Annotated in this window: 43 protein-coding genes, 1 tRNA gene and 1 pseudogene (1 of these 45 only partly in view); 17 read left to right on the plus strand and 28 right to left on the minus strand. The window is 66.5% G+C overall.

Annotation, left to right across the window (positions count from 1 at the left end; all coding sequences use genetic code 11):
• A protein-coding gene (gene mfd / locus JT720_RS07545; protein ID WP_205480553.1) for a transcription-repair coupling factor crosses the window boundary here: on the plus strand, positions 1 to 2,352 show its 3' portion. Its footprint begins 1,155 nt before the window's first position; the window shows 2,352 of its 3,507 coding nt (coding positions 1,156-3,507); the start codon falls outside the window, past its left edge; its stop codon occupies positions 2,350 to 2,352.
• 59 nt (positions 2,353 to 2,411) lie between these two features.
• Here the strand turns inward: mfd and JT720_RS07550 are convergent, their stop codons facing one another.
• Positions 2,412 to 3,245: an EAL domain-containing protein gene (locus JT720_RS07550; RefSeq protein WP_205480555.1), complete on the minus strand. Its 834-nt coding sequence runs from the start codon at positions 3,243 to 3,245 to the stop codon at positions 2,412 to 2,414.
• A 140-nt stretch (positions 3,246 to 3,385) separates the two neighbouring features.
• On the opposite strand from JT720_RS07550, the gene JT720_RS07555 reads away from it, so the two are divergent.
• Positions 3,386 to 4,192: an NAD kinase gene (locus tag JT720_RS07555; protein ID WP_205481368.1), complete on the plus strand. Its 807-nt coding sequence runs from the start codon at positions 3,386 to 3,388 to the stop codon at positions 4,190 to 4,192.
• A gap of 347 nt (positions 4,193 to 4,539) precedes the next feature.
• Positions 4,540 to 4,614 (plus strand) — tRNA-Asn (locus JT720_RS07560).
• Between the two features lie 290 nt (positions 4,615 to 4,904).
• Here JT720_RS07560 and JT720_RS14245 read toward each other — a convergent pair.
• The 5 genes and pseudogenes from JT720_RS14245 to addA all read right to left on the minus strand — a co-directional run.
• Positions 4,905 to 5,759, minus strand: a pseudogene (locus JT720_RS14245) (glycosyltransferase family 87 protein); the annotation flags it as partial.
• Between the two features lie 385 nt (positions 5,760 to 6,144).
• A complete protein-coding gene (gene putA, locus JT720_RS07570) occupies positions 6,145 to 9,264 on the minus strand; it encodes a bifunctional proline dehydrogenase/L-glutamate gamma-semialdehyde dehydrogenase PutA (RefSeq protein ID WP_205481369.1) in 3,120 nt (1,039 codons plus the stop codon).
• A gap of 120 nt (positions 9,265 to 9,384) precedes the next feature.
• Complete coding sequence (secA, locus tag JT720_RS07575) at positions 9,385 to 12,108, minus strand: preprotein translocase subunit SecA (RefSeq protein ID WP_205480556.1); 2,724 nt, start codon at positions 12,106 to 12,108, stop codon at positions 9,385 to 9,387.
• Positions 12,109 to 12,320: 212 nt separating this feature from the next.
• The gene (trxA, locus tag JT720_RS07580; RefSeq protein ID WP_205480558.1) at positions 12,321 to 12,641 is read right to left on the minus strand and encodes a thioredoxin TrxA; all 321 of its coding nucleotides are present in this window, start codon (positions 12,639 to 12,641) and stop codon (positions 12,321 to 12,323) included.
• Between the two features lie 54 nt (positions 12,642 to 12,695).
• Positions 12,696 to 16,091 (minus strand): double-strand break repair helicase AddA, encoded by a 3,396-nt coding sequence (gene addA / locus JT720_RS07585; protein ID WP_205480559.1) that lies wholly within the window; start codon positions 16,089 to 16,091, stop codon positions 12,696 to 12,698.
• A gap of 71 nt (positions 16,092 to 16,162) precedes the next feature.
• Here addA and JT720_RS14040 point away from each other — a divergent pair, with 71 nt between their 5' ends.
• Positions 16,163 to 16,297 carry a hypothetical protein gene (locus tag JT720_RS14040; protein WP_272873182.1) on the plus strand — a complete coding sequence of 45 codons (135 nt, stop codon included), beginning with the start codon at positions 16,163 to 16,165 and terminating at the stop codon, positions 16,295 to 16,297.
• Positions 16,298 to 16,486: 189 nt separating this feature from the next.
• Here JT720_RS14040 and addB read toward each other — a convergent pair whose 3' ends face one another.
• The 8 genes from addB to JT720_RS07625 all read right to left on the minus strand — a co-directional run bounded on the left by addB (position 16,487) and on the right by JT720_RS07625 (position 29,600).
• The gene (gene addB, locus JT720_RS07590; protein ID WP_205480560.1) at positions 16,487 to 19,399 is read right to left on the minus strand and encodes a double-strand break repair protein AddB; all 2,913 of its coding nucleotides are present in this window, start codon (positions 19,397 to 19,399) and stop codon (positions 16,487 to 16,489) included.
• Entirely contained in the window at positions 19,392 to 20,153 is a 762-nt protein-coding gene (locus tag JT720_RS07595; protein ID WP_205480561.1) for a nucleotidyltransferase family protein, read from the minus strand. The genes addB and JT720_RS07595 overlap by 8 nt, the downstream gene beginning before the upstream one ends.
• Positions 20,150 to 21,154: an aminoglycoside phosphotransferase family protein gene (locus tag JT720_RS07600; RefSeq protein WP_237219841.1), complete on the minus strand. Its 1,005-nt coding sequence runs from the start codon at positions 21,152 to 21,154 to the stop codon at positions 20,150 to 20,152. The genes JT720_RS07595 and JT720_RS07600 overlap by 4 nt, the downstream gene beginning before the upstream one ends.
• On the minus strand, positions 21,139 to 21,576 hold the full coding sequence (tsaE, locus tag JT720_RS07605; protein WP_205480562.1) for a tRNA (adenosine(37)-N6)-threonylcarbamoyltransferase complex ATPase subunit type 1 TsaE: 438 nt from the start codon (positions 21,574 to 21,576) through the stop codon (positions 21,139 to 21,141). Before tsaE ends, JT720_RS07600 begins: the two co-directional genes overlap by 16 nt.
• Positions 21,573 to 23,927: a sensor histidine kinase gene (locus JT720_RS07610; protein ID WP_205480563.1), complete on the minus strand. Its 2,355-nt coding sequence runs from the start codon at positions 23,925 to 23,927 to the stop codon at positions 21,573 to 21,575. Before JT720_RS07610 ends, tsaE begins: the two co-directional genes overlap by 4 nt.
• Before the next feature lie 343 nt (positions 23,928 to 24,270).
• Positions 24,271 to 27,327 carry a TonB-dependent receptor domain-containing protein gene (locus JT720_RS07615; RefSeq protein WP_237219840.1) on the minus strand — a complete coding sequence of 1,019 codons (3,057 nt, stop codon included), beginning with the start codon at positions 27,325 to 27,327 and terminating at the stop codon, positions 24,271 to 24,273.
• 186 nt (positions 27,328 to 27,513) lie between these two features.
• Positions 27,514 to 28,929 carry an adenosylhomocysteinase gene (gene ahcY / locus JT720_RS07620; protein ID WP_205480565.1) on the minus strand — a complete coding sequence of 472 codons (1,416 nt, stop codon included), beginning with the start codon at positions 28,927 to 28,929 and terminating at the stop codon, positions 27,514 to 27,516.
• Between the two features lie 98 nt (positions 28,930 to 29,027).
• Positions 29,028 to 29,600, minus strand: a complete 573-nt coding sequence (locus JT720_RS07625) for a YqgE/AlgH family protein (RefSeq protein ID WP_205480567.1) — start codon at positions 29,598 to 29,600, stop codon at positions 29,028 to 29,030.
• A gap of 95 nt (positions 29,601 to 29,695) precedes the next feature.
• Here JT720_RS07625 and JT720_RS07630 point away from each other — a divergent pair, with 95 nt between their 5' ends.
• The 3 genes from JT720_RS07630 (at position 29,696) to JT720_RS07640 (ending at position 32,077) form a co-directional block, all read left to right on the plus strand.
• The gene (locus JT720_RS07630; RefSeq protein WP_205480568.1) at positions 29,696 to 30,175 is read left to right on the plus strand and encodes a peroxiredoxin; all 480 of its coding nucleotides are present in this window, start codon (positions 29,696 to 29,698) and stop codon (positions 30,173 to 30,175) included.
• Positions 30,176 to 30,277: 102 nt separating this feature from the next.
• Positions 30,278 to 30,931: a hypothetical protein gene (locus tag JT720_RS07635; RefSeq protein WP_205480570.1), complete on the plus strand. Its 654-nt coding sequence runs from the start codon at positions 30,278 to 30,280 to the stop codon at positions 30,929 to 30,931.
• Between the two features lie 66 nt (positions 30,932 to 30,997).
• Complete coding sequence (locus tag JT720_RS07640; RefSeq protein ID WP_205480572.1) at positions 30,998 to 32,077, plus strand: SDR family oxidoreductase; 1,080 nt, start codon at positions 30,998 to 31,000, stop codon at positions 32,075 to 32,077.
• Positions 32,078 to 32,207: 130 nt separating this feature from the next.
• Here the strand turns inward: JT720_RS07640 and JT720_RS07645 are convergent, their stop codons facing one another.
• Both JT720_RS07645 and JT720_RS07650 read right to left on the minus strand, forming a co-directional pair.
• The gene (locus tag JT720_RS07645) at positions 32,208 to 34,094 is read right to left on the minus strand and encodes a M2 family metallopeptidase (protein ID WP_205480573.1); all 1,887 of its coding nucleotides are present in this window, start codon (positions 34,092 to 34,094) and stop codon (positions 32,208 to 32,210) included.
• A gap of 61 nt (positions 34,095 to 34,155) precedes the next feature.
• The gene (locus JT720_RS07650; protein ID WP_205480574.1) at positions 34,156 to 34,902 is read right to left on the minus strand and encodes an alpha/beta fold hydrolase; all 747 of its coding nucleotides are present in this window, start codon (positions 34,900 to 34,902) and stop codon (positions 34,156 to 34,158) included.
• Positions 34,903 to 35,119: 217 nt separating this feature from the next.
• Here JT720_RS07650 and JT720_RS07655 point away from each other — a divergent pair, with 217 nt between their 5' ends.
• Positions 35,120 to 36,670, plus strand: coding sequence for a tetratricopeptide repeat protein (locus tag JT720_RS07655; RefSeq protein ID WP_205480575.1), 1,551 nt, complete (start codon positions 35,120 to 35,122; stop codon positions 36,668 to 36,670).
• A gap of 36 nt (positions 36,671 to 36,706) precedes the next feature.
• Here JT720_RS07655 and JT720_RS07660 read toward each other — a convergent pair whose 3' ends face one another.
• Positions 36,707 to 37,153 (minus strand): GFA family protein, encoded by a 447-nt coding sequence (locus tag JT720_RS07660; RefSeq protein WP_205480576.1) that lies wholly within the window; start codon positions 37,151 to 37,153, stop codon positions 36,707 to 36,709.
• Between the two features lie 55 nt (positions 37,154 to 37,208).
• On the opposite strand from JT720_RS07660, the gene JT720_RS07665 reads away from it, so the two are divergent.
• Entirely contained in the window at positions 37,209 to 38,228 is a 1,020-nt protein-coding gene (locus tag JT720_RS07665; protein ID WP_205480577.1) for a hypothetical protein, read from the plus strand.
• A 9-nt stretch (positions 38,229 to 38,237) separates the two neighbouring features.
• Here JT720_RS07665 and JT720_RS07670 read toward each other — a convergent pair whose 3' ends face one another.
• The gene (locus JT720_RS07670; protein ID WP_205481371.1) at positions 38,238 to 39,266 is read right to left on the minus strand and encodes an aspartate-semialdehyde dehydrogenase; all 1,029 of its coding nucleotides are present in this window, start codon (positions 39,264 to 39,266) and stop codon (positions 38,238 to 38,240) included.
• 94 nt (positions 39,267 to 39,360) lie between these two features.
• Between JT720_RS07670 and JT720_RS07675 the strand changes: the two genes are divergently transcribed.
• A complete protein-coding gene (locus tag JT720_RS07675; RefSeq protein WP_205480578.1) occupies positions 39,361 to 41,583 on the plus strand; it encodes a M20/M25/M40 family metallo-hydrolase in 2,223 nt (740 codons plus the stop codon).
• Between the two features lie 60 nt (positions 41,584 to 41,643).
• Here the strand turns inward: JT720_RS07675 and rplS are convergent, their stop codons facing one another.
• The 3 genes from rplS to JT720_RS07690 are packed head-to-tail and all read right to left on the minus strand — an operon-like array spanning position 41,644 to position 43,136.
• On the minus strand, positions 41,644 to 42,066 hold the full coding sequence (gene rplS, locus JT720_RS07680; protein WP_205480579.1) for a 50S ribosomal protein L19: 423 nt from the start codon (positions 42,064 to 42,066) through the stop codon (positions 41,644 to 41,646).
• A 12-nt stretch (positions 42,067 to 42,078) separates the two neighbouring features.
• A complete protein-coding gene (trmD, locus tag JT720_RS07685; RefSeq protein ID WP_237219916.1) occupies positions 42,079 to 42,762 on the minus strand; it encodes a tRNA (guanosine(37)-N1)-methyltransferase TrmD in 684 nt (227 codons plus the stop codon).
• A gap of 35 nt (positions 42,763 to 42,797) precedes the next feature.
• Positions 42,798 to 43,136 carry a hypothetical protein gene (locus tag JT720_RS07690; RefSeq protein ID WP_205480581.1) on the minus strand — a complete coding sequence of 113 codons (339 nt, stop codon included), beginning with the start codon at positions 43,134 to 43,136 and terminating at the stop codon, positions 42,798 to 42,800.
• Between the two features lie 59 nt (positions 43,137 to 43,195).
• Here JT720_RS07690 and JT720_RS07695 point away from each other — a divergent pair, with 59 nt between their 5' ends.
• Positions 43,196 to 44,179, plus strand: coding sequence for an NAD(P)/FAD-dependent oxidoreductase (locus JT720_RS07695; protein WP_205480583.1), 984 nt, complete (start codon positions 43,196 to 43,198; stop codon positions 44,177 to 44,179).
• A gap of 112 nt (positions 44,180 to 44,291) precedes the next feature.
• Here JT720_RS07695 and rimM read toward each other — a convergent pair whose 3' ends face one another.
• The 5 genes from rimM to JT720_RS07720 all read right to left on the minus strand — a co-directional run bounded on the left by rimM (position 44,292) and on the right by JT720_RS07720 (position 49,987).
• Positions 44,292 to 44,774, minus strand: coding sequence for a ribosome maturation factor RimM (rimM, locus tag JT720_RS07700; RefSeq protein WP_205480585.1), 483 nt, complete (start codon positions 44,772 to 44,774; stop codon positions 44,292 to 44,294).
• Positions 44,775 to 44,911: 137 nt separating this feature from the next.
• A complete protein-coding gene (gene rpsP, locus JT720_RS07705; RefSeq protein ID WP_205480586.1) occupies positions 44,912 to 45,463 on the minus strand; it encodes a 30S ribosomal protein S16 in 552 nt (183 codons plus the stop codon).
• 124 nt (positions 45,464 to 45,587) lie between these two features.
• Positions 45,588 to 47,066 (minus strand): signal recognition particle protein, encoded by a 1,479-nt coding sequence (gene ffh / locus JT720_RS07710; protein ID WP_205480587.1) that lies wholly within the window; start codon positions 47,064 to 47,066, stop codon positions 45,588 to 45,590.
• A gap of 176 nt (positions 47,067 to 47,242) precedes the next feature.
• On the minus strand, positions 47,243 to 49,378 hold the full coding sequence (locus JT720_RS07715) for an EAL domain-containing protein (protein WP_205480588.1): 2,136 nt from the start codon (positions 49,376 to 49,378) through the stop codon (positions 47,243 to 47,245).
• A 177-nt stretch (positions 49,379 to 49,555) separates the two neighbouring features.
• Positions 49,556 to 49,987 carry a hypothetical protein gene (locus JT720_RS07720; RefSeq protein WP_205480589.1) on the minus strand — a complete coding sequence of 144 codons (432 nt, stop codon included), beginning with the start codon at positions 49,985 to 49,987 and terminating at the stop codon, positions 49,556 to 49,558.
• 147 nt (positions 49,988 to 50,134) lie between these two features.
• Between JT720_RS07720 and dapF the strand changes: the two genes are divergently transcribed.
• The 6 genes from dapF (at position 50,135) to JT720_RS07750 (ending at position 55,587) form a co-directional block, all read left to right on the plus strand.
• Entirely contained in the window at positions 50,135 to 50,941 is an 807-nt protein-coding gene (gene dapF / locus JT720_RS07725; protein WP_205480590.1) for a diaminopimelate epimerase, read from the plus strand.
• Complete coding sequence (locus JT720_RS07730) at positions 50,938 to 52,218, plus strand: MiaB/RimO family radical SAM methylthiotransferase (protein WP_205480591.1); 1,281 nt, start codon at positions 50,938 to 50,940, stop codon at positions 52,216 to 52,218. The genes dapF and JT720_RS07730 overlap by 4 nt, the downstream gene beginning before the upstream one ends.
• On the plus strand, positions 52,215 to 53,132 hold the full coding sequence (ftsY, locus tag JT720_RS07735) for a signal recognition particle-docking protein FtsY (protein ID WP_205480593.1): 918 nt from the start codon (positions 52,215 to 52,217) through the stop codon (positions 53,130 to 53,132). Before JT720_RS07730 ends, ftsY begins: the two co-directional genes overlap by 4 nt.
• Positions 53,129 to 53,752 carry a septation protein A gene (locus tag JT720_RS07740; RefSeq protein ID WP_205480595.1) on the plus strand — a complete coding sequence of 208 codons (624 nt, stop codon included), beginning with the start codon at positions 53,129 to 53,131 and terminating at the stop codon, positions 53,750 to 53,752. Before ftsY ends, JT720_RS07740 begins: the two co-directional genes overlap by 4 nt.
• Positions 53,749 to 54,684 (plus strand): ABC transporter ATP-binding protein, encoded by a 936-nt coding sequence (locus JT720_RS07745; RefSeq protein WP_205480597.1) that lies wholly within the window; start codon positions 53,749 to 53,751, stop codon positions 54,682 to 54,684. Before JT720_RS07740 ends, JT720_RS07745 begins: the two co-directional genes overlap by 4 nt.
• Before the next feature lie 141 nt (positions 54,685 to 54,825).
• Positions 54,826 to 55,587, plus strand: coding sequence for an ABC transporter permease (locus tag JT720_RS07750; protein WP_205480599.1), 762 nt, complete (start codon positions 54,826 to 54,828; stop codon positions 55,585 to 55,587).
• A 107-nt stretch (positions 55,588 to 55,694) separates the two neighbouring features.
• On the opposite strand, the gene JT720_RS07755 is transcribed toward JT720_RS07750, so the two are convergent.
• A complete protein-coding gene (locus JT720_RS07755) occupies positions 55,695 to 56,300 on the minus strand; it encodes a superoxide dismutase (RefSeq protein ID WP_205480601.1) in 606 nt (201 codons plus the stop codon).
• Between the two features lie 216 nt (positions 56,301 to 56,516).
• Positions 56,517 to 57,572: a phage shock protein operon transcriptional activator gene (pspF, locus tag JT720_RS07760; RefSeq protein WP_205480602.1), complete on the minus strand. Its 1,056-nt coding sequence runs from the start codon at positions 57,570 to 57,572 to the stop codon at positions 56,517 to 56,519.
• Positions 57,573 to 57,671 lie beyond the last annotated feature (99 nt).

A 57,671-nucleotide genomic window follows, 5' to 3' on the forward strand; every position in this document is an offset into this window, starting at 1 on the left:
GCGCACGTCAGCCAGCTGCGCAAGGACGGTCGCCGGGTCGTGCTGGCGAGCTATACCGGGGGCGCGCGGGAGCGGCTCGCGGGGCTGCTGAAGGACCATGGCCTCACCAGCCTGAAAGGCGCGGACAGCTGGCAGGCGGCACTGGGCGTGAAGACGGACGCCGCGCTGCTGGTGCTGCCGCTCGACCACGGCTTCACCACGCCCGACGTGGCGGTGCTGACCGAGCAGGACATGCTCGGCGACCGGCTCGTCCGCCGCCGCAAGCGGAAGAAGAGCGCGGACGCCTTCCTGTCCGAACTGGCGACGCTCACCCCCGGCGACCTGGTCGTGCACATGGAGCATGGCATCGGCCGCTACGAGGGGCTGACCAAGGTCCAGGTCGGCAAGGCGCCCCACGATTGCGTCGCGCTGGAATATGCCGGCGGCAACAAGCTGTACGTGCCGGTCGAGAACATTGACGTGCTTTCCCGCTACGGCTCGGGCGAGGAAGGCGTGGCGCTCGACCGCCTGGGCGGCGAGGCGTGGCAGCGGCGCAAGGCCCGAATGAAGGAGCGCATCCGTGAGATCGCGGGCGAGCTCATCCAGACGGCGGCGCTCCGGGCCACGCGGCCGGGCGTCGTGGCGGAAGCCGACAGCAGCTATGCCGCGATGGTCGACCGCTTCCCCTACGAGGAGACGGAGGACCAGGAGCGCGCGATCGGCGACGTGCTGGAGGACCTCGGCGCCGGGCGTCCGATGGACCGGCTGGTGTGCGGCGACGTCGGTTTCGGCAAGACGGAGGTTGCGCTTCGGGCGGCATTCGTCGCCGCGATGGCCGGCTATCAGGTGGCCGTGGTCTGCCCGACGACCCTGCTCGCCCGGCAGCATTTCACCAATTTCGCCGAGCGGCTGAAGGGCTTCCCGATCGAAGTCGGGCGGCTGTCACGGCTGGTTGCTCCAGCCGAAGCCAAGCGGACTCGCGACGGGCTGGAAGCGGGTCAGGTCGACATCGTCATCGGCACGCACGCCATCCTGGCGAAAGGCGTCAAGTTCAAGAAGCTCGGCCTCGTCATCGTCGACGAGGAGCAGCGCTTCGGTGTCACCCACAAGGAAAAGCTGAAGGCGCTCAAGAACGACGTCCATGTGCTGACGCTGACCGCCACGCCAATCCCGCGCACGCTGCAGATGGCGATGTCGGGACTGCGTGAGCTGTCGGTCATCCAGACTCCGCCGGTCGATCGCTTGGCCGTGCGAACCTACGTCACCCCGTGGGACCCGGTCGTGGTCCGCGAGGCGCTGCTGCGCGAACATTATCGCGGCGGGCAAAGCTATTTCGTCGTGCCGCGGGTCGCCGATCTGCCGGACATCGAGGAATGGCTGCGCACCGAGGTGCCGGAAGTGAAGCCGATTGTTGCTCACGGCCAGCTTGCGCCGACCGAGGTCGAGGAGCGAATGAGCGCCTTCTACGACCGCAAGTACGACGTGCTGCTCTCCACCACCATTGTGGAGAGCGGGCTCGATATCCCGAGTGCCAACACGCTGATCGTGCACCGCGCGGACCGCTTCGGGCTGGCGCAGATGTACCAGCTGCGCGGGCGTGTGGGCCGGTCGAAGACCCGCGCTTACGCTTACCTCACGACGCCGCCAGACCGGCAGATCACTGAGACTGCCGAAAAGCGCCTGCAGGTGCTCGCGAACCTCGACAGCCTCGGCGCAGGTTTCCAGCTCGCCAGCCACGACCTCGACATCCGCGGCGCGGGCAACCTGCTCGGAGACGAGCAGTCGGGGCACATCAAGGAGGTCGGGTTCGAGCTCTACCAGTCGATGCTGGAAGAGGCGATCATAGAGCTCAAGACCGGAAAGCCGGAGCAGCGCGAGGACTATTCGCCGCAGATCAACGTCGAGGCCCCGATCATGATCGCGGAGGATTACGTCCCCGATCTCGACCTGCGCATGGGCCTTTATCGGCGCCTCGGCGAGATCGAGGACCGTCAGCAGGTGGAGGAGTTCGCGGCGGAACTCATCGACCGCTTCGGCCCGCTGCCCGAGGAAACGCAGAACCTGTTGCAGGTGGTCGAGACCAAGATCAATTGCCGCAAGGCGCGGATCGCCAAGCTGGACGCCGGCGCGCGCGGAGCCGTGGTGACGTTCGCGGAAGGCGGCTTCCCGGATCTTCCGGGGCTGCTGGCCTATGTCGAGCGACTGAAGGGAACGGGCAAGCTGCGGCCCGACAGCAAGCTGGTGGTCAGCCGCGACTGGGCAAGCGCCGCCGCCCGGCTGAACGGAGCGCTGCAGCTGTCGCGCGGGCTAGCGCGGGTGGTTGCTGCCGGTGAGGCGGCAAAGACGCCCGCGAAAGAGAAGGAACTGGCTTAGCTCCCGTCATCAAGAGCGTCGCTGGATTGCTTCGTCCCTACGCTCCTTGGAGTGACGAACTAAGCAGCTTTCCCGAGCCGCCGCTCCACGAATTTCGCGAGTTCCGCCTCGTCAAGCGCACGGGCGCCGAGGAACCCCTGGTACAGGTCGCAACCCCAGCTCTCGAGCAGTTCCAGCTGGGCGGGGTCCTCGACGCCCTCCACGACCACCTGCAGGCCAAGCTCGCGCGCCAGGCGGATCATCGCCTTGACCACGATCCGGTCGCGCGAGCCGCCGACGATATCTGCGATCAGCCCGCGATCGATCTTCAGCGTGTCGAGCGGCAAGGAGGTCAGATAGGCGAGGCTGGCGTAACCCGTTCCGAAATCATCGACCGCGATGCGCACCCCGGCGGCTCGAAGCTGTGCCAGCCGGGCAGCCGCCGCGGGACGGTCGGCAACCAGGCTGGATTCGGTGATCTCCGCCGTGATCCGTTCCGGCACGATCCCGGCTGCCGCAATCTCGTCCAGCAGCCAGCGCTCGTACCCGGGCCGCTCCAGATCCTCCGCAAGCAGGTTGATCGACAGGCGCAAGCGGGCGAGCGGTCCGGTCCATTGGCCCACCATGCGCAGCGCCTTGCGCTGAACGGACCGCGACAGGCGCTCCGACAGGTTCGCGGCCGCAGCCCGGCCGAACAGGTCTTCGGGACTTGCGGCGCCACCCCAGCGGGCCAGCGCCTCGACCGCGACGACGCGGCCCGTCGAGACGTCGATCTGCGGCTGGAAGTGGAGATCGATTTCATCCGCCGCGATGGCGGCAAGCAGTTCGGCATCGAACCGAGCGGCCGGTTGCGGTTCGGGCAGTCGGTCTGACGCGCGCTTGCCCTGCGGAAGTTCATGAAGATACGCCACCATGCCAAGCTTCTACGCAGCCCAGGCGTGCCGGGGATAGCGCCGTTCCCCCACTGCTCCGGAACGGGACAGTGGCGGGCGCGCGTGACAGCGCTTATGCTGGGCCGCGCACCACTCGATCAGGGGACCCGTACTTGACCGCCATGCAGCCGGCCTCCGTCCCCGTCGACCGCGACCTAGCAGCACGGGGGATCGGGCTCCTCGCGTCCCATGGCGAAAGTGCGCAGGCCGCGGCGAGACTGCTGCAGCGACGCTACAGCTGGGCGGACGAGCGGGACGCCCGCCTGCTGGTGGCGCTGGGCGGTGACGGCTTCATGCTCCACACGCTGCACCAGATGCTCGATGGCGGGGAAGTGCGGCCCGTGTTCGGCATGAACCGCGGCACGGTCGGCTTTCTGATGAACGAGTGGCGGCTCGATCGCCTGGCCGAGCGGATCGCCGCCGCCAAGCCGATCAAGGTCGCCCCGCTGACCATGACGGTGCACACCATTCACGGCGACGAATGGACCCACGCCGCGATCAATGAGGTCTCGCTACTCCGCGAGACCCGACAGGCCGCGAAGATCGAGGTGCTGGTGAACGGCCGTGTCGCAATGCCGGAGCTCGTCTGCGACGGCGTGCTGGTGGCCACGCCGGCCGGCTCCACGGCATACAACTTCTCCGCGCGAGGGCCCATCCTGCCGCTCAACGCCAACATGCTCGCCCTCACCCCCATCGCGCCGTTCCGGCCGCGTCGCTGGTCCGGCGCCATCCTGCCCGACGACACCCGGGTCTGTTTCCGAGTGCTGGACCCGCAGGACCGGATGGTCTCCGCCGTCGCAGACCAGTTTGAGGTCCGGGACGTGTCGCAGGTCGAAATCAGCCTCGACCGCAGCCGTTCCATGACCTTGCTGTTCGATCCCGAGCACGCGCTCGACGAGCGCATCGCCATGGAGCAGTTCGCGACCTGAGGTTCGCCCACAATTTTTTGGGTTGGACGCCAGTGCGCCGAGGCCGGGTGCTGCCTCCCCCAAGAGAGGCTTGCGGATAGCCGACAGCCGCCTTTTGCCTCTTCGGCGGTGCCTACCATGGTCTTGGCCAAACCCGAGCGGACTTCGTCCAACCCGGATAAAGCGATGCGCGAGACCCGACGACAACGGCAAGCAGGACTGGCTCCGATCCGGAGATGACCCGCAGTGTTGGCTCCGACCTGGATACATCCCGCGACCTGCCACCGCCCCGCCGAACGCGGGAAAGAGGCTTGCCAACATTGGCCCGCTACGCCATAGGCCCGCCCGTCCCGCCACGGCGAGACCGCTCCCCGGTAGCTCAGCGGTAGAGCATCCGACTGTTAATCGGACGGCCGCCTGTTCGAATCAGGCCCGGGGAGCCATTTTCTTCACTTCCGCGCAACTGCAGGACCGCTGCCAGGGCGAGCAGAAGCGCGAGCGTCCCGAACGGGATCCCCGCTTCGATCAGGCCGTCCGGAACGAACGGCAGGACGACCATGGCGATGAGCGCGGCGAGCGGTAGCGGCCGCAAGCCGCCGCGCCATGCTCCGGCCAGCAGCGGAACAACAGCAAGCGCAAGCACCGGCGTGTCATAGGTCAACGCATAGGGCGTGGCGATCAGGGTCGCGATGCCGAGCAAGCCAAAGGACCCCTCCCGGCGGCGGAATGTCCACAGCACCAGCAGTATCATGGCTCCACTGAGCAGCAGCTGGACCACCGCGGCGAGCGTTGTGGAATCTCCCGCCGCCACCAGCGACACATAGGGGCCTAGGACCAGCGGACGGACGCCCTCGTAGCCTTGTCCAATCAAGCCGCCGAAGAGTTGCAGCATCGCGAAATAGTCGGCCCACATGGCGGGGCCGAACCAGGCCAGGCTGGCGAACACCAGCGCGACCACCGTTGCCGCCGCGGACGCGAAAGCCCGCCACTGCCCTGCGGCTACCAGAGCAAAGGGCAGCAGGAGCCCGAGCTGCGGCTTGATCGCGATCAGGCCGATGCAGATACCCGCGAGCACGGGGCGGGAGGGGAGGCAAAGAGCCGCCGCGAGGAAGAGGGTTGCCACTATTATCCCGGACTGACCGGTGAACAGGTTGGCGCTGACGAACGGCAGGGTTAGCGCCATAGCCAGACATCGTGCAGAGGGCGGCAGGCCGGCCCGCCGCGCCAGCAACCAGGTCAGGCCAAAATAGACAGCAAGCGGCACGACCGACCACCAGGCGACTGCGGCAGCGTATGGAAGTTTCCCAAGCGGCCACAAGCCAGCGAGGGCGAACGGCGGGTAGACGAACCAGCTGAGTTCGACCTCTCCGTGGCCGCTCAGGACGGTGCGCCAATGCTCTGGCGCGTAGATGGCGGCCCACTCTCCTGCACGCAGATGACGGGCCGCGCTCCAGAAGCTGATGAAGTCGCCTCCAAAACGTGCGCCGCTCGCATCCACCTCGCGCAAATACTGGAGCAGGAGGACGGCCGTCTGAAGCGCCAGCAGCCCGCCGACGGTGAACAACAGCCGTTTCTGAAGCGGGCTCATCGACCCGTCTTAGCGCCGACTGGTTGCTGCGGGTTTAAGCACGGCGCTCTCGCGGTCCGGCTAGCTGGCTGACCTTCCGGAGGCGACGCTGCTCCGCAATGGCCTGTTCCGCTGACGTCGCCGTCAGCCGCTAGCGCTCTTCGGGTTTCTCGCCCGGCGCTCAAGCTCCAAAGCATAGCGTACAGTAACTTCAACGTCCTTGGGGTTGGTCAATCCCTGCGCAATCTCGCGCATCCGTTGTGCGGCTTCCACGGGAGAAGAATGCTTAAGACTCGGCATTGCTCGCGCTCAGACCCTCAGCGCACGCATACCCCCCATGAGATCAGGGGCATTATCCTGGATTAGCTTTCTTGTGTAAGGTGTCGCTGTTGCTGAAAGACCGCAGCTAAATCTCCGCCATCAGCGTCGCATTTCCACCCGCCGCTGTCGTGTCGACGCACGTGACGCGCTCCGTCGCGAAGCGGGCGACGTAGTGTGGTCCGCCCGCCTTGGGACCCGTGCCCGACAGTCCCTCGCCTCCGAACGGTTGGCTCTCCACGACCGCGCCGATCTGGTTGCGGTTGACGTAGAAGTTGCCGACCCGCGCGTGTTGCTCGACATAGTCGCGGACGGTGTCGATGCGGCTCTGGAGGCCGAGCGTCAGGCCGTAACCGGTGGCGTTGATCGCCTCGACGACCCGCGGCAGCTCGTCCGCCTTGAAGCGGATGACGTGCAGGATCGGGCCGAAATGCTCCTTGTTGAGCTGATCGAGCGAGGCGATCTCGTACATGGCGGGAGCGACGAAGCTGCCGTGGGCGGTTTTGTTCGGCAGCGCCAAGCGCTCGATCCGCCTGGCGGTGCGCTCCAGTTCATCGAGGTGCTCGTCGAGCAGGCGCCTGGCATCCTCGTCGATGACCGGACCCACGTCCGTGGCGAAGTCACGCGGGTCACCGACCTTCAGCGCGCGCATGGCGCCGGCGATCATCCCGATCATTCCGTCGGCCACGTCTTCCTGCACGAACAGCACGCGCAGGGCGGAGCAGCGCTGGCCCGCGCTCTGGAAGGCGGAGGCGATGACATCGCGCGTGACCTGCTCCGGCAGGGCGGAGCTGTCGACGATCATCGCATTCTGACCACCGGTTTCGGCGATCAGCGGGACGATGGGCCCGTTCCGCTCCGCCAGGGTGCGGTTGATGATGCGCGCAACCTCGGTCGAACCGGTGAAGGCGACACCCGCAATCAGCGGATGGCTGGTCAGCGCCGCGCCGACCTTGCCGTCGCCGGGCGCGAGCTGGACCACGTCCGCGGGAACGCCGGCCTGGTGCATCAGATCGATCGCGAAGGCACCGATCAGCGGCGTCTGCTCGGCCGGCTTGGCGATCGCCGTGTTGCCCGCCGCCAGCGCAGCCGCGACTGGGCCGATGAAGATCGCTAGCGGAAAATTCCAGGGCGAGATGCAGACGAAGGCACCGCGGCCATGCAGGCGCAGTTCGTTATGCTCGCCGGTGGGCCCGGGCAGGTGCAAAGGCGCGGTGAATTGCCGACGCGCCTCGGTCGCGTAGAAGCGAAGGAAATCGACCGCCTCGCGCACCTCGAGAATGGCGTCCGGCAGGGTCTTACCGCCCTCGCGCATGCAGAGCGAAAAGAAGGCTTCCTGATTGGCTTCGAACAGGTCGGCCGTTCGGTCGAGCAGCCGCGCCCGTTCCTGGCCGGCCCGCGCGTCCCAGGCCTGCTGGGCTGAATGGGCGGCGCGCACCATCCGGTCGACCTGTTCCGGCGTGGCTTCCAATACGGTCCCGACCTGGATGCGCCGGTCGTGCGGAGAGGTGACAGGCCTTCCCTGCCCCGTCGCGCCGCTGGCGGCTGCGGCCCATTGACGCGCTTCCAACTTGCGCAGGCGCTCAAGCAGCGGCTCGCGGACGCTCGGATCGGTGAGGTCCACGCCCACGCTGTTGCGACGGTTCGCGCCAAAGATGTCGCGGGGGAGCGGGATCTTGGGATTGCGGCGGGGCGGAAGAGCCTCGAGCTGCTCCACCGGATCGCGGGTCAACTCATCCAGGCTGACATGCTCGTCAGCGATGCGGTTGACGAAGCTTGAGTTGGCGCCGTTCTCCAGCAAGCGGCGAACCAGATAGGCGAGCAGTTCCTTGTGGCTTCCGACCGGCGCGTAGATTCGCACGGGGGTCTGCGGCTCGCCCAGCTTCTTCTCCAGCCGAGCGAGACCGCCGTACAGCCCCTCGCCCATGCCGTGCAGCCGCTGAAATTCGAACCCCTGTCCGCGACCCAGCGCCTTGATCGCGCCGATGCTGGTCGCGTTGTGCGTGGCGAAAGCCGGGTAGATGCAATCGCTTGCGGCCAGCAGCCGCCTGGCGCACGCAAGGTAGGAGACGTCAGTCGCGACCTTGCGGGTGAAAACCGGATAGTCCTCGTAGCCGCCGACTTGGCTGACCTTGACCTCGCTGTCCCAATAGGCGCCCTTGACCAGTCGGATCATCAGCTTTCGGCCATGGCTCCGGGCCAGGTTGATCACCCAATCGGTTACCGGCAGCGCGCGCTTGGCATAGGCCTGCAGCGCCATTCCAAGCCCCGTCCAGCCATTGGCGAACAGGCTGTCGTCGGCAACCAGCGCCTCCAACAGGTCCATCTGCAGTTCAAGCCGGTCTGATTCCTCCGCGTCGATCGTCAGGTGGATGTTGGCAGCCGAAGCGGTGCGGGCGAGGTCCTGCAGGACGGGCAGGATCGCGGCCTTGGCCTCCTCTGCGCGAAAAACGTCGTAGCGGGGGTGAAGCGCCGAGAGCTTGACGGAGATGCCAGGCGAGCCGACCATCTCGCCGTCCGCCTCCTGCGCCAGCCGCGCCAGCGCCGAGCGGTACGCCTCGGCATAGCGCTCCGCATCCTCATAGGTGCGCGCGGCCTCACCCAGCATGTCGAAGCTGTGGCTCAGCCCGCGCTTGCGCTCCGGAGTGGCGCGCTCGAGCGCCTCGTCGATGGTGCGCCCGAACACGAACTGCCCGCCAAGGATCTTCATCGCCTGACCAACCGCCGTGCGGATCACAGGCTCTCCCAGCCTACCGACCGCGCGGCCGAGCGCCGCCTTCCAGTTGGCCGAGCGATCATGGGCGCCGTCCAGCACCTTTCCGGTCAGCAGCAGCGAAAAGGTCGCCGCGTTGACGAAGGGCGAGTGGCTGTCGCCGAGCTTGTCGGACCAGTCCGGCCCCGACAGCTTGTCGTGGATCAGCTCGTCGGCCGTGCGCGCGTCGGGAATGCGCAGCAGCGCTTCCGCCAGGCACATCAGCGCCACCCCCTCCTCCGAGCCAAGATCGTAAGCGTGGAGGAAAGCGTCGAGGCCTGCCGGCTTCTCGGAGCGCACATGCTCGACGAGGCTGCGCGCGATCGCCTGTGCCTCGGCCTTCTCCGCCGGCCCGAGCCGCGCCTGCTCAAGGCGCTCGGCAACGACCTGTTCTTCGTCGCGCCGATAATCGCGGCGGACTTCAGAACGGTCGGTGAAGCGCTTCACGTCGGCCATTATATTCACAACGTCACTCCCGCGCAGGCGGGAGTCCATCTCCCAACCTTCGCACCAAGCGGAACCTCAGGCGATGGATCCCGCCTACGCGGGGATGACAGGTGAGGGTCCAAGCCTCACTCAGGCCAGCTGGCCGTGGCAATGCTTGAACTTCTTGCCGGAGCCGCAGGGGCATGGCGCGTTGCGGCTGACCGGCTCCGCGACGGCGCCCGCCGGCAGGTCCGGCTGCGGGATGTTGAGCGGGTCACCGAAGTTCTGCACCAGCCCACGCGCTGCCGCGTCCCAGTCGTCCGTGTTGTCGTCACCAGATAGCGGATCGAGATGCTGCGTGAGGAAGGCCGGCAGTTCGGGCAGCGGCGGCGGCTCGGCAATCTGGATCTGGGCCCGGCTCAGCATCCGGGTCACGTCCTCGCGGATGGCGACCAGCAGCCGCTCGAACAGCAGGAAGGCTTCCTGCTTGTACTCGTCAATCGGCTTCTTCTGCGCGTAGGAGCGCAGGTGGATGACGGCGCGCAGCGCGTCCAGCGTCGCCAGATGCTCCTTCCAATGGTGGTCCAGCGTCTGGATGAGGAAGCTCTTCTCGACTTCCCGCCAGCGCTCCAGGTCCACCTCCTTGAGCTTCTCGGCCATCGCCTCGTCGGACAGCGCCTGAACCCGCTCGATGATGATGTCCTGCTCGACTGCCTCTTCCTGCAGCCACTCGTCGACGGGCGGCTGCAAGCCGAGCACCGTATCCAGGCTCTCGCGCAGGCCTTCCTTGTCCCACTGTTCCGGATAGGTTCCGGGGGGACAGTGCGCAGTCACCAGGCTGGCGATCGTTTCCGAACGCATGTCCTCGACGACATCGCTGATGTCCTCCGAGTCCATGATCTCGCCACGCTGCTCGTAGATGACCTTGCGCTGGTCGTTCATGACGTCGTCGAACTCGACTACCTGCTTGCGGATGTCGTAGTTGCGCGCCTCGACCTTCTTCTGCGCCGTCTCGATCGCCTTGCTGATCCAGGGGGAGACGATCGCCTCGCCGTCCTCCAGGTTCTTGTTCATCAGGCGGGCGAAGGCGGTCTGCGGCCCGAAGATCCGCAACAGGTCGTCGTCCAAGCTGAGATAGAAGCGGCTGAGCCCCGGGTCGCCCTGACGGCCGGAACGGCCGCGCAGCTGGTTGTCGATGCGCCGGCTCTCGTGCCGCTCGGTGCCAAGGACGAACAGGCCCCCGGCCGCCAGGACCAGCTGCTTCTGCTCCTCGACTTCCGCCTTGATCCGCTCGATCGCCGCGTCGCGCTCGGGACCCTCGGGCATGTCCTTGAGCTCGTCCTCGACCCGGAACTCGACGTTGCCGCCGAGCTGAATGTCGGTCCCGCGTCCGGCCATGTTGGTGGCGATGGTCACCGCGCCAAGGCTGCCCGCCTGAGCGACGATATGCGCTTCCTGCTCGTGGAAGCGGGCGTTCAGCACCGAGTGGCGGATGCCCTCGCGCTGGAGATACTCGGACAGCATCTCCGACTTCTCGATGGAGACCGTGCCGACCAGGACCGGCTGACCCATGTCCTGCCGCTTCTTGATCTCCTTGGCGATGGCCGCGAACTTGTCGCCGATGTTCTTGTAGAACTCGTCGTCCTCGTCGATCCGCTTGATCTCGCGGTGCGTCGGGATGGTGACGACATTCATCTTGTAGATGTCGAAGAATTCCGGCGCCTCGGTCGCAGCGGTGCCGGTCATGCCCGACAGTTTCGGGTACATGCGGAAATAGTTCTGGAAGGTGATCGAGGCGAGCGTCTGGTTCTCCGGCTCGATATTCACACCTTCCTTGGCCTCGACCGCCTGGTGAAGACCGTCCGACCAGCGGCGCCCGTCCATCATCCGGCCGGTGAACTCGTCGATGATGACGACCTTCCCATCCTTGACGATGTAGTCGATGTCCCGGCGGAACATGACGTTCGCCTTCAGCGCCTGATTGAGGTGGTGAACGACTTGCGTGTTGACGATGTCGTAGAGGTTGCCGCCCTCGATCAGGCCGGCGGACTCCAGCAGGCGCTCGGCCTTTTCGGTGCCCTCTTCGGTGAGGACGACGGAGCGCTGCTTCTCGTCCTTCTCGTAATCCTGCTCGGTGAAGCCCTTCACGATCTGGTCGACCGAGATGTAGAGGTCGGACTTGTCGTCGGTCGGGCCCGAGATGATCAGCGGGGTGCGGGCCTCGTCGATCAGGATCGAGTCCACCTCGTCAACAATGGCGAAGTTGAAGGGTCGCTGGACCATCTGGTCCCGCGAGTATTTCATGTTGTCGCGCAGATAGTCGAAGCCGAGTTCGTTGTTGGTCGCATAGGTGATGTCGGCCTCGTACGCCTCGCGGCGCTGCGGCTCGGTGAGGTTCGGGACGATCACGCCCACGGTCAGGCCAAGGAAGCGGTAGACCTGCCCCATCCACTCGGCATCGCGCCGCGCGAGATAGTCGTTCACGGTGACCACGTGCACGCCCTTGCCGGGCAGCGCATTCAGGTAGGTCGCAAGCGTCGCCACCAGCGTCTTGCCCTCGCCGGTCCGCATCTCGGCGATCTCGCCTCGATGAAGGACGATGCCGCCGATCAGCTGCACATCGTAGTGGCGCTGTCCAAGCGTGCGCTTGGCCGCCTCCCGAACGGTCGCAAATGCCTCCGGCAACAGGTCGTCGAGCTTGGCCCCCTGCTCCAGCCGCTGGCGGAAGATCGCCGTCTGGTTCCGCAGTTCCTCGTCCGTCAACGCGGAGATGGTCGGTTCGAAGCCGTTGATGGCGTCGACAATCTTGCTCAACGAGCGAACATAACGGTCGTTGGATGAGCCGAAGATGGACTTGGCTAGGCCGGCGAACATGCGATTTCCTTGTGAGCCCTATCAAGCGCGCGAGGCATGACGAAAGACGCCCGCGCGCAGGCGTTTTCTTGTCCGCCGCGATGTAGGGAGCACCCTGTTGCTAGTCAATTAAGAGAGAGATGCGTCATGCCGGACCTGATCCGGCATCCGTCTGCCTTCTCTGCCTCCGCAAACAAAGGAAGGCAGACCCCGGCTCAGGCCGGGGCGACGGATCAGAGGTTGCCTTCCAGCCACTGCTGGATCTGTCCGCGCGGATAGGCACCCACCTTCTGCGCTACGGGCTGGCCGTCCTTGAACAGCAGCATGGTCGGAATGCCGCGCACGCCATACTTGCCCGGCGTATCCGGGTTCTCGTCGATGTTGAGCTTGGCAATCGTGACCTTGTCGCCGTGGCTTGCGGACAGTTCCTCCAGCGCCGGCGCGATCATCTTGCACGGCCCGCACCATTCCGCCCAGAAATCCACCAGCACCGGCTTGTCGGCGCCGAGCACGTCGGTGGCGAAGCTCTGGTCGGTGATGGTCTTGGTCGGCATGGGGTCAACTCCTCGATTCGGTTCGAGCGGATATGGGCACTCCTCCAGCGCGGCTCAACCGGGCAGAGCGATGAGACTGGGACCCGAGGTATAGAGCAGTGCCGTTTCGATACGTCGCCCCGGGAAGATCACCGACAACGCCGCCCCATAGGCCTCCATCTGCTGTGCATGAGCGCGCGGAACATCCGCCGCGCCCGCCGGAACGTGGCGGCCCGTCTTGAAGTCGATGACGCGCACGCGATCCTCCTCGACCAGCAGCCGGTCCACGGTGCCTGCGACGACCCGGCCGTCGGGCAGCGTGGCCGCGATCGGCGCTTCGGCCAGCGACCCGGGCGCGAACAGTTCGGAATAGTCGGGATCGCCGATGATCCCGCAGGCGGCGGCGATCACCTCTTCCCGCAATGCCGCATCGCTGACCCCGGCGGAATGCTCCAGCCAGTGTGCAGCCGCCGTGAGCCGCTGCTCGGGCGGAACGCCGGGCAGCCGTTCGAACAAGGCGTGCAGCAAGGTGCCTCGACGCGCAGCGGCCCGCAGCTGCGGTGACGGCGGCGGCGCCGCGTCGCGATCCTCCACCAGCTGCGAGGGCGCGAGCGGACGCGGCGGCCGCGCTTCGGGAGGGGCAGCGCGATGCAGCCAGTCCGGGAGCAGGGGCGGCGGCAGCGCGACCTTGCGGCGCGGAGTGCGCGGCGCCGATGCCTCTCCCGCTCCTCGATAGCGGAGAGCCTCGCCCTCCCACTCGGCGCCCAGCCGTTCCAATGCCGCCTGCACCCGTGCGTGCCAGCTCTGCTCTGGAAGCTGCCCTCGGCTGGGGGCAACACCGGCGACGATCAAGCGCTCGGCGGCGCGGGTCAGGGCGACATACAGAAGGCGCCAATGCTCTTCCAGGTCCCGCTTTTTCCCGTGCTCCACGATGGTGGCATAAGGATCGCACATCTCGTCCTTGCGGGGGCGGATCACGGGCGCGTTGCCTGCCTCCCCCACGGGCATGGACAGGGGACCGTTCTTATCGCCCAGCCGCGAGGGGTCGGCGGTCGCATCGGCCAGGATGACGACCGGCGCCTCGAGCCCCTTGGCGCCGTGCACCGTCATCACGCGCACCGCATTGGACGGCGCGGACGGGTCGCGCTTGATCTCGACGTCGCCCTGCCCAAACCACGCGAGAAAGCGGTCGAGCGACGCATTCTCCGACTGCTCGAATTCGCAGGCAGCGGCGACCAGTTCGTCGATCGGGTCGCGCGCAGCGGGGCCAAGGCGTTCCAGCAGCTTGCGGCGACCCTGAATGGGCCCGGACAGGATCGTCTCGAGGTAGCGGGCGGGCGTGGTGAAATCCGCCATGGCGAGAAGCCCTTCGAGCAGGTCGCGCGCCTCGACAAACGCCGGACTTTCGTCTCGCCGGCGGCCGAGCTCCACCCACAGGTGCCCGTTGCGGCCATGGGCCAGATCGTAGAGCCGGTCCTGGTCCCAGCCGACCAGCGGAGAGACCAGCAGGTTGGCAAGGTTCAGGTCGTCCAGCGGCTGAACCGCAAAGGCGATCGCCGCCACCAGGTCCTTGACCGCTAGCGGGGACGACAGGTGCAGCCGGTCGATCCCGGCGACGGGCACGTTCTCGGTGAACAGGCGGGCAACAATGAGCGAGGCCAGTTCGCCCCGGCTGCGGACCAGGATGAGGATGTCGCCCGCGCTCAGCTTCTGCCCCGTGGTCGCGAGAACCGGCGGATCGTCCAGCCAGGCACGGACCTGCTTGGCGAGATGCGTGGCGAAGCGGCGAGCGGGCTCCGCCAACCAGCCCTCCTCCCCTTCCTCGCCGCCCTCTTCGTCCGCCTGGGGAGCGAAGGGCCGCCACAGCTCGACCAGACCGGGGCGACGCTCGTGGTGCGCGCGGTGGCGGTGCGGCACGTCGGGCAAGCCCATCTCGGTCGGACCGACCCCGTCGATGACCGCGTCGACCACGTCCAGCACGGCCTGTGCCGAGCGGAAGCTACGGTCGATCGACAGATTCTTGAAGGCGGGGACAACCTCGTCGGCTTCCTCGGCCGCCTCCCGTAGGGCGTCCGCCTTCTCGCGGATCCGGCGCCGGGCCTCCTCGAACTCGCGCGGATCGGTGCCCTGGAAGCCGTAGATCGCCTGCTTGAAGTCGCCCACCATGAACAGGGTCCGGTGGTGCCGGCCCGCCCCGACCCCCGCAAAATACTCGCCGGTCAGCGCTTCGATGATGGCCCACTGGTCGGCATTGGTATCCTGCGCCTCGTCCACCAGCAGGTGGTCGGTGCGCCGGTCGAGCTTGTAGCGGACCCACTCGCCCATGCCCGGCGTGGCGAGCAATTGGCGGGTCCAACGGATGAGGTCATCGAAGTCCGCGACCCCTGCCGAGCGCTTCGCCTGCGTGTAGGCCTCCGCGAAGGCCGCCCCCGCCCGGAGACCAGCCGCCTGCACCGCGACCAGATCCGCCCGGCGCTGGAGGCTGATCAACTCCGACACCGCCTCCGCCAACGCGTCGCAATGCTGCTGCGCATCGGGCTCGGCCTTGAGGAGGCCGGCCTGGACCTTGCGCCGCTCCCCGGCCTGGGTGAACACGACCGATGCGAGCCGCCCCAGCTCCCGACAGCGCTCCTGTGGCGGAAGGCTGAGCCAATGCTCGATCTCGGCCGCAACGGTCAGCCCCGTCTGGGCGCCCCAGCCGCGGTGAGCCTCGGCGATGGCGGTCAGGAGTGCGCAATCGAAGCTGTCGTCATGGCAGCGAGCCGCGACCATCTCCTCGATCGAACCCTCCGGTAGATCGATCAGGCTCCGGAGCATGGACTCGACCTGCTCGGGTCTGGCGAAGGTGGTCATCGCGTCCGGCTCGCGCGCCGAAGCCATGAGGTAGCGCTCGGCGTCCCGCTCGCCGACACGGCGGCTCAACGTCTGGACATCCGCGATCAGCTGCGTGTTACCCCGCGCCTCCGCGTCCGACATCAGCTGCGCCAGCGTGCGCCTGGCGAGCAATTGCTCCTCCCGCCCCTCGATCGGACGGAAACCGGGCGTGATCCCCGCCTCCGCCGGAAAGGCAGCCAGCAGCGTCTGCGCGAAGCTGTGGATGGTCTGGATCCGCAGCCCACCCGGCGCATCGAGCACATGGGCGAACAGCCGCCTGGCATGCTCGCGCATGGCCGGGGTGTGCGGCTCACCGAGGCTGAACAGCTCCTTGTCCAGGTCCCGATCCGGCAGCCGCACCCACTTGGCGAGGCGCTCACCGATGCGGTTGGCCATCTCGGCCGCACCGGCCTTGGTGAAGGTCAGGCAGAGGATCGCCTCCGGCCGCGTTCCGCCGAGCAGCAGCTTCAGCACACGGGCGGTCAGGACCTGCGTCTTGCCGGTGCCCGCGCTGGCGGACAAAGCGGCATGGATTGCCGGATCGGCGGCGAGTGCCTGGTCCGGCTGGAGCGGATGGAGCGGCTGGAAACGCGACATGCGACAAGGGTGATAGCAAGCCGCCACCCGCTTAGGCTATGGGCCGCGAAACAGGATCGGGAAGTCGCGCAATGGCAGACGAAGACAAGAAGAACGAGAACGGCGAGAACAAGCAGTTCAAGGCCGGGGTCGCGGTGGGCATCGGTTCGGCCGCGATCGTCGCAGCCCTGCTCTACGCCCGCGCCGGCAAGAAAAAGAAGAAGTAGTCGACTGCGCTGGGAGGCTTCGTCACCACAAGCGCTCACGCTGAGCCTGTCGAAGCGCCCTCAACCACCCTTCGACAAGCTCAGGGTGAGCGCGACGACGGGAACCGCCACCACCACAAGCGCTCACGCTGAGCCTGTCGAAGCGCCTCACCCCCTCGCGCAAGCTCGTGACAAGCCCCGAAGCGGCCCTCACTCCCGCCCGTACCACTCCTCCAGCCGCATCAGCTGGTCGTAGTCGCCATAGGGCGCGAAGGCCGGGTGGAGTTTCGCGACGAACGGCTCCTCACCCGTCAGATACTTCGCGGCGACCTCGGCGAACGCCCGCTCGGTCTGGGCCAGGAAGTCGTCCGCGCCGACCTTCGCATCCATCCGGCTGCGCTTGCCGAAGCTGTTCCGGTCCTTGGCGAGCGACCAATATTCGTGGGCGCCCGGCGCTCCGCTCAAGCCCTGAAAGCCCCCCGCCCGGGCGATGAGGCCCAGCAGCCCCAGCTGCAGCGCAAAGCCCGCGTCCACGGCCTTGCTCGAAGGCGCCTTGCCCGTCTTGTAGTCGATGATCCCGAGCCGTCCGTCCGACAGCCGGTCGATGCGGTCGGCGCGCCCCTCCAGCGTCACCCCGGACAGCAGGGTCTCGCCCTTCTGCTCCGCGGCGAGCGGCCGACGTCCCGCGGCGCGATCCTGACGGACCTCCGAGGCCACCCAGTCGATCGCCTCAAGCAGGCGCGGCTGCCACAGGGCCCGCAGCATCGGGTGGATCGCTTCGCCTTCCAGCAGCTTGCGGGCGCGCGGCAGGAGCAGCTCAGGGTCGCAGTCGTCCTCAGCGAGCCATTCTTCCAGCACCTTGTGGACGGCGCTGCCCTTCCACGCGGCCGTATGGTCGGCATCCACCGGCTCCAGGGAGCGCAGGCGCAGCACGGCCTGTGCATAGAAGGAGAACGGGTCAGCCTTGAGCCGGTCCACGGCGGTCACGGAAATGCGCTTCGGCCGCTCCGACGCGCGGGGTGAGGGCCGCGGACGCTCGACCGGCTTCGGCTTGCCTGGCGGAGTGTCGATCGCGACCGCCAGACGCTCCAGCCGGATATCGCGGGCCAGGCCCCCCGTCATCGCCTGCAGCCTCAGCAGGAACCGTGACGCAATCGTCGGGGACCTCCCGTCCCGCCGGGCGCGAGTGACCAGCACCTTCGGCGCACCCAGGGCACTGGCGAAATCATGCGCGGCGAGGCCGATGCGATACTCCAGGCCGGGAAGTCCCAGGTTCGCGCGGATCTTTGGTGCCAGCCACGGGTCAGGCTGTGGAATCGCCGGCCACACCCCTTCGTTGAGGCCGCCGAGGATCATCAGGTCCATCTGCTGCAGCCGAGCCTCGAGCAGGCCGAAGATGAACAGGCGCGGGTGCCCTCCATAAGGCGGACGAACCGCCACGGAGTCGAGCAACTGCCGGATCATCGGTGCCGCGTCGTCCGGTTCGACCGTCAGCGTGGCCGCCTCGACCGACGATTCAAGCTCCGCGAGCAGGTCCGCCGCAGCCCGGCCGTCGGCGCCGCTCCACGCCTGGTCCCCGGCAATGCCGGCCACCATTTCGCGCAGGCTGGCAGCGAAAGCGGACAGCGTGGTCGGCCCCCGCAGCGCCTGTTCGACGCGCTCCAGCGCGGGACGCACCTTGAGCCACGCCTCCCCGCACCCTCGCGTCTTGCGCTCCTTGTCCTTCTCGGCGCAGTGCGCGTCGATGCCCGCCAGGCCCTCCGGGGGCCGGGGTCCGCGCAAGGCAAGATCCAGCAGCCGCGCGCTGTCGAGCCAGGCGCGCCGGTCCCCCGCCTGTCCGGCAAGAGGGTGCTTCACCAACGCCAGCGTCGCGACGGGTGCCAGGCGCTCGGCGGCCGCGGTCGTGATGCCCAGCAAGAGGGTTCCGATGGGAGCCTGGGACAACGGCTTGCCCGCGCTGTCGTCCGCCTGGATGCCCCACCGCTGCAGCAGCGCCGAAACGCGGGAGGCGAGCAGCCGGTCGGGGGTCACCAGCGCCGCGGTCATGCCCGGCGTTTCCAGCACCTCGCGCAGCGCGATGGCAATCGCCTGCGCCTCGGCGCCCGGATCGGGGAGCTCGGCATAACGAATCCCGCTCAACCGCCGCTCAGGGGGTGGGAGGACATTCCACTTGTCGGTGAACCGGGCCGCAGCCATCGCGTGCGCAACCGCCCTGCCCCGAACGGCTGGAGCCGCCGCCCGCCCGCCGTAGCGCCATTCCTCCACCTCATCGCGGGCGACGCCGATGCGGTCGAGCAGCCGCTTCAGGTGCCACTGGGGATGGGTCTCGTCCGTCCGACCTTCCGCGTCGGGCCCGAGCGCGTCCCATTCCTCCCCGCTCATCACCCGCGACGGAATGAGGGCCGGCAGGATGACCGCGCCACCCGGCATCCGCGCAACCCGGGCGAGCAGCGCCGCGATGGCGGGAGCACTGGTCGTGATGCCGGCCGCAACGGTGAACCCTTCCGGAGGCGCCTCGGCCCAACGTGACGCCGTCGCTCGAAGCAGGCGATTGCGACGGTCGGCCAGGTCGATCCGCCCCAGCATCGCCAACTCGCCCGGCCAGGTTTCGACCATGGCCCGGAGCCGGTCGAGCGAGATCTGCCAGTGGCGGGCCAGCTCCGCATCGTCGACCGCTTCCTTCAGCGCGGTGGGCGAAACCTCCTCCACCAGCAGCGAGTCGAGCGTCCGGGCGAGGTCGGCGGCAAGCCGGAAACTCTCGGCCGCATTGGCGTCCGGTACCTGGCGGCGGACCAAGCGCGCCAGGGCGATCAGCCTCGTCAGCGGTTGCACTGCGGGCGGAATAGGCTCGCCACCGACCGGGTCCAGCGCTCCGCCGATCCTGTCATCCAGTTCGGGATCGCCGATCGCGATCAGGCGGGGAAGCAGCAGGCCCCCGCCGCTCGCGCGAACAAATGCCTCCGTCACCGAGCGGACGGCGCGGTTGTTCGGAAGCAGGATACGGCCGCGCGCGAGGCCGAGCGGCTCCTTGCCGTGCTCGGCGATCAGGCCGGCGGCGAGCGCATCGGCAAAGCTGCGATGCGCGCCGATGCTGTAGACACGCGGCCGGGCCGCTTCAGGCAAGTTCGAGCGCCTGTTCGGTCGCGCGGATCGCACCGGGCGTACCGACATCGAACCAGAGCCCCTGGTGAACGACGCCGAAGCAGCGGCCCTCCTCGATCGCCCGGTCCCACAGCAGGTTGGTGGAGAACGGCCCGTCCGGCGCGCCCTCCAGCATCCGCTTGGCCACGATCTGGATGCCCGTGAACACGAAGGGCGCGACCTTGGACCGGGTGCGCCGGGCCAGCCGGCCATCCTTGCCCATGTGGAAATCGCCGAGTCCGGAGTGATTGCCGGCCCGGGCATGCGGCACCAGCAGGAGCAGGCAGTCCATCCGCTCCCCATCCCAGTGCGAGGCGAGCAGCTTCAGGGTGTCCGCCGGGCCGTCGACCCAGAAATTGTCGCTGTTGACCGCCAGGAACGGGTCGCAATCGATCAGCGGCAGCGCCTTCTTCAGCCCGCCGCCGGTCTCCAGCAACAGGTCACGCTCATCAGAGATCTGGACATCGAGGCCGTTGGCCTTGGCCTTGAGGTGCGCCTCCAACGCGTCGGCGAGATAATGGACGTTGACCACCACCCGCTCCACGCCAGCCGAGCGAAGCCGGTCCAGCACATGATCGAGCAGCGCCTTGCCGGCGACCTCCACGAGCGGCTTGGGCCGGGTCGCAGTCAGCGGGCGCATCCGCTTGCCGAGCCCTGCGGCCATGACCATGGCGGTGCGCGGAACCTGGGCCACGATCTCCGGCCGCAGCCGGAGCGTACGCTTGAGCGAACTCATGCGGCAAGTTTCTCCCAGGGAGCGGACCGGAACTCGGCGGGCACGTTATGGTCGAACCAGGCGCGCACGCCTTCGAGTCCCGGTCGAGCGAGATCACGCTCGAGCAATCCCCACATGCGCGGCTGGAAAGCGCGATAGTGCGGCTTGTTGTCCCGTTTCCAGAGGCGGGTGAAGACACCCAGGATGCGCGTGTTCCTCTGGGCGGCAAGGGCCCAGTATGCCTGTTCGTAAGTGTCTGCAGAAACGCCCGTCGCCGCGACATAGCGGTCGATCATCTCCCGCTCCACCGCAGGCGAAACATCACGGCGGGCGTCTTCCAGCACCGAGCACAGGTCATAGGCCGGATGGCCGGCGAGCGCGTCCTGGAAGTCGAGCAGTCCCAGATGCTCGACCCCGCTGCGCCCCCCGACCAGCATGATGTTTTCGGCGTGGTAATCACGCAGCACCGTCACTGGGCCAAGCCCGTCCTCAGCCACCGGCCGCAGCGCTTCTTCCCAGCATGCCCGGTACGCCGCAACATCGACGTCCAGCCCGAGCGCCGGGCAATACCAATCGGGGAAGAGCATCAGCTCGTCCAGCCATTGCGCAAGGCCGTGCGGCGGAAGGTCGGGCTTTGGCGCATGGCGATGGAGGTGCACCAGCACGTCCGTCGCAAGCGCATAGAGCTCCCGCTCTCGCGCCGGCGCCGCGTCCAGCGCCTCGCGCAGGCGGTCGTTGCCGAGATCGCTCAGCAGCAGCAGCCCTCGTTCGAGGTCGCGGGCGAGGATCTCGGGCGCGGACAGGCCGATCCCCGTCAGCCACTCCGCGACGGCAACGAACGGCTTCGGGTCCTCGTGCGGAGGCGGGGCGTCCATCAGCACGGCCTCTCGCCCCGCATGACGCACGCGGAAGTAGCGCCGAAAGCTCGCGTCCCCGGCCAACGGCGAGATCTCCGCACCGCTCCAGCCATGCTGGTCGAGAAAGTCCGGCCCATGCGGCGGCGGAATCATCGGGGAGGCCATCGCCCTTCCCATGCCGCCGGCACCCGGGCTGTCAAGGATCGTGCGTCGCCTGCCGCGAAGTCCAGCGAGAGTCGAAGCGCCTGTGGCCAGGCCGCCTCACCGGCCCGCTCGGGCCATTCGACCAGCAGGGCACCATCCTCGAGGATCGTCTCGAGGCCCAATTCATCCAGCTCCCCGGGGTCTTCGATCCGATAGAGGTCGCAATGCCAGACCGGCAGGCTCACCGCTTCGTAAGGCTGGACGATGGCGAAGGTGGGACTTGGGACCTCGCCCTCATGGCCGAGCGCATGAAGCAGCGCTCGCACCAGGGTCGTCTTGCCGACGCCGAGCGGGCCCGACAGCGTGACGACGTCGCCCGGACGCAACACACCGGCCAGGGCCGCGCCCGCCCGCGCCGTCCCTGCCTCGTCTGCCAGGATCATTGGCTGCCGCGTGGGATCAGGAACCGCACCGTCGTCCCCTTGCCTGGCGCGGAATCGAGTTCGACCTTGCCGCCGTGCGCCTCGACAAACTGGCGAGCCAGTGGAAGGCCGAGCCCCAGCGCCGCCTCCCCTCTCGCTCCGCCGACACGATAGAAACGCTCGAACACCCTTTTCTGGTCTTCCAGCGCGATCCCCGGCCCGTTGTCCGACACGCTGATGATCGCCTGCTCCGCGTCTCCGCGGGTGTCGACCTCGATGCGCCCCCGCGTATCCGTGTACGCCAGCGCGTTGGTGAGCACATGCTCCAGCGCCTCCCGCAATCTTCGCGCATCGCCGATGACCACCCCGGTGCTGTCGTCGATCCTGGTCGTCAGCTCCTGCTTCTTCGCAGCGGCGGTGCCTTCGAGCCGATCGACGACGCTGCGAGTGAGCCCCGCCAGGTCGATCCGCTCATGCTCGATCGGCGCCGGCCCCTTCTCTCCCTGGGTCAGGTCGAGGACGTCGTCCACCAGCTTGGACAGGCGCTCCACCGACTGGAGGATTGCGGAAACATAGTCGGCCGCAGCCGGCTCGAGCGCCCCCGCATAACCCTCGGCCAGCATTTCGGCGAACCCGCCGATCGAAGTTAGCGGAGTCCGCAACTCGTAGCTCATGTTGGCGACGAAGTCGGTGCGGACGCGGTCGGCCTCTTCCAGCGCACGGGCCCGCTCGCGGAGCGCCGCCTCGATCCGCGTGGAGTCGGTGACGTCCACCATGGTGAACAGCGCATTCCCGTCCGGCAGCGGGACCGCGGCGAACTCGAAATGGCGACCGTCCACCATGGACAGCCGCCCGCTGCCCTGGCGGCGTTCGGCGGTGGCCGCCCGGACCAGCTCGCGCAGCTGAGCCGCCGCCGTCGGGTTGACGAGCCGGCGGGCCATGGCCGGAACCAGTTCATCCACCCGCGGATGCTCGCCCAGCCAGGACTCGTCCATGTCCCAGAAACTGCAGAACCTACGGTTCCACAGGTAGAGACGGCCATCCGACGCGAACACGGTGATCGCCTCGAACAGATTGTCGAACGTGGCGGTCCGCACCCGCAGCAAGGTGTCGCGCGCCGACGCCAATCGGACCTGCTCCGTCCGGTCCTCGAAGATCAGTCGCAAGCCGCCATCCGGCAGGGGCTGGCCCACCACCCGGAGGTGATCGCCGTTCGCCAGGATCCACTCCTCCTCCACGGCATCTTCCGCGAGGGTGAACCAGGCGCGCCGTTGCGCTTTCCACTGCGGGAAATCGCGCACCTCCGGCAGCCGGTGGTTCTCGCGCATGCGCTCCAGCAGGCGATCGAACTCGGGCTTCTCGTTCAGCCATTCCGGCTCCAGCTGCGCCATGATGGCGAACGGCTGGTTGTAGAACGACAAGGTCCGGTCCGCGTCGAACTGCACCGCCCCGGCCGTCATCCGATCGGCCAGTTCGCGCTGGCTCTCGATGTAGCGCGACAGCTCGAAGCGCGCGTCTTCCAGATCCTGAATATCGACCGCGAAGCCCGCGACCGCACCCGTCGCGAGCGGGACGTCGACAAGCCGCAGCATGCGGCGTTCACCGCCGATGGTGGCCGGAAGCTGCCGGCTATGCGGCCAACCGGACTCCAGCGCTCGCTGCGCGCCGGCCCGAGCGCTATCGAACCCCACGGCGTCGACCAGCTCCACGCCGCGGGCGATGACGTCGGACGCATCGCGCCCCTCGACGGCCGCGACGTAGGCACTGTTCACCAGCCCCAGGTTCAGGTCGGGACCGCGATACCACATGGGGAACGGCGCGCTTTCGATGAGGTGCGTCACCGCGTCCAGCGCGGCCTCGGTCTGGCGCAGCCGTCCCGTGACCGACGCTTTCTCCGTTTCTGCGGCGCTTGTGTCGAACAGCCACAGCAGAACCGTGCCCGGGCCCGCGGGTGGTGGCGCCGGGCCGCCCCGAACCTCGAGCACGCGATGAGAGCCGGCGATCCTGACGGACTGCTGGATCCGCTCACCCGACACGGCACTCGCCCGCACGGCCTCGCTCAGCGTGGTGAGATCGTCAGGCTCGATTCCGCGTCCATCATGCGCCAGGTCGTGGAGCCTGGAGACAGCGTCTTCCAGTCCGATCTCCCGGATCAGGCGCTGGTCGGCGTCGACCGATCCATTGTCCGAGACGATCAGTGGGCGCGCCGGTGCCGCGGCGAGCAGGGCCGAAAGCGAGTGGGCGGAGGCGAGCAGGTCCCCGGCCCGCTTCATTCGACGGGCGGCGATGATCGAAACCCCGACCGCAATCGGGACCCAGAGAGCGGCCAGCCCCAGTGCAAGCGTGGTCGTCTCGGGCGAGCCGCCGATCATGTCCCCCTCCCCATGCCGAGTTCATAGAGCCGAGCGCAGAGCTTGCGAAGGCGAAAAGAAGGGAGGTGCCGACTGCAGCCCGGCTGGCTGCCACGGAACACGGCTGTGATCCTCGCAACTTCAGGGAGCCCTGGAAACACGGCCGGAAACGGCACTGCGATCGCGTCAGGGAGCATTGCCCTCGTGAGGCCGATGACCCGTCCGCTAAGAAGCCTGGCGAGCCGAGGCACCCTGCTGTTTGTGGCGCCTGCGAGCAGCCGACGGAGGCAATTCACTTCGGACCAAAAAGGAAAGGGCCCCGGTTTCCCGAGGCCCTCCCTTTGTCTTCGATCCGTCTCAGGACTTAGAAGCCAACCGTCGCATTCACGAAGAAGCTGCGGCCGACATAGTCGTAGCCCGAGTAGAGCGGCGCGTTGCCAACCGTGTTCACCGCAGCGGAGATCCGCGGCGGCTTGCGGTCGAACATGTTGCGGACGCCCACGGTCAGTTCGAACTTCTCCATCGGGTTGAACTGCACCGACGCCGAGTGGAGGAAGTAGTTCGGAACCTCCAGACGGTAGAAGTCGCGGTACGACTGGGCCAGCGCCTCGTCCACCTCACCGGTCTGTTCGTCGAACGCGAAGTAGTCGTACGTACCTTCCGAACCGTCGATCCAATCCAGACCGTAGCGGAAGGTCACCCGGCCGCGGCGATAGGTCGCATCGAATGCGCCGACCCAATCCGGCGTGACATAGGTCCCGTTCGCATCCGTCAGGAATTCCTCGGGGAACAAGCGCGTGGACTGCTCGGTGTACTTGGTCACGTTGGCGTTGATCACCAGGTTACCGCCGAACAGGTCACGCGAGTAACGGCCGTTGAACTCAAAGCCCTTCACGATGTCCGTCGACAGGTTCACGTAGTCGCTGTTCACCGTCAGGACGTTGTTCTCGTCACGATCGACGAAGCGGCAGAAGCCAGCCGTAGGATCGAACGCCACATCGGCATAGCAACGGCCGAGGATCGTTGGTGCGGTGAGGCTCGATACACCATTCTCAACCTTAATGTTGAAGTAGTCGAGAGCCAGGCTGAGGTTGCCGATCGAGGACGGCAGCACCGGCTGCAGGACAACGCCCACGGACCAGTTCTTCGAGGTTTCCGCCTCGAGCCCGAACTCCGCGCCACCACGGGTGAAGGTGGTGACCCCGCTGTTCTGCTGGAAAGTGCCGACATCAAGACCGATGGAAGCGCAGTTCGCCGCGATAAGCTGCTGGCGCGGCGAATACGCACCCGGGTTCGGCTGGCCATTCGCACGCGGGAAGTTGTCCGCGTCGCAGGGGTCATTACCCGAAGGGAGGAAGCCGCTGGTCGCACCCAGGAACTGCTCCGCGAGCGCCGGAGCGCGGTAGGAGGTGCCGATGCTGCCACGGAAACCCAGACCACGGATCGGCTCCCACTCGCCCGCGAGCTTGTAGGTCGTGTCGCTGCCATAGGACTTGTAGTCGGTCCAGCGAGCAGACGCCGTGAGGTTCAGGTTACGGGCGAACGGCAGGTCCTTCAGGAGCGGCAGGAAGACTTCGCCGAAGACTTCCTTCACCGAGTCCGTACCGCGGGTCGGCTCCGACGAGGTCAGGCCGAGAAGGTTGCCGTTGATGGCATTCTCGTCCGGCGTGTCGTCGATGCGCTGCTTGCGGTACTCGGCACCCAGGGCCAGCTGGGCGTCACCACCCGGCAGGCGGAAGATCGGACCGTCGATGCTGGCGATCGCCGTGGTTTCACGGAAGATGTTCGTGCCGATGGTGTTCTCGAGGATGTAGTCCTTGAACGCCTGCGGCAGGTTTCCGCCGATCACGTCTGCGCTCAGGGCCGGAGCGGCGACGCAGCCCGGGTTGGAGGCCACGTTTGCGCAGCTGAACGTGCCGTCACCATTGTCGGTCACGAGCAGCGAGTTGGCCAGGCGATCGATCAGGAACGATTCGATCTCGTAGCGAGCGTCCGTCCAGGACTTGCCGACGTACACGTCATAGCGCCAGTCCTTCAGGAAGAAGTCGCCGCGAATGCCGCCACCCGCGCGAACATAGTCCACCTGCTGACGCGAGTCGGTCAGGCCGAAGCCGATGAACGCGCGCGCAGCGACGATGTTACCGCTTGAGGTCTCGTTCGGTGCGAGGAAGGCGCCGTTACGGAAGATCTCGGGAAGCAGCGGGCTGCCCTGGATGTAGTCCAGCGAGAGTTGGCGATAAAGCGGAGCGGAGGACTTGCGGCGGGTCGCAAGGACCTCACCATAAAGCTCAGCCCCACCCAGAGCCTGCAGGTCGTAGGTGGCCGACAGGAAGCCGGTCAGGGTCTTGACCGGGCTGACCACGAACTCCTTCTGACTATCCGGATCAAAGGTGTCACGATCATAGAAACCGACGCCGCGGAAGCCCGGGGTCGGACCACCGATGACCGTTGCGTCCGGAACGAGACGATTGAAGTTGCCGAGAACGCCGCTGGTGCGGCCGATCGCCTGACGGGTCGGAACACCGAGGGTGTTGATGGTGGTGCCACCGTTGTCGAGCGTGAAGCACGGAGTGCCGTCGAAGCCGACGCCGTCACCCGAGCCGAACGGGGTGCCTTCACCATTCAGGAAGCCACCGATCGGGCAGGAGGCGAAACCGACGTCGTTCAGGCGGATGCCGTCACGCTTGCGGTACTCGACCGAGCCGATGATGTTCAGGCGGTCGGTGCCGAACCCGAAGGTGCCCGCGATGCGGCGATCCACACCCGCACCGATCTCCGGAACGTTGACCTGGGTCTCGAGGGTGAGACCACGGACCTTCTGGTCCGTGATGATGTTGATGACGCCCGCGATCGCGTCCGAACCGTACACCGAGGAGGCACCGGCCTTGAGGACTTCGATCCGCTCGACGATGGAGGTCGGCAGAACGTTGAGGTCGGCCGCCAGGACCGAGCCACGGGTACCGGCCGGCGACAGGCGGCGGCCGTTCAGCAGGACTAGGGTACGCGCCGGACCGAGGTTGCGCAGGCCGACGGTGTTCGCGCCGGTGCCGCCGTCAACGACGAAGCCGCTGTAGTAGTTGTTGATCTGGGACGCACCGGCGGTGACCGCATTGCTCTGCAGCGCGTCGGTCGCGCTGTTGAAGCCTGCCTGCGTGATCTCCTGCTTGGTGACCACGGTGATCGGCTCGGCGGTGGTGAACTCGTTGCGGCGGATACGCGAACCGGTGATGACGATCGCGCCGGACTCGGTCGCGGCCGTGCTGCCGTCGGCGCTGCTGACCGTGGTGGCCGGATCGCAAACGCCATCGTCATTCTGGTCCGGGCAATCGGGAGCCTGAGGAGTGTCCGGGGTCGCCGGAGCGTCCTGGGCGGCCGCCGGAGCGGCGATAAACGCCAGCGCAGCGAGGGAGACGGTAGACAAGGAGAGTAAAGCTGAACGTCGCATATCTAGGCACATCCTGCAGGGGAGAAAATGCAGCGCGCCGAATGACAGATGTCACCCGGCGCGCAAATGCTAATCGTTCAACTGGCGTTCATTCAGCGAGCAGTGTCACATCATCGCAACATCATGGGTCAGCTTCGTGCCACAGCGGCACAGCCCTTGTGCTTAATAGCGATAATGCTCCGGCTTGAACGGTCCCTGCGCCTTCACGCCGATATACGCCGCCTGCTTGTCGGTCAGCGTGGTCAGCTTCACGCCAAGCTTGTCGAGGTGCAGGGCTGCGACCTTCTCGTCGAGGTGCTTGGGAAGCACGTAGACATCGTTCCCGTAAGCCTCCGACCGGGTCCATAGCTCGATCTGCGCCAGCACCTGGTTGGTGAAGCTGGAGCTCATCACAAAGCTCGGGTGACCGGTCGCGTTGCCCAGATTCACCAGGCGACCCTTGGACAGCACGATGATCTTCTTCCCATCCGGGAACTCGACCTCGTCCACCTGCGGCTTGATCTCGGTCCACTTCATGTTGCTGAGCGCCGAAATCTGGATCTCGCTGTCGAAGTGGCCGATGTTGCAGACGATTGCCATGTTCTTCATCGCCCGCATGTGGTCGAGCGTGATAACGTCCATATTGCCGGTCGCGGTGACGAAGATGTCGGCGCGGGTCGCCGCCTCTTCCATGGTGACGACCTCATAGCCCTCCATCGCGGCCTGAAGCGCGCAGATCGGGTCGATCTCCGTCACCAGCACGCGCGCCCCGCCGTTGCGGAGCGAGGCCGCGGAGCCCTTGCCGACGTCGCCGAAGCCGGCCACCACCGCGACCTTGCCGGCGAGCATCACGTCCGTGCCGCGGCGGATGGCGTCCACCAGCGATTCCTTGCAGCCGTAGAGATTGTCGAACTTCGACTTGGTGACGCTGTCGTTGACGTTGATCGCCGGGAACGGGAGCTTGCCCTGCTTGGCCAGCTCGTACAGCCGGTGAACGCCCGTGGTGGTCTCCTCCGACACGCCCTTGATCGCCTGCACCGTTTTCGTCAGGTAACCCGGACGCTCCTTCAGGAAGCGGTTCAGGGTCGCGGCGAAGATCTCCTCTTCCTCGTTCGACGGGGTGAACAACGCCTCACCCGCTTCGACCCGCGCGCCCCACAGCGCGAACATGGTGGCGTCGCCGCCATCGTCCAGGATCATGTTGCAGGTGGTGCCATCGCCGTCCTGCTCCCAGTCGAAGATGCGAGCGACATAGTCCCAATATTCCTCGAGCGTCTCGCCCTTGACCGCGAACACGGGAACGCCGGTCGCCGCGATGGCGGCGGCGGCATGGTCCTGCGTCGAATAGATGTTGCAGCTCGCCCAGCGGACGTCGGCGCCGAGCGTCGTAAGCGTCTCGATCAGCACGGCCGTCTGGATGGTCATGTGCAGCGAGCCGGTGATCCGCGCACCCTTGAGCGGCTTCGACTCGCCATATTCCTGGCGAAGCGCCATCAGGCCCGGCATCTCCGTCTCGGCGATTTCGATTTCCTTGCGGCCGAAGTCGGCAAGGCCAAGATTCTTGACGAGGAAGTCGCGGGTGAGGGTCTGGGCGTCCACGTTGAGTCTCCAAAAGCAAGAAGGACCGCGCGCGAGTCAATCGCGGCGGCCGGTCGCGTTCGACCTAGCCGAAGCCAACATATAAAGAAAGCTTTATATCAGGCTGCGCCCGTCTCGCTGGCGAGCAACCGCGGGTCGATGCCTTCGTGGCGGAAGGCTGCGGACCAGCGCTCGTCGGTGGGCGTGTCGAACAGGATCGAGGGCTCGCCCCCGGCCGCGAACCAGCCGTGGCGGGTCATCTCCTCTTCCAGCTGCCCCGCGCCCCAGCCGGCATAGCCGAGGGCCGCAATCCACTTGGACGGGCCGCGCCCTTCGGAGATGGCGCGAAGGACATCGATGGTGCCCGTCATGGCGCACAGCTCGCCGCTTGCCCCCATCACGTGCAGCGTGTCCTCGCCGCCCCAGTCGGGGGAGTGGAGAACGAAGCCGCGCCCGGGCTCCACCGGACCGCCGTGGTGGACCGCGCAGTCCGGGGCCTGGCCCGGGTCGAGCCCAAGCTGCTTCAGCAGCGCTCGAAACCGCATTCCCGCGCGCTTCTGCCCGATGCCGACCCCGACCGCGCCATTCTCGTCGTGCACGCAAACCGCGATCACGGCCCGCTCGAAGCGCGGATCGGCCATGCCCGGCATCGCCAGGAGCAATCGGCCGGACAGGAAGGGCGGCTGACTCATGGCCCTCCAATGCCTTCCGATGCACGCCCCGGGCAAGCCTTGTTGCGGTCGGCCGAGCCGCTTATGTCCCCGCCGAAACAAACAGGAGACCGCCCATGCCTATCCAGCCCGGTGACAAGCTGCCCGACGTTCCGCTGACCATCGCCACCGACGAGGGCCCTCGGCCGACCACCACGAGCGAATATTTCGCGGGCAAGAAGGTCGCACTGTTCGCGGTGCCGGGCGCCTACACGCCGACCTGCTCGGCCAGGCACCTTCCCTCCTTCATCGAAAAGGCGGATGAGCTGAAGGCCAAGGGCATCGACGAGATCGCCTGCACTGCCGTGAACGACGCCTTCGTGATGTCGGCCTGGGGTCGCGAGAGTGGAGCGCAAGGCATTACCATGCTGTCCGATGGAAACGGCCAGCTGGCACAGGCGCTGGGCCTCAGCATGGATGCCGCGAAGTTCGGCATGGGCACGCGCTCGCAGCGCTATTCCATGATCGTCAACGACGGTGTGGTCGAACAGCTCAACGTCGAGGAGCCCGGCGCTTACCAGGTCTCGGGCGCCGAAACCCTGATCGAGCAACTCTAACCCTGCGCCCGTCGCCGCTGCGCCTCTCTTTGCCGAGGGGCACGCAACGGCGACGGGTCTGCCGCGTTGAGCCGTCACGAAACCCCCTTGGAGGAAAGTGACATGGCAAAATCGCAGGGCAGCAACGGCAACACCACGCAAAGCAATACCTACACCCACTCGGAGCCCCAGGCTCACAGCCGGTCCGAACAGGGCCAGCGCTCGGGCCGCATGACCGGCATGGTCGACAAGGCGAAGTCGCGTCCGATCGCGGCAGCCGCAGCCGCCACGGCCGTTGCCGCGGCAGGCGCATTCCTGTGGTCGCGCCGGAACAGCAGCAGCCAGCAGAGCAGCAGCGGCGGCTCGTCGTCGCTGATGAAATGGGGCCAGTCCGACTCCCAGACGGACAGCAGCAGCACCCACGGTTCCGGCCAGCAGGGCAGCACCGGCCAAAACGCCATCCTCGAGACCGCTAGCGCGTCTCCCAGCGCCAGTGCCGGCACCAGCTCGACCGGCTCGTCGATGGGCAGCAGCGGCACTTCCGGCAGCGGCAGCAGCAGCAATCTCAACACTGGCACCAGCAACACGGCGGCGGGCGCCGGCCTGACCACCGGTGGCAGCAGCGCGGGCTCGACCGGCTCTTCGAGTTCGGCGGCCGGCTCGACCGGCAGCCTGTCGAGCGACAGCGGCAGCCAGACCTCCTCACGCGGTGCGACCGGGCTCGACGACGTCGGCAAGGACCAGAGCAAAACCGGGTCGATCTCCTACGGTGCGTAGGCCCACTCACACGCTTGATGAACGAGAGGGGCGCTTCGGCGCCCCTCTTTGCGGGAGAGAAGAAGAATGGCTGCGCGCCTGAAGTCCTTGTCAGAACAAGTTATGGTGATCACGGGTGCTTCCAGCGGCATTGGGCTAGCGACTGCTCGCCGCGCCGCTGCCGGCGGAGCAAGGGTTGTCCTTGCAGCCCGCAACTCGGAGGCGCTCGACGACGTGGTCGTCTCCATTCGCAACAAGGGCGGGCAAGCGACTGCGCTGGCGATTGACGTGGCGGATGAAGGCGCGGCCGAGGAGCTGGCGGCCAAGGCACTGGAGACGTTCGGCCCCATTGACACCTGGGTCAACGATGCCGCCGTCGCGCTCTACGCCCGGCTGGAAGAGGTCTCCCTGGAAGAGCACCGCCGGGTGTTCGACGTCGGCTACTTCGGGCTGGTCCAGGGCAGCATGGCCGCCGTCCGGCACATGAAGGAACGCGGCGGCGCTCTGATCAATCTCGGCTCGGTCCTCTCCAACCGGGCGATCCCGCTCCAGGGACCTTATTGCGCGATGAAGGCGGCGGTGATGCAGTTCACCGATGCCCTGCGGATGGAGCTGGAGGACGAAGGTTCGCCGATGTCCGTCACGCTGATCAAGCCTGCCGGCATCGACACCCCCTACCCGGAGCATGCGCGCAACAAGATGGGCAAACCGGCACGACTGCCGCAGCCCCTCTATGACGCGGAGCTGGTCGCCAAGGCGATCTGCTTCGCGGCCGAGCACCGGCGCCGGGATCTGGTGGTCGGAGGCGGCGGCATCGCACTCACCACGGTCGCGCCGGCCCTGTCCCGGCTCAGCGACATCGGCATGCAGTGGTTCGGCGACGAGTTCGCCCAGACCACCGACGTGCCGCCGGCCCCTGGCACCAACGACAACCTGTTCGAGCCTCGCGCCGACGGCCGAACGGAGAGCAACCAGGAGCCGTTCAAGCGGCGGACGTCATTCTACCTGGAGGCCCAGATGCACCCGGTCGCCACGGCCGCGCTGATCGGCGGCATGGCCGCGGCAGTCGGCGGAGCAGCCTGGATGCTCGATCGCCGCCGTGAGCGGGACCAGGGCACGCGCCAGGCCGAGCGGCGGCTCAAGGCTGCCCGGCTCGCGGCGGAGTAGGGCGTCGCCAGAACTTCGCTCGTCCTGAGCGCAGCGCAGCGAAGTCGAAGGGCGTGCCGCACGGTTGCGCCCTTCGACTACGGGCCTGCGGCCCTCCGCTCAGGACGAGCGGAGAGCGAAGCGACTCAGCTTACCAGCCGCACTGCTTCCCGCGGTTCTGCTCTTCCAGCCAGCGCTGCAGCGGAGCGAAATACTCCAGCATCGGCTTGCCCGACATCTCCCGCGTGCCGGTGAAGGCCTCGAGCGCATCCGGCCACGGCTTGGACGCGCCCATCGCCAGCATGGCGTTCAGGCGCTGCCCGACTTCCTTGTTCCCATAGAAGGAGCAACGGTGCAGCGGTCCCTTCCAGCCGGCCATGTCGCAGGCCGCCTTGTAGAACTGGAACTGCAGGATGCGCGCCAGGAAGTAGCGGGCGTAGGGTGTGTTGCCCGGGATGTGGAACTTGGCGCCCGGATCGAAGTCCTGCTCGGTCCGCGCGACGGGCGGCGTGATGCCCTGATACTGCTGCCGGAGCTGGTTCCAGCCCTGCTCGTAGCCGGTGCTCGGGATGGAGCCGTCGAACACGCCCCACCGCCACTTGTCGACCATCAGGCCGAACGGCAGGAAGGCGACCTTGTCCATCGCCTGGCGGAGCAGCAGGCCGGTGTCCTTGCTGGCGTCCGGCACCTTGTTCCGGTCCAGCAGGCCGATCTGCACCAGATACTCGGGCGTCACCGACAGGGCGATAAAGTCGCCGATCGCCTCGTGGAAACCGTCGTTCGCACCATTGAGGTACAGGTACGGCTGCTGGTTGTAGGCGCGCTGGTAGTAGTTGTGACCAAGCTCGTGGTGGATGGTGACGAAGTCGTCGCCGTTGACCTTGGTGCACATCTTGATGCGCAGGTCGTCCTTGTTGTCGAGGTCCCAGGCCGAGGCGTGGCAGACCACCTCGCGGCCCTCCGGACGGACGATCTGCGAGCGCTGCCAGAAGGTTTCGGGCAGCGGCGCCAGGCCCAGCGACGTGTAGAAGCCCTCGCCGATCCGGACCATGTCGGTCGGCGTCTTCTTCTTGGCCTTGAGCAGGTCGGTCACGTCATAGCCGACGTCGCCCGCACCCTTGGGCGCCACCACGTCGTAGATGTTGCCCCATTCCTGCGCCCACATGTTGCCGAGCAGATCGGCGCGGATCGGTCCGCTCGCCGGCTGGATGCGGTCGCCATACTTCTGGTTGAGCTTGGTCCGGGTGTAGCAGTGCAGCTGGTTGTACAGCGGCTTCAGCTCCTCCCAGAGCCGGTCGTACATGGCCGAGAACTCTTCCGGGCTCATGTCGTAGTTCGACCGCCACATCGCTCCCGTGTCGGCATAGCCGAGCTCCTTGGCGCCCGCGTTGGCGATCTCGACCATGCGGGTATAGTCGGCACGCATCGGCCGGCCGACGTTGGTGTGCCAGCTGGTCCAGACCTCCTGCAGCTTGGCCGGGTCGCGCAGGGTGCCCATCTCCTCCTCGGCCACGTCGCCGGTGATCTCCTTGCCGTTCAGCGTCGCGCGGCCCTTGCCATATTGCGACTGCAGGCGGGTGGTGATGGTCGCCAGCTCGGCCGCGGCACCCGGCGTCGTCGGCGCGGCCAGCACCAGCGCCCCGCGCAGGATGTTGAGCTTGCGCGCCGTGTCGGGATCGAGTCCTTCGACCCGCGCGAAGCGGGCAGCTTCCTTGGCGTAGATTACGCCCTTCTCGGTCCCGATGGTGCCGAAGTAAGCCGCAATCGCGTCGGTATCCTCGGTGATGTAAGTCGAGTTCACCCAGGCGGCCCGGCCGCCGATCACGCTGAGGTCGAACAGGTCCTTCTCGACCGCCGCGATGAACTGGCGCGCGCCTTCCGGCGTCGCAGCATACTGCCCGGCGGGCGGCGCATCGGTCGTGCCCGGAGTATCGTTCTGGGCGACCGCAGCAGGGGCCACACCGGCCGTGTTCGAGGTGGTGGCGGCACAACCTCCCAACGTAAGCGCAAGGAGGGAGACGGAAGCGGCAAACTTCATGCGGGTGGTCCTTCAAGCAGGATGATGTGCGCGCGGACTAAGCGCAGGACGGCGTTTCGGGTCAAGCACTTAAGAAGCGGGCGATCGCCTCGCCGAACGCCGGCTCCACGACGGAGCTCATATGAGTCCCCGGGACATATTCCAGCTCGGCAGTCGGCAGCGCTTCGGCGAGCGCGGACGCCGACCCGTTATCGTCATCCTTGTCACCGCACAGGATGAGCGTCGGCATGGTGAACGCCTGGAGCCAGCCGGGCTGCGCGTCCTCGAACGTGCGCAGCAGGTGACCGGCGGCGACCCGGTCGACCTTCATCGTCTTCATGAACTGGATGGCCATCCACCATTTGTCCCCACGCTTGGCGACGTCGAACTGGGCAATCGCCTCGTGGAAGAAGGCCTGCCGGCGGTTCCAGTCGGTCAGGCCTTGAAGACCCATGCCCGCCAGGATCGCGCGCCGGGGACGGGCGCCCTCCCCGATCACCTGCACCGTGGTGCGGGCGCCCAGCGAGAAGCCGCCGAGATCGTAGTCCGTCAGCGCAAGGTGCGCGATCAGCTCCCGCACGTCGCGTGCCAGCACTCCCCGGCCGTAGTGGGCAGGATCGTGCGGCTTCGCCGACAGCCCGTGGGCTCGCAGGTCCGGCATGATGACGCGGAAGCCCGCCGATGCGATCCGCTCGGCATGGCGGAACTTGATCCAGTTCATCTGGGCATCCGAGAAGAGGCCATGAAGCAGGATGACCGCACGCCCCTGCCCCATTTCCCGCCATGCCAGCTCGACCCCGTCCGAGGCGGTCCAGTGATTGGTGATCATGCAGGGAGCCCTACCGAAATCTTCGCGCGAGTGCACATCTCCTGCCGAGCGATGCTCTCGCCACGCCTTTCGCAAGTGCGTTCAAAATGTCACCACCAGCCCGAGCGAAAGTCGCGCCGCGGCAAGTGGTTGCCTTGCCAGTTTCCAGCAGTTTAACGTGAGATCGGGCGACTTCCCGTGAGTGCGTCCGCCTCCATCCTGCCTGGAGTTGATCTTGATGCGTTACGTGTTTGCAGCCCTCGCGGCTGTCGCTCTCTCTTCGCCTGCTGCCGCCGAGGGTTGGTGGAGAGCGAAGACCAACCACTTCGTCGTTTATTCGGAAACCTCCAAGGAGCAGGCGGAAAAACTCGCCGTGAACCTGGAGCGGTTCGATCAGGTCATGCGCTACGTGCGCGGCATGTCGCTGGAGAGCGAGGAGGTGCCGGATTCGGCCAAGCTGACGCTTTACCAGTTCGGCGACACGGACGACATCGGCGAACTTGCGGGTTCTCGCGGCGTGGCCGGCTTCTTCATCCCACGGGCCGGTGGGTCGGTGGCGTTCGTGCCGGCTCGCCAGCCGCGCGTTCGCGGGAGCATCGGCACCCGGGACACGGACGACAGCTTCTCGGGCGTGGTCCTGTTCCACGAATATGCGCACTATTTCATGTACCAGCATGCACCCGCCGCTTACCCCCGCTGGTACAGCGAGGGCTTCGCCGAGGTTTACGGCACGGCTCAGTTGACGGAGAGCGGGTTCCGGATGGGTGGCGCCGCCACTCACCGTGCCGATGTGCTTCGATACCTCAACACCTATCACGTGAAGCGTCTCCTCGATCCGCCCGAGCGGATGGATGGCGAGGACGGCGCGCAGATCTATGCGATGGGCTGGCTGCTCTCGAACTACCTTTCCTTCTCGGGGGAGCGCAAAGGCGAGCTGGAGAAGTATCTTCGGCTGATCAATGCGGGTCAGACCAGCCGGCAGGCCGCGGAACAGGCGTTTGGCGACCTCGACAAGCTGAACCGGGATCTCGATGCCTATCGCCGTGGCCGCGCTCGGATCGTCGAGGTCAAGTTCCCGAACTACAAGCCTCCGCGGGCCGAGGTGCGGGCTCTGTCCCAGGCGGAAGAGGCCAAGATGCGCCTCCACATCCGGTCGCAGGTCGGCGTAAGCAAGGAGAAGGCCAAGGCGCTGGTGGACGACGCTCGCCGGCTTGCCAGTGCCCACCCCAGGGACGTCCCCGTACTGCGGGCCGCAATGGAAGCGGAATATGATGCGCAGAACGACAGGGAGGCCGAGGCACTCGCCGACCGGATCCTGCAGATCGATCCCGTCAACACCGATGCGCGCATCTACCGCGCCAGGATTGCACTGCGGCGCGCCAAGACGGACCCGAAGCAGTTTGCCGTTGCCCGCAAGGAGTTCGTGGCGGCCAACAAGGCGGACAACGAAAACCCGGTCCCGCTCCACGGCTACTATCTCACCTACCTGCTCGCAGGCGAGACACCGCCGAAGGACGCGCTGATTGCCGTTGAACGCGCCTATGAGTTTGCGCCGTTCGATCCCGGCATCCGGACGACCCTGGCCCACCTGATGCTGATCGAGAACCGGAACAAGGAAGCGTTGAACCTGCTCGGTCCGATCATCAACGATCCGCATCCGAAGCCCGGCAAGCGCCTCACCAAGCTGCGCGAGATCAGCAAGCAGATCGAGGCCGGCAACAAGACGGAAGCGCTCAAGGAACTCGCGCCGAAGCTCGACGACGACAAGGAGGACGAGGACGACGCCTAAGGCGCTTGCGCCTGGGCAAATCCTGGACGGATTGTATCAGGCCGGCGGTTGGGCGCCGGCCTGGGTCCATCGCTCCTGCAGCCGCTCGTACTCGTCGCTGCGGGTCTCCGGCAGGCCTTCGGTGTTGAGCCAGGCGCGGTGGGCACTCTCGGCGCCGAAGTGACTTGTCGGTCGGAAAGGCGTGGGATCGTCGAAAGCGGCCACGGTCAGGTCCATCCGATCCGTGCCCTCCAAGTAGCGGAACCCCAGGCTGGTGCCGCACTGCGAACAGAACGGTCGCTCGGCGATCCGGCTGCTCCGGTACCAGTCGGGCTCCCGCTGCCATCGAACATTGGCTTGCGGAAGCGTGTACATGGCGAGCGACACGTTGCCGCTCGCCCGCTGGCACATCCGGCAATGGCAAAGGTAGGCCTTGTGGTCTGGCACGTCCGCCTCGAACCGCACGCGCCCGCACGCGCAACCGCCGCTCATCAACTGTGTCATGCACCAAGATTAGGCCCGGTGGCTTCGCAGCCGCAAGGCCGCTAATCGCAGGCTGATGGCTGATGCTCCGAAACTGACCGAACAGGAGATCGCCCGCGATGCGCGCTGGCTGGTCCAGGCCTGCGATCCGCTGGCCGGATTGGTGCGCTTCGTCGACATGAGCCCGGAAGACTATCGCGCAGCGAGTTTTCTGGATGATCGCCTGCTGCAAAACGTCAATTCCGCGCATTTAGTGCCGCTCGAGGTGGCACTTTGTGCAACTCAACGTGTCGCTCGCGACGACGTTCGGTGGATCTTCCACATCGGCCATGTCGGCTCCACCCTGATCGCCCGCCTGCTCGGTGAACTCGACAATGTGCTGTCCATCCGAGAACCTCGCGCCCTCCGGGACCTCGCTCTCCTCGGCCGGGAGCATTGGCAAGCGCTGATCGACCCCGTACGGAAGCTCTACTCCCGCACCTTCGCCCCTGAGGAGAAGGCGTTAGTCAAGACTACAAGCTTTGTCAGTGACTTAGCCGCTGAGTGGATCGGCCCGAAGGGGCGCGGGCTGTTCCTGACCGTCTCGCCCACCTCCTACATCCAGACGATGCTGGCGGGCGAAAACAGCCGACGAGAGCTCAGCACCCTGGTTCCGTTCCGCGCTCAACGCATGTCTGAACGCGTTCCATTTCAACAGGTTAGTCCGGGCGACCACCCGGCCACGCTCGCCGCGGCGGCCTGGGCCTGCGAGATGACCGCGCTTGAGCAAGCGGCAGAGCGGCTCGGCGGCGACCAGTTGATGTGGACCAACTTCGACGTCTTTCTCGATCAGCCCGAAACGGCCCTACGCCATATCGCCGGATTTCTGGGCTTTCCTGCCTCCGACCAGCAGCTCGCGTCCGTTACGACGGGGCCGCTCATGCGCCGTTATTCCAAAGCGCTGGAGTACGACTACACACCCGCACTACGCCGCAAATTACTTCAAGAGGCTGCGGCGCGGTACCGGACAGAAATCGACCAAGCCATGACGTGGCTCGACAGGGCTGCGGCAACTTCGCCCCTGCTGCGGCGCGCGATCGAACGCTCCGCCGCCTAGCAGGATCCCTCAGGCGGCTTTCTGAAGATGCCTCCGACCAAGCAGTTCAGCGATCTGCACCGCGTTCAGCGCGGCACCCTTCCGGAGGTTGTCGCTCACGATCCACATCGATAGTCCGCTGTCGACCGTCGGGTCCTCTCGAACGCGCGAAACGAAGGTCGCATAGTCGCCGACACACTCGACCGGCGTGACGTAACCGCCGTCCTCGCGCTTGTCGACCAGCATGATGCCCGGCGCCTCGCGGAGGATGTCCTGCGCTTCCTGGGCGCTGATCTCCCGCTCGAACTCGATGTTCACGGCCTCGGAATGGCCGACGAACACCGGCACGCGAACGCAGGTGGCAGTGACCTTGATCTTCGGGTCGAGTATCTTCTTGGTCTCCACCACCATCTTCCACTCTTCCTTGGTGGAGCCGTCCTCCAGGAAGCTGTCGATGTGCGGAATCACGTTGAACGCGATCTGCTTGGTGAACTTCTCGGGCTCGGCCGTGTCACCGACAAAGATGTTGCGCGACTGGTTGAACAGCTCGTCCATACCCTGCTTGCCCGCACCGGAGACGGACTGGTAGGTCGCCACCACCACCCGCTTGATCCCGGCCGCATCGTGCAGCGGCTTCAGAGCGACCACCATCTGCGCGGTCGAGCAGTTCGGATTGGCGATGATGTTCCTTGCCCGATAACCGCTGATGGCGTCCGGGTTCACCTCCGGCACGATTAGCGGCACGTCCGGGTCCATCCGGTAGAGCGATGAATTGTCGATCACCGTGCAGCCCGCCTGCGCCGCCCGTGGAGCGTGGATCTTGCTGCCCTCCGAGCCGATGGCAAACAGCGCCATGTCATAGCCCGCGAAATCGAAGTGCTCGAGGTTCTTGACCTTGAGCGTCTCGCCCGTGTCGCCGAAGTCGACGATGTCCCCAGTCGAGCGTGCGCTGGCGACGGCTGCGACCTCGTCCAGCGGGAACTGCCGCTCCGCCAGGATCTGCAGCATCTCGCGTCCGACATTGCCCGTCGCACCGACGACGGCGACCCGGTAACCCATTTCGTCACTCCCGATGATCTGCAGCGCCCCTATCGCAAGCGGCGCGGCAAGGCGATATGGCTTGGCGTCGGGGCGAGACAAGGCGGGGGCAGCGATGAGGCAGCGGTCGTGGTGGCTGATAGCAGTCGTGATCGGACTGCTGCTGGCCATGGCCTCCACGCACAAGCTGACCGAGCCGCCGCGGGCGCGAGCGCAGAACCTCCCCGGACAGTTCGATGCGGGTCGGGCCAAGGCGCGACTGGCGCGAGTCCTCGGTGACGAAAGTCCGCATCCGGCGGATACGGTCACCAGCGACGGAGTTCGTGCGCGACTGGTTGCGCAGCTGCGGGCGATGGGGCTGCAGCCTCGCGTGGACGATCGCTTCAATTGCAACGTGTTGTTCAAGCAGCGCGGGGTCGCCTGTGCCCGGGTCCGCAACGTGCTGGTCACGCTCGGTCCCGCGCGCGGGAGGCACCTGCTGATCAACTCGCACTATGACAGCGTGCCGGTAGGCCCCGGCGCCGCCGACGCCGGGGTCGGTGTCGCGACCATGATGGAGGTGGCTGGACTGCTCAAAGAGCAGCGCCTGGCGAGACCCGTCACCTTCCTGTTCAACGAGGGGGAAGAGCTCGGCCTCAACGGAGCACGGGCGTTCCTGGACGGCGATCCGCTCGCTGCCCGCGTCGACAGCCTGATCAACCTCGAGGCGCGCGGGGTGCGCGGTCCCGTCAACATGTTCGAGACCAGCGTACCCAACGTCGCTGCCGTCCGGGTTTTCGCCGCAGCGGTCGACCGACCGGTTGCAAACAGCCTTGCGGTCAGCGCCTATCGCCAGCTGCCCAACTACACGGACGTCAACAGCTTCGAGGAACGCGGCTGGCTCACGCTCAACCTGGCGCCGATGGGCAATGAGACCCGCTACCATTCGCCCGGGGACAATCTCCAGGCACTGGATCTCTCGACCCTTCAGCACATGGGGGACCAGACGCTGGCGTTGGCGAGCCGCCTTGCCGCTGGCGCCGCTCCGACGCAGGTGCAGGGCGAGTTGCTGTTCATGGACGTGGCGGGTCGAGCGCTCGTCACCCTGCCGATGGCAGCGGGCGTAGCGCTGCTCGCGGGTCTCGCCCTCCTGCTCCTGGTTGTCACGTGGAAGCGGCGTGCTTGGCTGGGCCTGCCCTTGATAATCGCTGCTCTGCTTCTGGGCATCGGCTTGGCATGGGCCGGGCTGACCGTCGTCGGAGGCTTCCGGTCCGGTCAGTTCTGGCGGGCGTCCCCGCAGTGGACCGAAGCAGCGATCTACGCTGGCGTCATCGCGGCCGGGCTCCTGGCGCTCGCGGCCGCTCGGACACTGGAGGTTCGGCAACTTCGCGCCGCCTTCTGGCTGCTGTTCCTCGTCGTGGGTGCCGGAACGGCCCTCGCGGCGCCGGGCGGCCTGATCTACTTCCTGTCTCCACCTCTGATCGTCGCCTGCGGAATGCTGGCAGGTCGCTGGTGGAAACCAGCGGAGACGCTGGCCGCGATCCTCGCGGCATTGCTCTTGTTCGTCACGCTCGGCGCAATGCTAGGCCTACTCGAAGAGCTCCTGAACGGCGGGCCGCTATGGGCGTTCGCCCCGCTTGGCGGGCTCGTGCTGTTGCCGTGGCTGATCGAGGCGAAGCCGCTGGTCGAAGGATCCTCGCGAACTCGGGTTGCAGGAGGAGCCATCCTGCTGGCGTTTGCTGCCTGGATACCTGCTACGATCGCGCCCGCTTATTCTGCTGACCGGCAGCAGCAGTTCACGTTGCAATATGTCGTGGATCCGAGCTTCCGGCAGCCTCTGTGGTCGATCGCCAACGACCGGGCGCCCCTGCCCGCCAGCTTTGCGCGCTTCGGACGGTGGCAGCTTGGCACTTTGCCGATCGGCCTGCGTCAGCGCTGGATTGCGCCAGCTCCTTCCCAGTCTGGCATAGTGCCTCCGCGAGCGACAGTGGTGGAACAATCCCCAGTTCCCGGACGGGCGCGGCGGCTGCGCTTCAGGCTTTCGACGGGTGGTGCCGACAGCGTCACGATCATGGCTCCGGAGCAAGCCGATGTCCGAGCGGCTGGCCTTGCGGGCGAGACGCGACCCATCCGCGCGGAAGGCACCAAGGGTTCTTACACCCTCTCGTGCACCGGGAGACGGTGTGATGGAGCCTTGCTGGAGATGGTAGTCGGAACCGCGCCGGTGCAATTGACTCTCATCGGCACCCAGTGGCGCCTACCCCCAGCAGCGGCTCCCCTGCTCGCCGCCAAGCCGGCGAACGCGCAGCCGCAGTATCTGCCGCACGCGACGATCGTTGTCGAACGGATGCGAATCTGAACGACAAAGGGCGGGAGAACCGAAGCTCTCCCGCCCTCTTTCATTTCGTTGCCAGAAGGCTCAGCCCTCGGCCGTCTCGGTCTGCGGCGTGGCGCTGGCTGCGACCTGCTTTCCCGTAGTACGCGGGTCGCGGCGCTCGGCGATGCGGGCCGACTTACCGGTGCGGCCGCGCAGATAGTAAAGCTTGGCGCGGCGGACGGCACCGCGGCGGACGACCTCGATGGAGTCCACCACCGGCGAGTAGAGCGGGAAGACGCGCTCGACCCCCTCGCCGAAGCTGATCTTGCGGACCGTGAAGTTGGAGTTGATGCCCTTGTTGGCGCGGGCGATGCAGACGCCCTCGAAGTTCTGGACGCGGGCGCGGTCGCCTTCGATGACCTTGACGCCGACGCGCAGCGTGTCGCCAGGGCGGAATTCGGGAATGGCTCGGGTCTGGGTGAGCTCGGCGATCTGCTCGCGCTCGATGGTCTCGATGATGTTCATGGTCGTACAGCCCTACTTCTTCCGCTGCGCGCCAGAGGGCGGTGCCTGCGATGCGCCCCCATGGCGCTCGATCAGGTCCGGCCGCCGTAGCCGTGTATCGTTGATCGCCTGTGCGTGTCGCCACGCGGCAATCTTCGCATGATCCCCCGATCGCAGCACTTCGGGGATCGTGCGCCCTTCCCAGGTGACCGGTCGGGTATAATGCGGATATTCGAGTAGCCCCTGTTCGAAGCTCTCTTCCTCTCCGCTGGAGGCCGCGCCCATTACAGTGGGGAGCAGGCGAACGCAAGCGTCCAGCAGGACCATGGCGGGCAGCTCGCCGCCGGACAGGACATAGTCGCCGACCGACACCGGCTCGAGGGGCCGGCCTTCGAAGATCCGCTCGTCGAAACCTTCGAAGCGACCACAGAGCACGATGACCCCTTCCCCTCCTGCAAGCTCCCGGACCCGCTGCTGCGTAAGCGGACGTCCGCGAGGAGTCATCGCCAGCGTCGGGCGGCCATCGGCCACGCTGTCCAGCGCCGCCGCGAGCACGTCGGCTCGCAACACCATTCCTGCGCCGCCGCCAGCAGGGGTGTCGTCCACGCTGCGGTGCTTGTCGGTTGCAAAGTCCCGGATGTTGCGGGTGTCGAGGCTCCACACGCCATCCTGAAGCGCCCGCCCGGCCAGGCTCATGCCCAGTGGTCCGGGAAACATGTCCGGGTAGAGGGTCAGAACCGATGTGCGGAAGCTCACGAGCCCGCGACCGAGTCGGCGAGCAGCGCCGCGGCGAGGGCTGCCGCCCCGGCTACCAGGGCGGCCGTGACTCCCACTCGCGCAATCGCCGGCACCGCAAGATCGCTCCAGTCGCCCGGCGTTGCGGTCGCGAGAACCATACCTGCGCCGATGCTGGTACCAGTGACGATCAGGACTGCCGGGACAGCAGCCGCCGTGACTACCCGCCGCGTCGCCGTCCATTGTGGCTTCCGCCCCGTTAGGATCGCCGCCGCAGCGAAGCCGATGATCGCTCCGAATGCCACTAGGGCTGCCCAGATCCACCAGGAGAAGACGAAATAAACCGTGTCGTGCATGCGTTCTGCTTAGGCCAGCAGCATGGGAACCGCCAAGCCAAGCCACTCATTGGCGCCTCATGGCTACCGACGCACCCTATGACTGCCTGATCGTCGGCGGCGGCCCGGCCGGGCTGACCGCCGCCATCTATCTCGCCCGGTTTCACCTCGACATCCACGTGGTGGACGCGGGCAACAGCCGGGCCAGCTGGATTCCCTGCAGCCACAATCATGCCGGCTATCCGGACGGGATCAACGGCAAGGAGCTGCTCCGCCTGATGCGCGAGCAGGCGCAGAAATATGGAGCCAAGATCGAGACCGCACGCGTGCACCGGCTCGACAAGGATGAAGATGGTCTGTTCACGGCCGAGTGGGGCGCGGGTCCCCAGCGTGCGCGCACCGTCCTCTTGTGCACGGGGCTCACCAATCGTCGGCCGCCGATGGACCCGGAACTGCACGACGACGCCATGGCGCATGGGCTCATCCGCTATTGCCCGATCTGTGACGGCTATGAAATCACCGACAAGAAGGTCGGCGTGATCGGCTCCGGCAAGGGGGGCGTCGGTGAAGCGATCTTCCTCCGTAGCTACACGGCGGACGTGACCCTGATTGCGCCTGACAGCGCACTTGAACTCAGCCCGGAGGAGCGGGCGAAGCTGGACGCGGCGGGGGTGAAGTGCGTCGACGGGCCCGCCGAAGCTGTCGGCGTGACCGGCAGCTGCATCACGGTCGACACGGCACATGGGCTGCTGACGTTCGACAGCGTCTATCCGGCGCTAGGATCGGATACCCACACCCAGTTGGGCGAGATGGTTGGCGCGAAAGTTGCGGAAGACGGCTGTTTCGTCTGCGACGACAAGATGCGCACCACGGTCGAGGGACTCTACGCCGCCGGAGACGTTGTCCACGGACTCGACCAGATCAGCCATGCCATGGGCGAAGGTGGACAAGCAGCGACGACGATCCGCAACGACCTAGCGGCCAAGTCTCCGCTGTGGCGCGAGCCGGTCGAGGTGCCGGCGGCAAATGAGACGGAACGGCAGACGATGCAGGTAGGAGAATGACTCGCTCGTCCTGAGCGGAGCGCAGCGAAGTCGAAGGGCGCCCATCCCGCAGCAACGTTGCCCGAGACGTTAACCTGCGGGCTGGGGCGCTCCGCTCAGGACGGGCAATGGGTCAGGCCAGGAACTCCGGGTCGAGCACGATCTGCCCGTCTGCCAGGTCCGCGATTCCGGGCCTGAACGGAATCAACGCCCGGCGGCCCTCCGCGCCCTCGACCTCCAGCAGGTCACCGGCACCGAAGTTCTCGACTGCCACAACCGTCCCGAGAGCCGCACCCTCATGCGACACGCACGGCAGGCCGATGAGGTCGGCATGATAATATTCACCTTCTCCGAGCGGGGGGAGAGAGGCACGATCCACCTCGATGAGGCTGCCACGCAGGGCTTCTGCGGTCGAGCGATCGTTCACGCCGGCCACGCGCGCAATCGCGGTCTTGCCGCTGTCCTTGACGGACTGCAGTTGCATCTCCCGTCCTCCCACGAAGACGGTCGAATGGTGGGCCAAGCTCTCAGCGCTGTCGGAGAACAGCTTCAGGCGAAGCTCACCCCGGATGCCGTGCGCACCGGCGACGGCGGCAAGGGCGATGCGGTCAGACAAACTGATCCTCCCGACGTTTTCGTGACGAGGGGAACCGCCTCGAGAGCGGTGGAGGGGTTCTACGCTTCCGCCGAAGATCCCCTCCACCATGCTTCGCATGGTCGCCGTCCCCGGCAAGGGCCGGGGAGGACTTCATGTTACTCCGCCTTCTCGGCGCCTTCGGCCGGAGCAGCGTCATCGGCGCCCTCGGCTGGCTCGGGCTGCGTCGGAGCGGACACCTCAGCGCCAGCGTCGCCACCTTCGGCCGGAGCTTCCTGACTCGGCGCGCTTTCATCGGCGGCCGGCGCCTCCGGCTCGGCAGCGACCTCGGGCTCGGGAGCAGCCGCAGCGGCAGCAGCGGCTTCGGCAGCCTCGGCCTGCTTGGCAGCACGCTCTTCGGCCCGCTCCGTCGCCTTCTCGCCCGGCTTGCCCTTGTTCGGGTTGTTGCGAGCCGCGCGCTCCTTGATGCCGGCGGCGTCGAGGAAGCGGGCCACACGGTCCGACGGCTGAGCGCCGACGCCCAGCCAATGCTGGATGCGGTCGCTGTCCAGCTTCACCCGCTCGGGCGAGTCCTTCGCCAGCAGCGGGTTGTAGGTGCCGACCTTCTCGATGAAGCGGCCGTCACGCGAATTGCGCGAATCCGCGACGACGATGCGGTAGTACGGACGCTTCTTGGAGCCACCACGGGCCAGACGGATTGCAACTGCCATTTCGTTAGTCCTTCTTTCTTCTACTCGTCACCCCCGCGAAGGCGGGGGTCCATCTCCTGAACTGTCCACCTGCCCAGCTTATGGGAGATGGATCCCCGCGTGCGCGGGGATGACGGTCACGCCATCATTTCTTGCCAAACTTGTCGAAACCCGGAGGCATTCCGAACGGCGCGCCGCCACCGGGCAGTCCCGGCAGCCCACCGCCGCCGAGCCCACCAGGGGGCAGCCCACCGGGCCCCATCAGACCGCCCATGGCGCCTTCCATGCCACCCTTGCCGAACAGCGCCGCCAGCTTGCCGAGGCCGCCCATCTTCTTCAGCCGCTTCATGGCGTTGGCCATTTCCTGGTGCATCTTCAGCAGCTTGTTCACCTCCTGAACGGTGGTGCCGCTGCCCTTGGCAATGCGGATCTTGCGCTTGGCGTTGATCAACTCGGGCTTGGCCCGCTCCTTGGCAGTCATGGACGACATGATCGCTTCCAGGTGAACCAGCGCCTTGCTGTCCTGCGCCTTGTCAATCGCGCCCTTCATGCCCTTCATGCCAGGCATCATGCCGGCGAGCGCGCCGAGGCCGCCCATGCGCTGCATCTGCGCGATCTGCGAGCGGAGGTCGTCGAGGTCGAACTTGCCCTTCGCCATCTTGGCGGCGAGCTTCTCGGCTTCCTCGACCTTGATCGTCTCGGCGGCGCGTTCGACCAGGCTGACGACGTCGCCCATGCCAAGGATGCGCCCCGCCACGCGGCTGGGGTGGAACGGCTCGATCGCGTCAAGACCCTCGCCGGTGCCCGCGAACTTGATCGGCTTGCCGGTGACCGCACGCATCGACAGCGCCGCGCCACCGCGGGCATCGCCGTCCATGCGGGTCAGGATCACGCCGGTGAGCTCGACCTCGCCTGCGAACCCCTTGGCGACGTTGACGGCATCCTGGCCGGTCAGGCTGTCCACGACCAGCAGCGTTTCCGCCGGCATGGAGGCGGCGGCAACCGCCTTCATCTCGCTCATCAGCGCATCGTCGACATGGAGCCGACCCGCCGTATCGAGCAGCAGCACGTCGTAACCCTGCAGCTTCGCCGACTGCAGCGCGCGCTTCGCGATGTCGACGGGCAGCTGGCCCGGAACGATCGGCAGCGTGTCGACGCTCGCCTGCCGGCCGAGCACCGCCAACTGCTCCTGCGCGGCCGGACGGGCGACGTCGAGCGAGGCCATCAGGACCCGCTTGCGCTCCTTCTCCGCGAGGCGCTTCGCAAGCTTGGCCGTGGTGGTCGTCTTGCCCGAGCCCTGAAGGCCGACCATCATGATCACGGCCGGCGGGCTGACCGCGGTGTTCAGCTCCGCATTGTCGCCGCCGAGCATCTCGATGAGCGCGTCGTTGACGAGCTTGACGACCTGCTGACCCGGCGTGACCGACCGGAGCACTTCCTGGCCGACCGCCTGTTCGGTCACCTTGTCGACGAAATCGCGCGCGACCGGAAGTGCGACATCCGCCTCGAGCAGAGCCACGCGCACCTCGCGCATGGCCGAGCGCACGTCGGCCTCCGTCAGCGCGCCACGGCCGCGAAGCTTGTCGAACACCCCGCCAAGGCGGTCGCTCAGGGACTCGAACATTCACACACTCCTCACGATGGCGCCCGCGAAATGGGAAGTGACTTCCCGCAACGCAAACGACGCCGGCGGGCGAAACCTCGCCGGCCAGCGTGCTCCGAGGAGCAACATCGATGTCTGTCGAAAACGACCGGGCGCGGTTAGACGAACCAGGTGGTGCGGTCAAGGAAAGGCGGCGGTCAGGCCGCGAACATCAGCTTCTCGTCCAGGGGAGCGGCCTTGGAATAGAGGTGCCCCTGCAGCTGATCGCACCCGGCAAGCAACAGGATCTCTTCCTGCTGGACCGTCTCCACGCCCTCCGCCGCAATCGTCAGCCCCAGCGCCCTGCCCAGGCTTGCAATGGCCGCAACGATCGCGCGCGCTTCCGCGGAGCGTTCGATGTCCGCCACGAAACTGCGGTCCACCTTGATCTTGTCGACGGTAAAGCGGCGGAGGTAGTTGAGGCTGGAGTAGCCGGTCCCGAAGTCGTCCAGAGCAACGCGGAAGCCGGCCTCACGCAACCGCTGGAGCGAGGCTCGGGTGGTGCGACTGTCATCCAGCAGGGTGCGCTCGGTGATCTCGAACTCGAGCTGGTCCGGACTCACCGCCTGAGTTCGGCAGTGGTGAACCACCCGCTCGGCGAAGGTCTCGTCACGCAGCTGCGCCGGCGAGAGATTGATGGCAGTGAAGCCCCCGCCCCGCTCGCTGGAGCGGCTCGCCCCTTGGATCGCCCGATGCAGGACCCAGTCGCCGATCGGGATGATCAGCCCGGTTTCCTCGGCGATGGGGAGGAATCGGGACGGGGGAATGAGGCCGAGCTCCGGATGTTTCCAGCGGAGCAGCAGTTCCTCGCCCAAACGGCGGCGCTGTCCATCGACCTCGACCTGCCCCCATAGTTCAAACTGGTTGCAATGAAGCGCCGCTCGAAGATCGCTTTCCAGCCTCGCGCGGCGGGTGTTGGCTGCGTCCATCCGCGGCCGGAATACCCGAGCACAATGACGTCCTTCCGCCTTGGCACGGTAGAGCGCGACATCTGCCCGGCGCATCAACTCCGTGGCGTCGATCGCTTCGCCGAGAGAGCGAGCAGCCCCGATGCTTGCACTTGCATGGACGCTCTTCCCCAGCAAATCGAATGGCTTCGCGAAGACCGCGTGGATCGTCTCACAGCGGTCCGACGCCCGGGAGGCCTCTTCCCCGCAGAGCAGAATGGCGAATTCGTCCCCGCCGAGGCGCGCGATCGTCTCCCGCCCCGAGGACGTTGCGCGCAATCGCCCGGCGAACTCCTGGATGAGCTGGTCGCCCGCAAGGTGGCCAAGCGTGTCGTTGACCTGCTTGAACCGGTCCAGATCGATGAGCAGCAGAGAGACATCGTGGCTGCGCTCGGCCAGTGCGCCCTGCAACCGTTCGGTGAGCAGCGCACGATTGGGCAGGCTGGTCAGCGTGTCGTGGAAGGCGAGATGACGCGCCTGGGCCTCCAGTGCCCCTCGTTCCACCAGTGTGTGCTTGAGACGCCCCAGCAGCATGAACATGAGCGCACCCAGCATCAGCAACCCGACGAAGGTCGCCGGAAGAAGCACCCCCATGATCCGCCGCCCAGGCAGTTCGGGCCTCCAGATCAGGTAGCCGAGCGGCTTCTCCCACGCATCGCGGATGTAGATCGAGGTCTCGCCTTTCCGCGAGGTGTCACGAGGCGAGAAGCGCGCTCCGTCGAGCAGGTTCTTGGACTGGAGTTCGCGCATGAACGGGCCGTCGAGATAACGGATGCTGACCATCACGGGCCACGCCGCGCGCTGTCCGACATAGCCTTCGGTTGATGGCTTGATCAGCATGACGCTGGCGGCCGCGGGCCGACCGCCGATGGCGATCAGGTGGGTGTCATGGATGGCCCGTGCCGTTGTCCGGACCGTGCTACCCTCAGACAAGGGCCTTCCAGGGTTGCGGTCATGTGGTCCCAGGATGCCGCCTGGCCCGCCGCGAACGCTGCTCAGCAGGGAAGAGAGATCCTGGCGGAGCCGCCAGAAGCGCTCGGCGCCGACACGCTGGCCCCTGACTGCAACAAGGACCGGCCTGTCGTGCTCGTCGAGCAGCCAGGTCTCGTCATGCTGGAACATGTTGAACAGCCACAGGGCCGTGTTGTCGAACAGCCAGTCCGTGTCCCGGACGGGCGCCACCATCTTGGCCGCGCTTTCGTCCCAGATGGCCACCGCCTCCTGCTGCAGCGCGAGTTCGTCAAGAGCGACGTGGATGGCGTGCCAGGCGACGCGCTCCTGCCGCTGCACCGAGACTTCGTCACTCCATTGCGTGGCCCACCACAGGCCACCTGCGAGCACGATCACGATGGCCCCGAGAATGGCAACGGTGGCGCGCGTTAACTGACGCGAAAGGCGACGCGCACCTTCCGTTCCAAGAGCAATGGGACGCAACAGAGCCTTGACCACGGCTGCCCATCCGCGACCCAGCCTTAAGATTTCACTTAAGGCCGGTCGTTTGCTCCGTTCTGGAGTGAATGGCGGCTAGCCGCGTGGAGGGCCACCGCGCCGGGGGCCTCCGCCGCCTGCCCTGCCGCCTCCCCCGGGGCGACCACCGCCGCCGGGGCGGGGGCCGCGGCCGGGCGGTCGAGGCCCCTGCCCCTGCGGACGCGGTGCGCGGGCGCCCCGCTCTACCGGCTCGCCGGCACGAGGTTGTGTGCGGGTTGGGGCCGCATCGCGCGGCGCAACCGAATAGCCTTCCTTGAGCAGCTGCGTGAATGCTCCGCGCGTCGCGGTGCTGATGGCGTCCTGCAGTTCCTTCGGCAGATCCGCGAACGTCACGTTCGGATGAATGGCCTGCACATCCCGCAGCAGCTGGTTGGGCAAACCCTTCGACGCGGTCTTGAGAGCCGCCACCGCATCGAGCACGACGGAGAACAGGATGGACTGCATGACTTCGGTGGCGGCTCTGGGCATCGGTACTCCTATCTCTCGCTTGTCATTGCGAGGAGCGCAGCGACGAAGCAATCCAGTTGTTGCGGCCTAACGAAGGACTGGATGGCTTCGCTGCGCTCACCATGACGAAAGTGGACTCAGCTTTCCCGCGTCCCTAAGTCGCCTCGCATGCCGCGGCAATTCGACAAGATGCATGGGCTTGGAAATGACTTCGTCATCTTCGACGCCCGCCAGGATCCGCTGGCCATGTCGGAGGCGCTCGCGCGGGCGGTAGCTGACCGGCGGACGGGGATCGGATGCGACCAGCTGATTGTGCTGGAGCCCAGCACGGCCGCGGACCTCCGGATGCGCATCTGGAACCATGACGGCGGAGAAGTGCAGAGTTGCGGCAACGCGTCCCGCTGCGTGGTTGCACTCACGCGGGTCACCACCCTCGAGACCGGCGGAGGCATCGTCCACGGCGCAACGCAGAACGGAACGATCGAGGTTTCACTTGGTGAGCCCAGGTTCGAGTGGGATGAGGTGCCTCTCACCTATCCGATGGACACGGACGCGGTGCCGATGGGCTGGGGCCCTTTGGAAAAGCCGATGGCGCTCTCCGTCGGCAACCCGCACCTCGTCTTCTTCGAGGACGATGTGGACTCGATCGACCTCGTTCGGCTGGGCCCGAGCATCGAACATGATCCGGCCTTTCCGGAGCGAATCAACGTCAACGTCGCTCAAGTGCTTGCTGACGGCAGCATCAAGCTGCGTACCTGGGAGCGCGGGGCGGGTCTGACGCTCGCGTGCGGCACGGGCGCCTGCGCCACCGCGGTCGCATCAATTCGGTCGAAGCGCGTGACCTCGCCCGTCCGTGTGAGCATGCCCGGCGGAACCCTGACCGTCGCCTGGTCGCCGGGCGGGCCGGTGAAGATGATCGGTGCAGCCACCCACGTCTTTCGGGGTGAGATCGAGCTGGAGCGGCTTGGCGCATGAGCGTGGAAACGATCACGCTGGGTTGCCGCCTGAACTTCGCTGAGAGTGAGGCGATGAAGGCCCGCGCCCCGGACGGCACGGTGATCGTCAACTCCTGCGCGGTAACGGGGGAGGCGGTGCGGCAGACGCGGCAGGCAATCCGGCGCGCTCGGCGGGAGCGGCCAGAGGCCCGGATCGTCGTCACCGGCTGCGCGGCACAGCTGGAGCCCGAGAGCTTTGCCGTCATGCCGGAAGTGGACTTGGTGGTGGGCAATGGGGGCAAGTTGGCCTCCTCATCGCTCGTCCTGAACGGAGGCCGTCAGGCCGAAGTCGAAGGGCGCTCGGCAGGTGACACGCCCTTCGACTTGGCACTCCGTGCTCCGCTCAGGACGAGCGAGAAGATTGCCAGCCGCTCACTCCAGTTTACTTCTTCCCCCGTCGCCGCCGGCTTCCGACAGCGCGTGCGGAGCTTCGTCGCCGTTCAGACCGGCTGCGACCATCGGTGCACCTTTTGCACCATCTGGCAGGCGCGAGGGCCGAGCGTGACCCTGCCCTATTCGGCCGTGCGCGATGCGGTTGCACGCGAGCTGGCGGCTGGCGCCAAGGAGATCGTGCTTACCGGGGTAGACATCACCAGCGTCGAAGGCGGGCTTGGTCCGTTATGCGAACGGCTGGTGGTCGACTTGCCAGCGTTGAAGCGCCTTCGGCTCTCAAGCCTCGACAGCATCGAAGTCGACGAAGCGCTCATGGCGCTGATCGCCGGCGAGCCGCGGCTCATGCCGCACTTCCACCTGTCGCTGCAGGCCGGCGACGACCTGATCCTGAAGCGCATGAAGCGCCGGCACTCCCGTGCCGACGCGGTGCGGCTCGTCGAGCGGATCAAGACGCTGCGGCCGGATGCAACCATCGGGGCGGACCTGATCGCCGGCTTTCCAACCGAAACTGAGGAAGCCGCGATCAACACGCTGAGACTCCTCGACGACTGCGGCATAGTCGCAGCCCACGTCTTCCCCTTCTCGCCCCGACCGAACACGCCGGCCGCCCGCATGCCGCAGGTCGAGCGCGAGATCGTCAAGGCGCGAGCCGCCCGCCTCCGCGCCGCGGCTGCCGAGCGCCGTTCGGCCTGGTTCGACAGTCTCGTCGGCTCCGCCCAGCCCGTACTGATCGAGAACAGCGAGAAGGGTCATACGGACAGTTTCGCGCCAGTGTTCGTTGCCGGCTCGTCGCGTGGCCAGACGGGCCTTGCGCGCATCATCGGTCGCACCGGCGACCACCTGATCGGGACGTTTGTTCAATGAGTTGGCTTGAACGGCTGACCGGCGGTTTCAAGAAGACCGCCGACCGGCTTGGCGAAAACATCAGCGGGCTCGCCTCGAAACAGGCGCTGGACACGTCGACCCTCGACGACATCGAGGAAGCGCTGATCGCCTCCGATCTCGGGCCCGAAGCCTCCAGGCGTATCCGCGAGGCCATCTCCGCGCGCCGCTACGAGCAACTCGACGAACGCGGCCTCCGCACCATTTTGGCCGAGGAGATCGAGAAGATCCTCGCTCCCGTCGCCAAGCCGCTCGACGTCTGGGGCTTTCCGCGTCCGCACGTCATCCTCGTGATCGGGGTCAACGGGTCGGGCAAGACCACCACCATCGGCAAGCTCGGCCACCTGCTCCAGGAACAGGACTATGGCGTGATGCTCGCCGCCGGCGACACCTTTCGGGCCGCCGCAATCGAGCAGCTGCGCATCTGGGGCGAACGCATCGGAGCGCCCGTCATCTCCGGCAAGGAGGGCGGCGACGCTGCGGGGATCGTGTACGACGGCGTGAAGCAGGCGACCGCCACCGGCATCGATGCACTGATCGTCGACACCGCCGGGCGGCTCCAGAACAAGACGCACCTGATGGACGAGCTCAGCAAGGTCCGCCGCGTCCTTGGCCGGCTCAACCCGGAAGCTCCCCACGATGTGGTGCTCGTCCTCGATGCGACCACCGGGCAGAACGCGCTCAACCAGATCGAGGTGTTCCGCGACCTCGCGGGCGTCACCGGTCTGGTGATGACGAAGCTCGACGGAACCGCCCGGGGTGGCGTGCTGGTCGCGGCAGCCGAGAGGTTCGGGCTTCCGATCCATGCCATCGGCGTCGGCGAAGGCGTGAACGACCTCCGTCCCTTCGACCCCCGCGCGGTTGCCCGCGCCATTGCAGGACTTCCGCCCGAATGAACACCGCTGCTTCTAAGCAGGAGCCCACGGGCAGCGCCAAGCTGCTGATCGACCTTGGGCCGCTGCTGGTCTTCTTCATCACCAACTTCGCCGCGCCCGTCCCGCCGATCATGAAGATCTTCGTCGCGACCGGCGCGTTCATGGTGGCGATGGTTGCGGCCATGATCTTCTCGGCAATCCGCTACCGCCACATCTCGCCGCTGCTGTGGTTCTCGGGCGTGATGGTAGTGATCCTCGGCGGGCTCACCATCTGGCTGCACAACGAGACGTTCATCAAGGTCAAGCCGACCATCTATTACCTGTTCGTTGGCGTCCTGCTCGGTTTCGGCCTGTGGCGGGACAAGCCGCTGCTGAAGCTCGTGCTCGGCAGCGCTTATCCGGGCCTCACCGACGAAGGCTGGCGCAAGCTGACGCGCAACTGGGCGCTGTTCTTTGCGCTCATGGCCCTCATCAACGAGGCGGTTTGGCGCAACTTCAGCACGGACACCTGGGTTGGCTTCAAGCTGTGGGGCGCGATCCCCCTCACCTTCCTGTTCGCCGCTGCCAACATCCCCATGCTGCTTCGGCACGGGCTGACGACGGACAAGGCTGACCTTGCCGAGCCGGGACCGGTCGAATGAACGAACCCATCCTGTCCATCCGCGGCCTGCGCAAGGCGTACAAGAGCGGCACGGAGGCTTTGAAGGCTGTCGACCTCGACATCCACCGCGGGGAGATCTTCGCTCTGCTTGGGCCGAACGGTGCGGGCAAGACGACGCTGATCTCCATCGTCTGCGGCATCGTCACTGCAACCGATGGCGTGGTGCTCGTCGACGGCCGGAACTGGCGCGACGATTACCGCCACGCCCGCACGCGCATCGGCCTCGTTCCACAGGAACTCACGACCGACGCCTTCGAACCGGTCCTGAACACTGTGAGCTTTAGCCGCGAGCTGTTCGGCAAGCCGAAGAACTCGGCATATGTCGAGCAGATCCTCCGCGACCTGACCCTCTGGGACAAGCGCCACACGATCATGAAGGAGCTGTCCGGTGGGATGAAGCGCCGGGTGATGATCGCCAAGGCGCTCGCCCACGAACCCGACATCCTCTTCCTTGACGAGCCGACCGCCGGCGTGGACGTGGAGTTGCGCAAGGACATGTGGGCCCTCGTCCGCCGCCTGCGCGAGCGGGGCGTCACCATCATCCTTACCACCCACTACATCGAGGAGGCCGAGGAGATGGCGGATCGGGTCGGCATCATCCGGCTGGGTGAACTGATCCTCGTCGAAGAGAAGAACGCCCTGATGCAGAAACTCGGCCGCAAGGAATTGCACCTGGAGCTCGCGGAGCCGCTGACCGCGGTGCCGGCCGTGCTCGACGAGTGGGACCTCAAGCTCAACGACGGCGGCACCCACCTGACCTACACCTTCGACGGCAAGGCCGAGCGCACCGGCATCCCGTCCCTGCTGGCTGCGATGCGTGACCTGGGGATCGGCTTCAAGGACCTGGAAACCAAGACATCCAGCCTCGAAGACATCTTCGTCGACCTGATCCATGGAGGTCGTATTGCGTGACTTCTCGAGGGCCCTTCGACAAGCTCAGGGTGAGCGCATGAGGTATGGCCCTCCCCCCGCGCCCCCGCTGAGCCTGTTGAAGCGCAACCCTCCCCACGCGCTCACGCTGAGCCAGTCGAAGCGTACTCAAGGACCAAGACCATGAACTGGCGCGGCGTCTGGGCGATCTACAAGTTCGAGATGCACCGCTTCCGGCGGACGCTATGGACCGGGCTGGCCGTCCCGGTGATCACCACCTCCCTCTACTTCGTCGTGTTCGGCTCGGCGATCGGCGGCCGCATGACCGAGATCGGCGGCGTGCCCTATGGCGCATTCATCGTGCCGGGCCTGATGATGCTGAGCCTGTTCACCGAGAGCATCTTCAACGGCAGCTTCGGCATCCACATGCCGCGCTTCACCGGCACCATCTACGAAATCCTGTCCGCGCCGCTTTCCGCCTTCGAGACCGTGCTCGGCTACGTTGGCGCCGCAGCGACGAAGGGACTCACCGTAGCCCTGGTGATCCTGGCGACCGCCCACCTGTTCGTACCACTGACGATCGAGCACCCCGTCCTGATGCTGCTCTATCTCGCGCTCGTGGCGCTGACCTTCTGCATGTTCGGCTTCATCATCGGCGTGTGGGCCAAGGGATTCGAACAGCTGCAAGTGATCCCGCTGCTCATCGTCACGCCGCTGACGTTCCTCGGCGGAGCCTTCTACTCGATCGACATGCTCCCACCGACTTGGCGTCAGATCACCTTGTTCAATCCCGTCGTCTACCTGATCAATGGCTTCCGCTGGACCTTCTTCGGGACGGCGGACGTGGCTTTCGGGACCGCACTGGTGGCGACCTTCGCCTTCGCCCTCGCCTGTCTGGCAGGCATCTGGTGGATCTTCAGGACGGGGTACCGGCTGAAAGCCTAGCCCGTAAATGTCACCCCCGCGAAGGCGGGGGTCCATCTCCCAACACAACCAAGATCAGCAAGGTCGGGAGATGGCATTCCGCCTCCGCGGGAATGACGCGGTTGAGATCAGATCGCTGCGAACCGCTGCTGCACCTTATCCCAGTTCACAACGTTCCACCACGCCTTGAGGTAATCCGCGCGGCGGTTCTGGTAATTCAGGTAGTAAGCGTGCTCCCACACGTCGTTGCCGAGGATGGGAGTGCCCTTCTTCTCGGCAATGTCCATCAGCGGATTATCCTGATTCGGCGTGGACACGACCTCCAGCCCCTGTCCGGGCACCGCGATCAGCCATACCCAGCCCGAGCCGAAGCGCCCGAGGCCCGCCGTGTTGAACTGCTCCTGCAGCGCGTCGAACGAGCCGAACTTCGACGTGATCGCATCTGCCAGTTCGCCGGCCGGCTGCCCACCTCCGGGACCCATGATCTCCCAGAAGAAGCTGTGGTTCCAATGGCCGCCGCCATTGTTGCGCACGACGGGCGGAGCCGATCCCACGCTCGAGAGGATGTCCTCCAGGCTCTTGCCCTGCAGGTTGGGATCCGCGTCCACCGCCTTGTTGAGGTTGTCGACATAGGCCTGGTGATGCTTGTCGTGATGCAGCTTCATCGTCTGCGCGTCGATATGCGGCTCCAGCGCGGCATAGTCGTAGGGCAGCGGGGCGACTTCGAAAGCCATGGCGGTTCTCCTGTTGAGGTTGGCCGCGATGTGGTCGGTGGGAGACGGTGAGTCAACGAGCGCAAAATGCGCTCACGCTGAGCTTGTCGAAGCGATGCGCATGAACGCGCTTACGCTGAGCCTGTCGAAGCGATCCGCATGGACGCGCTCACGCTGAGCTTGTCGAAGCGTCTGCCCTCGTCACCCTTCGACAGGCTCAGGGTGAGCGCAACAGGGCTAAGCTGCCTGCTCTCCCTCGAGCAGCTTGTGCCGCTTCAACGCATGCCGCAGCTGGTCATAGCTAAGGTTCAGCGCCGCCGCCGTGGCGCGTTGGTTGTAGCGGTTGCGGGCCAGCGCATCCTCCAACAGCGCACGCTCGTAGGACGTCACCGCCGCGCGGAAGTCGCTCGTGGTCACCGACCCTGCCGCAGGAGCGACCGGCACTGGCGCTGTCGGCTCCTCCTCCGACCCGGTCACATCCCTCGCCGGCGCGTCGGCAACGATCGTCTTCCCCGGTGCCCACGGGGAGGAGAAGGGATCGAACTGGATGGCGTCGATCGGCCGCTCCGGATCGTCCCAGCGATACACGGCCCGTTCGACCACGTTGCGCAACTCCCGCACGTTCCCGGGCCAATTATAGCCTTCAAGCTCACTCATCGCCTGGCGCGTGAAGCCGGGCCAACTCGGCCAGTCGAGTTCGACCGCCATGCGTCGACCGAAATGCTCCGCAAGCAGCGGAACGTCCCCCTGGCGCAGCCGCAGCGGCGGCAGGGTCACGACCTCGAAGCACAGGCGGTCCAGCAGGTCCGCCCGGAACTTGCCCTGGTCGACGAGTCGCGGGAGATGCTCGTTCGTGGCGGCGACGATCCGGACATCGACCTTGACCGGCTTCGATGCGCCGATGCGCGTGACTTCCCCATATTCGACCGCCCGCAGCAGCCGGTCCTGCGCTGGCGACGACAGCGTGGCGAGCTCGTCGAGGAAAAGCGTGCCGCCATCGGCCTCCTCGAACCGGCCGTGGCGGGTCTTGGACGCGCCCGTGAACGCTCCGGCCTCATGCCCGAACAGCTCCGCCTCGATCAGATTCTCGGGCAGCGCCGCGCAGTTCATCGTGACCAGCGGGCCAGCCCAGCGGGACGACAAGTGGTGCAGGCGCTCCGCGATAAGTTCCTTGCCGGTGCCGCGCTCACCGATCACCAGCACCGGCCGGTTGAGCGGCGCTGCACGGCTGGCACGCTCGACCGCGTCGAGGAAAGCAAGGCTTTGGCCGATGAAGGACTGGGTCCGCTCCACGCCAAAGAGTTGGTGCAGATTCCCGAGGCTTGGCAAGTTATTTCAGCTTGTCGGAACGGCGGAAATGGGCCGTTTCCTGCTTTTCTGCCCTTGCTCGAA

It is taken from the genome of Sphingomonas arenae, from assembly GCF_016924655.1.
GTDB classification, from domain to species: domain Bacteria; phylum Pseudomonadota; class Alphaproteobacteria; order Sphingomonadales; family Sphingomonadaceae; genus Sphingomicrobium; species Sphingomicrobium arenae.

Bases quoted from the DNA above. Each gene is read 5' to 3' on its own strand.
- JT720_RS07745 (WP_205480597.1), top strand. From the start codon at position 53,749: ATGAACGAACCCATCCTGTCCATCCGCGGCCTGCGCAAGGCGTACAAG.
- JT720_RS07670 (WP_205481371.1), bottom strand. From the start codon at position 39,266: ATGGGTTACCGGGTCGCCGTCGTCGGTGCGACGGGCAATGTCGGACGC.
- JT720_RS07595 (WP_205480561.1), bottom strand. From the start codon at position 20,153: ATGAGTTCGCTCAAGCGTACGCTCCGGCTGCGGCCGGAGATCGTGGCC.
- rplS (WP_205480579.1), bottom strand. From the start codon at position 42,066: ATGAACATCATCGAGACCATCGAGCGCGAGCAGATCGCCGAGCTCACC.
- JT720_RS07640 (WP_205480572.1), top strand. From the start codon at position 30,998: ATGGCTGCGCGCCTGAAGTCCTTGTCAGAACAAGTTATGGTGATCACG.
- JT720_RS14040 (WP_272873182.1), top strand. From the start codon at position 16,163: ATGGCAGACGAAGACAAGAAGAACGAGAACGGCGAGAACAAGCAGTTC.
- JT720_RS07755 (WP_205480601.1), bottom strand. From the start codon at position 56,300: ATGGCTTTCGAAGTCGCCCCGCTGCCCTACGACTATGCCGCGCTGGAG.
- JT720_RS07665 (WP_205480577.1), top strand. From the start codon at position 37,209: ATGGCTGATGCTCCGAAACTGACCGAACAGGAGATCGCCCGCGATGCG.
- JT720_RS07720 (WP_205480589.1), bottom strand. From the start codon at position 49,987: ATGCCCAGAGCCGCCACCGAAGTCATGCAGTCCATCCTGTTCTCCGTC.
- JT720_RS07550 (WP_205480555.1), bottom strand. From the start codon at position 3,245: ATGGTGGCGTATCTTCATGAACTTCCGCAGGGCAAGCGCGCGTCAGAC.
- JT720_RS07555 (WP_205481368.1), top strand. From the start codon at position 3,386: ATGCAGCCGGCCTCCGTCCCCGTCGACCGCGACCTAGCAGCACGGGGG.
- trxA (WP_205480558.1), bottom strand. From the start codon at position 12,641: ATGCCGACCAAGACCATCACCGACCAGAGCTTCGCCACCGACGTGCTC.
- ftsY (WP_205480593.1), top strand. From the start codon at position 52,215: ATGAGTTGGCTTGAACGGCTGACCGGCGGTTTCAAGAAGACCGCCGAC.
- JT720_RS07660 (WP_205480576.1), bottom strand. From the start codon at position 37,153: ATGACACAGTTGATGAGCGGCGGTTGCGCGTGCGGGCGCGTGCGGTTC.
- JT720_RS07650 (WP_205480574.1), bottom strand. From the start codon at position 34,902: ATGATCACCAATCACTGGACCGCCTCGGACGGGGTCGAGCTGGCATGG.
- JT720_RS07695 (WP_205480583.1), top strand. From the start codon at position 43,196: ATGGCTACCGACGCACCCTATGACTGCCTGATCGTCGGCGGCGGCCCG.
- JT720_RS07645 (WP_205480573.1), bottom strand. From the start codon at position 34,094: ATGAAGTTTGCCGCTTCCGTCTCCCTCCTTGCGCTTACGTTGGGAGGT.
- addA (WP_205480559.1), bottom strand. From the start codon at position 16,091: ATGTCGCGTTTCCAGCCGCTCCATCCGCTCCAGCCGGACCAGGCACTC.
- JT720_RS07690 (WP_205480581.1), bottom strand. From the start codon at position 43,136: ATGCACGACACGGTTTATTTCGTCTTCTCCTGGTGGATCTGGGCAGCC.
- JT720_RS07630 (WP_205480568.1), top strand. From the start codon at position 29,696: ATGCCTATCCAGCCCGGTGACAAGCTGCCCGACGTTCCGCTGACCATC.
- JT720_RS07740 (WP_205480595.1), top strand. From the start codon at position 53,129: ATGAACACCGCTGCTTCTAAGCAGGAGCCCACGGGCAGCGCCAAGCTG.
- ffh (WP_205480587.1), bottom strand. From the start codon at position 47,066: ATGTTCGAGTCCCTGAGCGACCGCCTTGGCGGGGTGTTCGACAAGCTT.
- JT720_RS07675 (WP_205480578.1), top strand. From the start codon at position 39,361: ATGAGGCAGCGGTCGTGGTGGCTGATAGCAGTCGTGATCGGACTGCTG.
- JT720_RS07635 (WP_205480570.1), top strand. From the start codon at position 30,278: ATGGCAAAATCGCAGGGCAGCAACGGCAACACCACGCAAAGCAATACC.
- rpsP (WP_205480586.1), bottom strand. From the start codon at position 45,463: ATGGCAGTTGCAATCCGTCTGGCCCGTGGTGGCTCCAAGAAGCGTCCG.
- putA (WP_205481369.1), bottom strand. From the start codon at position 9,264: ATGGCCGACGTGAAGCGCTTCACCGACCGTTCTGAAGTCCGCCGCGAT.
- tsaE (WP_205480562.1), bottom strand. From the start codon at position 21,576: ATGATCCTGGCAGACGAGGCAGGGACGGCGCGGGCGGGCGCGGCCCTG.
- JT720_RS07730 (WP_205480591.1), top strand. From the start codon at position 50,938: ATGAGCGTGGAAACGATCACGCTGGGTTGCCGCCTGAACTTCGCTGAG.
- dapF (WP_205480590.1), top strand. From the start codon at position 50,135: ATGCCGCGGCAATTCGACAAGATGCATGGGCTTGGAAATGACTTCGTC.
- JT720_RS07600 (WP_237219841.1), bottom strand. From the start codon at position 21,154: ATGGCCTCCCCGATGATTCCGCCGCCGCATGGGCCGGACTTTCTCGAC.
- JT720_RS07610 (WP_205480563.1), bottom strand. From the start codon at position 23,927: ATGATCGGCGGCTCGCCCGAGACGACCACGCTTGCACTGGGGCTGGCC.
- secA (WP_205480556.1), bottom strand. From the start codon at position 12,108: ATGTTCGCCGGCCTAGCCAAGTCCATCTTCGGCTCATCCAACGACCGT.
- trmD (WP_237219916.1), bottom strand. From the start codon at position 42,762: ATGTTTCCCGGACCACTGGGCATGAGCCTGGCCGGGCGGGCGCTTCAG.
- JT720_RS07625 (WP_205480567.1), bottom strand. From the start codon at position 29,600: ATGAGTCAGCCGCCCTTCCTGTCCGGCCGATTGCTCCTGGCGATGCCG.
- JT720_RS07655 (WP_205480575.1), top strand. From the start codon at position 35,120: ATGCGTTACGTGTTTGCAGCCCTCGCGGCTGTCGCTCTCTCTTCGCCT.
- JT720_RS07750 (WP_205480599.1), top strand. From the start codon at position 54,826: ATGAACTGGCGCGGCGTCTGGGCGATCTACAAGTTCGAGATGCACCGC.